Origin of the sequence: Spongiactinospora sp. 9N601 (genome assembly GCF_044326295.1) — a bacterium.
In the GTDB taxonomy this organism is placed as follows: domain Bacteria; phylum Actinomycetota; class Actinomycetes; order Streptosporangiales; family Streptosporangiaceae; genus Spongiactinospora; species Spongiactinospora gelatinilytica.
Map to the genome: position 1 here is coordinate 56008 of NZ_JBIRBB010000005.1, position 57671 is coordinate 113678.

The 57671-nt window shown below is 71.9% G+C and carries 39 protein-coding genes and 1 pseudogene (2 of these 40 only partly in view); 23 read left to right on the plus strand and 17 right to left on the minus strand.

Going from position 1 to position 57671, the window contains the following annotated elements; genetic code table 11:
* A protein-coding gene (locus ACH34R_RS12655; RefSeq protein WP_397561569.1) for an ABC transporter permease crosses the window boundary here: on the plus strand, positions 1–252 show its end. 513 nt of this gene lie to the left of the window's left edge; only the last 252 of its 765 coding nucleotides appear in the window; its start codon lies off the left edge, out of view; its stop codon occupies positions 250–252.
* A 22-nt stretch (positions 253–274) separates the two neighbouring features.
* On the opposite strand, the gene ACH34R_RS12660 is transcribed toward ACH34R_RS12655, so the two are convergent.
* Positions 275–1210: a nucleoside hydrolase gene (locus ACH34R_RS12660; RefSeq protein WP_397561570.1), complete on the minus strand. Its 936-nt coding sequence runs from the start codon at positions 1208–1210 to the stop codon at positions 275–277.
* A 381-nt stretch (positions 1211–1591) separates the two neighbouring features.
* On the opposite strand from ACH34R_RS12660, the gene ACH34R_RS12665 reads away from it, so the two are divergent.
* Positions 1592–4105, plus strand: coding sequence for a PEP/pyruvate-binding domain-containing protein (locus tag ACH34R_RS12665; protein WP_397561571.1), 2514 nt, complete (start codon positions 1592–1594; stop codon positions 4103–4105).
* 18 nt (positions 4106–4123) lie between these two features.
* Here the strand turns inward: ACH34R_RS12665 and ACH34R_RS12670 are convergent, their stop codons facing one another.
* Both ACH34R_RS12670 and ACH34R_RS12675 read right to left on the minus strand, forming a co-directional pair.
* The gene (locus ACH34R_RS12670; RefSeq protein WP_397561572.1) at positions 4124–5743 is read right to left on the minus strand and encodes a DHA2 family efflux MFS transporter permease subunit; all 1620 of its coding nucleotides are present in this window, start codon (positions 5741–5743) and stop codon (positions 4124–4126) included.
* 276 nt (positions 5744–6019) lie between these two features.
* Positions 6020–6436: a hypothetical protein gene (locus ACH34R_RS12675; RefSeq protein ID WP_397561573.1), complete on the minus strand. Its 417-nt coding sequence runs from the start codon at positions 6434–6436 to the stop codon at positions 6020–6022.
* Positions 6437–6601: 165 nt separating this feature from the next.
* On the opposite strand from ACH34R_RS12675, the gene ACH34R_RS12680 reads away from it, so the two are divergent.
* The 9 genes from ACH34R_RS12680 (at position 6602) to ACH34R_RS12720 (ending at position 28799) form a co-directional block, all read left to right on the plus strand.
* A complete protein-coding gene (locus ACH34R_RS12680; RefSeq protein WP_397561574.1) occupies positions 6602–7777 on the plus strand; it encodes an acyl-CoA dehydrogenase family protein in 1176 nt (391 codons plus the stop codon).
* A 119-nt stretch (positions 7778–7896) separates the two neighbouring features.
* Positions 7897–20772 carry a hemopexin repeat-containing protein gene (locus ACH34R_RS12685; protein ID WP_397561575.1) on the plus strand — a complete coding sequence of 4292 codons (12876 nt, stop codon included), beginning with the start codon at positions 7897–7899 and terminating at the stop codon, positions 20770–20772.
* A complete protein-coding gene (locus ACH34R_RS12690; RefSeq protein ID WP_397561576.1) occupies positions 20772–22847 on the plus strand; it encodes a hypothetical protein in 2076 nt (691 codons plus the stop codon). The genes ACH34R_RS12685 and ACH34R_RS12690 overlap by 1 nt, the downstream gene beginning before the upstream one ends.
* A gap of 93 nt (positions 22848–22940) precedes the next feature.
* A complete protein-coding gene (locus tag ACH34R_RS12695) occupies positions 22941–23711 on the plus strand; it encodes a hypothetical protein (RefSeq protein ID WP_397561577.1) in 771 nt (256 codons plus the stop codon).
* A 102-nt stretch (positions 23712–23813) separates the two neighbouring features.
* Positions 23814–24473 (plus strand): hypothetical protein, encoded by a 660-nt coding sequence (locus ACH34R_RS12700; protein ID WP_397561578.1) that lies wholly within the window; start codon positions 23814–23816, stop codon positions 24471–24473.
* A gap of 85 nt (positions 24474–24558) precedes the next feature.
* A complete protein-coding gene (locus ACH34R_RS12705) occupies positions 24559–25944 on the plus strand; it encodes a DUF4331 domain-containing protein (protein WP_397561579.1) in 1386 nt (461 codons plus the stop codon).
* 34 nt (positions 25945–25978) lie between these two features.
* Positions 25979–27280 (plus strand): tetratricopeptide repeat protein, encoded by a 1302-nt coding sequence (locus ACH34R_RS12710; RefSeq protein WP_397561580.1) that lies wholly within the window; start codon positions 25979–25981, stop codon positions 27278–27280.
* On the plus strand, positions 27277–27438 hold the full coding sequence (locus tag ACH34R_RS12715; protein ID WP_397561581.1) for a hypothetical protein: 162 nt from the start codon (positions 27277–27279) through the stop codon (positions 27436–27438). Before ACH34R_RS12710 ends, ACH34R_RS12715 begins: the two co-directional genes overlap by 4 nt.
* Positions 27435–28799, plus strand: coding sequence for a High-affinity nickel-transporter (locus ACH34R_RS12720; RefSeq protein WP_397561582.1), 1365 nt, complete (start codon positions 27435–27437; stop codon positions 28797–28799). The genes ACH34R_RS12715 and ACH34R_RS12720 overlap by 4 nt, the downstream gene beginning before the upstream one ends.
* Here ACH34R_RS12720 and ACH34R_RS12725 read toward each other — a convergent pair.
* The 5 genes from ACH34R_RS12725 to ACH34R_RS12745 form a co-directional block, all read right to left on the minus strand.
* Positions 28796–31375, minus strand: a complete 2580-nt coding sequence (locus ACH34R_RS12725) for a LuxR C-terminal-related transcriptional regulator (protein WP_397561583.1) — start codon at positions 31373–31375, stop codon at positions 28796–28798. The genes ACH34R_RS12720 and ACH34R_RS12725 overlap by 4 nt on opposite strands.
* Before the next feature lie 91 nt (positions 31376–31466).
* Positions 31467–32069, minus strand: a complete 603-nt coding sequence (locus ACH34R_RS12730) for a GAF domain-containing protein (protein WP_397561584.1) — start codon at positions 32067–32069, stop codon at positions 31467–31469.
* A complete protein-coding gene (locus ACH34R_RS12735) occupies positions 32059–32943 on the minus strand; it encodes a S8 family serine peptidase (RefSeq protein WP_397561983.1) in 885 nt (294 codons plus the stop codon). The genes ACH34R_RS12730 and ACH34R_RS12735 overlap by 11 nt, the downstream gene beginning before the upstream one ends.
* A gap of 13 nt (positions 32944–32956) precedes the next feature.
* Positions 32957–35908 carry an AAA family ATPase gene (locus ACH34R_RS12740; RefSeq protein WP_397561585.1) on the minus strand — a complete coding sequence of 984 codons (2952 nt, stop codon included), beginning with the start codon at positions 35906–35908 and terminating at the stop codon, positions 32957–32959.
* Positions 35905–36105: an aroma-sacti cluster domain-containing protein gene (locus ACH34R_RS12745; RefSeq protein ID WP_111167557.1), complete on the minus strand. Its 201-nt coding sequence runs from the start codon at positions 36103–36105 to the stop codon at positions 35905–35907. The genes ACH34R_RS12740 and ACH34R_RS12745 overlap by 4 nt, the downstream gene beginning before the upstream one ends.
* Before the next feature lie 178 nt (positions 36106–36283).
* Here ACH34R_RS12745 and ACH34R_RS12750 point away from each other — a divergent pair, with 178 nt between their 5' ends.
* The 4 genes from ACH34R_RS12750 (at position 36284) to ACH34R_RS12765 (ending at position 39679) form a co-directional block, all read left to right on the plus strand.
* On the plus strand, positions 36284–36544 hold the full coding sequence (locus ACH34R_RS12750) for a StsA-related sactipeptide RiPP (RefSeq protein ID WP_111167558.1): 261 nt from the start codon (positions 36284–36286) through the stop codon (positions 36542–36544).
* Between the two features lie 73 nt (positions 36545–36617).
* The gene (gene stsB, locus ACH34R_RS12755; RefSeq protein WP_397561586.1) at positions 36618–38072 is read left to right on the plus strand and encodes a StsB family radical SAM/SPASM domain sactipeptide maturase; all 1455 of its coding nucleotides are present in this window, start codon (positions 36618–36620) and stop codon (positions 38070–38072) included.
* 15 nt (positions 38073–38087) lie between these two features.
* On the plus strand, positions 38088–38357 hold the full coding sequence (locus tag ACH34R_RS12760) for a PqqD family protein (RefSeq protein WP_397561587.1): 270 nt from the start codon (positions 38088–38090) through the stop codon (positions 38355–38357).
* Positions 38354–39679, plus strand: a complete 1326-nt coding sequence (locus tag ACH34R_RS12765; RefSeq protein WP_397561588.1) for an NAD(P)/FAD-dependent oxidoreductase — start codon at positions 38354–38356, stop codon at positions 39677–39679. Before ACH34R_RS12760 ends, ACH34R_RS12765 begins: the two co-directional genes overlap by 4 nt.
* Here the strand turns inward: ACH34R_RS12765 and ACH34R_RS12770 are convergent.
* The 6 genes from ACH34R_RS12770 to ACH34R_RS12795 form a co-directional block, all read right to left on the minus strand.
* A complete protein-coding gene (locus tag ACH34R_RS12770; protein ID WP_397561589.1) occupies positions 39651–40358 on the minus strand; it encodes a DNA-binding response regulator in 708 nt (235 codons plus the stop codon). The two genes, ACH34R_RS12765 and ACH34R_RS12770, sit on opposite strands and share 29 nt — an antisense overlap.
* A 78-nt stretch (positions 40359–40436) precedes the next feature.
* Positions 40437–41648 carry a cytochrome P450 gene (locus ACH34R_RS12775; protein WP_397561590.1) on the minus strand — a complete coding sequence of 404 codons (1212 nt, stop codon included), beginning with the start codon at positions 41646–41648 and terminating at the stop codon, positions 40437–40439.
* Positions 41645–42907 carry a TfuA-like protein gene (locus tag ACH34R_RS12780; RefSeq protein WP_397561591.1) on the minus strand — a complete coding sequence of 421 codons (1263 nt, stop codon included), beginning with the start codon at positions 42905–42907 and terminating at the stop codon, positions 41645–41647. Before ACH34R_RS12780 ends, ACH34R_RS12775 begins: the two co-directional genes overlap by 4 nt.
* Positions 42907–44055: a YcaO-like family protein gene (locus ACH34R_RS12785; RefSeq protein WP_397561592.1), complete on the minus strand. Its 1149-nt coding sequence runs from the start codon at positions 44053–44055 to the stop codon at positions 42907–42909. Before ACH34R_RS12785 ends, ACH34R_RS12780 begins: the two co-directional genes overlap by 1 nt.
* An 8-nt stretch (positions 44056–44063) precedes the next feature.
* Positions 44064–44876, minus strand: a complete 813-nt coding sequence (locus ACH34R_RS12790) for an ABC transporter permease (protein ID WP_397561593.1) — start codon at positions 44874–44876, stop codon at positions 44064–44066.
* 1 nt (position 44877) lies between these two features.
* Complete coding sequence (locus ACH34R_RS12795) at positions 44878–45768, minus strand: ABC transporter ATP-binding protein (RefSeq protein ID WP_397561594.1); 891 nt, start codon at positions 45766–45768, stop codon at positions 44878–44880.
* A 269-nt stretch (positions 45769–46037) separates the two neighbouring features.
* On the opposite strand from ACH34R_RS12795, the gene ACH34R_RS12800 reads away from it, so the two are divergent.
* Both ACH34R_RS12800 and ACH34R_RS12805 read left to right on the plus strand, forming a co-directional pair.
* Positions 46038–47942: a BTAD domain-containing putative transcriptional regulator gene (locus ACH34R_RS12800; protein ID WP_397561595.1), complete on the plus strand. Its 1905-nt coding sequence runs from the start codon at positions 46038–46040 to the stop codon at positions 47940–47942.
* Between the two features lie 65 nt (positions 47943–48007).
* Positions 48008–48259: a response regulator transcription factor gene (locus ACH34R_RS12805; RefSeq protein WP_113985593.1), complete on the plus strand. Its 252-nt coding sequence runs from the start codon at positions 48008–48010 to the stop codon at positions 48257–48259.
* Here the strand turns inward: ACH34R_RS12805 and ACH34R_RS12810 are convergent.
* Positions 48254–49012 (minus strand): RICIN domain-containing protein, encoded by a 759-nt coding sequence (locus ACH34R_RS12810; RefSeq protein WP_397561596.1) that lies wholly within the window; start codon positions 49010–49012, stop codon positions 48254–48256. The genes ACH34R_RS12805 and ACH34R_RS12810 overlap by 6 nt on opposite strands.
* A 313-nt stretch (positions 49013–49325) precedes the next feature.
* Between ACH34R_RS12810 and ACH34R_RS12815 the strand changes: the two genes are divergently transcribed.
* The 6 genes from ACH34R_RS12815 to ACH34R_RS12840 all read left to right on the plus strand — a co-directional run bounded on the left by ACH34R_RS12815 (position 49326) and on the right by ACH34R_RS12840 (position 55536).
* On the plus strand, positions 49326–49811 hold the full coding sequence (locus ACH34R_RS12815; protein WP_397561597.1) for a MarR family winged helix-turn-helix transcriptional regulator: 486 nt from the start codon (positions 49326–49328) through the stop codon (positions 49809–49811).
* 146 nt (positions 49812–49957) lie between these two features.
* Complete coding sequence (locus tag ACH34R_RS12820; protein ID WP_397561598.1) at positions 49958–51586, plus strand: AMP-binding protein; 1629 nt, start codon at positions 49958–49960, stop codon at positions 51584–51586.
* Positions 51583–52536 (plus strand): NAD(P)H-dependent flavin oxidoreductase, encoded by a 954-nt coding sequence (locus ACH34R_RS12825; RefSeq protein ID WP_397561599.1) that lies wholly within the window; start codon positions 51583–51585, stop codon positions 52534–52536. Before ACH34R_RS12820 ends, ACH34R_RS12825 begins: the two co-directional genes overlap by 4 nt.
* 475 nt (positions 52537–53011) lie before the next feature.
* Positions 53012–53833 (plus strand): MoaF C-terminal domain-containing protein, encoded by an 822-nt coding sequence (locus ACH34R_RS12830; protein WP_397561600.1) that lies wholly within the window; start codon positions 53012–53014, stop codon positions 53831–53833.
* A 170-nt stretch (positions 53834–54003) separates the two neighbouring features.
* Positions 54004–55041: an alpha/beta hydrolase gene (locus ACH34R_RS12835; RefSeq protein WP_397561601.1), complete on the plus strand. Its 1038-nt coding sequence runs from the start codon at positions 54004–54006 to the stop codon at positions 55039–55041.
* Between the two features lie 129 nt (positions 55042–55170).
* A complete protein-coding gene (locus ACH34R_RS12840; RefSeq protein WP_397561602.1) occupies positions 55171–55536 on the plus strand; it encodes a cupin domain-containing protein in 366 nt (121 codons plus the stop codon).
* Between the two features lie 141 nt (positions 55537–55677).
* On the opposite strand, the pseudogene ACH34R_RS12845 reads toward ACH34R_RS12840, so the two are convergent.
* Positions 55678–56523: pseudogene (locus ACH34R_RS12845) on the minus strand (ABC transporter ATP-binding protein); the annotation flags it as partial.
* A gap of 211 nt (positions 56524–56734) precedes the next feature.
* A protein-coding gene (locus ACH34R_RS12850) for an ABC transporter ATP-binding protein (protein ID WP_397561603.1) crosses the window boundary here: on the minus strand, positions 56735–57671 show its 3' portion. 122 nt of this gene lie beyond the right edge of the window; only the last 937 of its 1059 coding nucleotides appear in the window; the start codon falls outside the window, past its right edge — the gene reads right to left on this strand; the stop codon is at positions 56735–56737.

Here is a 57671-nt window from a genome sequence, read left to right on the forward strand (position 1 = left end):
CCGAACTCCGCGGTCGCCATCGGGCTGATCCTGTTCTTCGCGGTGGGCGCGCTCGGCGGCATGTTCGGCGACCGCGGCAGCCTGCCGGACGCGCTGGCGGCGATCGGCGACCGGCTGCCGTTCGGCGCCGCCGTACAGGCCCTGTCGGCCGTCTGGAGCGGCGGCGCCGTCGAACCCGCCCAACTGCTCCCCCTGTTGGTGAGCGTGGTGTGCGGCGTCGTCATCGCGTCGATCTTCTTCCGCTGGGAGTAGCGGCTCGCCCTGAGCGCCCGGGTCAGCCGGTCAGCACGGCCAGGCAGTGCTTGTAGAAGTGGTCCGGGTCCACCGTGCGGGCGCACTTGACGGGGCGGCCGGTGTCGTCCCTGACCGTACGGCCCTGACCGTGGCCGGTGGTGATCACCCGGCACCGCACGGTCTCGAACTCGAACATGCCGGGAGCGGCCAGGTAGGAGGTGGTGAGGGTGTCCCAGCCGCAGTACGGCATGCCGGTGGTCTCCAGGGTGCCGAAGGTCATCGCGAGCAGTGTCCCGGCGAGGTCGCTGACCGGGTCGCCGTAGTGCCCGCCGAACGCGCGGGCGAACTCGCCGGTGATCGGCACCAGATCGGTGACGTCCAGGGGGAACATGGTGACGGGCACGCCGCTGTCGAAGACGCGCTGTGCGGCGTCGGGGTCCCAGTAGATGTTCCACTCGGCCGAACCGTCGTGTCCCGGCTGATCGACATTGCCCGGTACGTCGAGGGCGCCGCCCATGAACACGACCTCGGCGATCTTGGACTCGACCTCTGGACACCGATCCAGACACCAGGCCAGATTGGTCATGGGCCCGGTCGCCAGCACCGTGACCGGCGCCTCCGCCGCCAGCAGCCAGGCGGCGAGCTGCCGGTGCGCGGGCAGTCCGGCCGGCTCGCCGGCAAGCGGCCCCGGCCGGTTGAGCACCGGCAGCGCGTCCATCCGAAGGGCGTCGATCCGCCACTCCAGCGGGAAGGGGTTACGGCCCGGAAGCTCCCCTGTCGCCACGGGCACCCCGGTCAACCCGGTCATCCCGAGCACCTTGCGGGTGACCGACACGGCGGGGACGGGCAGGCAGTCGGCGGGCGTGACGGCCACGCCGCGCAACGCGACGTTGTCGTACCGGGTGAGCAGCAGCAGGGCCAGAATGTCATCCAGCCCGCCATCATGGTCGTGAATCACCGCCCGGACGCCGCTCACAACTGCCCGCCTTCACGGGTCCGCTGTCGGGCGATTCTGCTGAATACCAATAAATGCACCATTAACGAAACATGCACCGGGCGATATCGATCGTCAACGGCCCCACCCGAACAACGGCCCCCAAGGATGGGCGTCAGACGGGGGTCCGGGCGGTGGCGGTGAGGGTCGGCGGCGGCAGGAGATCGCCGAGACGCGCGGCACGATCGAACCGGTCATGTCGCGCATGGCCATCGAGCGCGGCGACCTCGGCCGGGAGGCCCGGGTGCGCGCCGCCCACCACCGCCGCCGGCCCGACGACCTCGTGAACCGGCGACTTGCGCTCAACCCGGGTTGAGGATGCACCGTGTCACCACCAGCGCCTAGCGAAGGAGTAATGATCAGGTGGGTGCCACGGAACTCCGCGATCTGGTGACGCTCGGGGAGCTGACCGGCGCGGACGTCGGCCGGGCCGGAAGCAAGGCGGTGAACCTGGCCGCCATGCTCGGCAAGGGCTTCAGCGTCCCGGACGGGTTCGTCATCACCACGGCCGCCTACGACCGCGTCCGCCCTCAGACGGGGAAGGCGGCCCGGTCCATGCGCGAGGCGATCCTCGCCACGGACCTGCCCGAGGACCTGGTCCGGGCCGTCGCGGACGCCTATGGCGCGCTGGCGGAAGGCGGGGACGCCGTGGTCGCGGTGCGCTCGTCGTCGCCGAGCGAGGACCTGGCCGACGCGAGCTTCGCCGGGCAGTACGACACGTCGCTGAACGTCAGCGGCCTCCAAGCCGTCCTGGCCGCGGTCCGGGGCTGCTGGGCCTCGCTCTGGTCGGACCGCGCGGACCGGTACCGGATCGCCCACGGCGTGGACGGGCGGGAGGCCACCATCGCGGTCATCGTCCAGCGCATGGTGGACGCCAGGGCGGCCGGTGTCCTGCACACCTTGAATCCGGTGACGGGCCGCAGGTCCGAGATGGTCGTCGAGGCGGTGAAGGGCGTCGGCGAGGCGGTGGTCTCCGGCACGGTCGTACCCGACCAGTACGTACTCGGCGAGACCGGTCCGGAACCGACCGGCTCCGGCTGCCTGGAACCGGCCGACCTGCGGCGGCTGCGCGAGGTCGGGTCGGCGTTGCAGCAGGCGTTCGGCGGCCCGCAGGACGTCGAGTGGGCGATCGACGCCGCCGACCGGCTGTGGCTGACCCAGACCAGGCCCATCACCACCGCCTTCCCGGTGCCGGAGCCGGCGGACGGGCGGCTGCGGGCGTACTGGTCGGTCAACGTCTACCAGGGGCTGGCGCAGCCGCTCACCCCGATGGGCTCGCTGATGATCAGGCAGCGGCAGCGCGGCATGAGCGCGTACCTGACCGGGATCGGCTTCTCACCGGAGATCATCGACGTCTCCGGCTGGCTGTACTGGGACATCACCGAAGGCGTGATCGACGACGCCAAGCGGCCGTCCATGGTGTCGTTCGCCGATGATCTCGCCGCGCCGTCCGGCCAGATCATCGCCGCGCTGGCCGCGGACCCCCGGTTCGCTCCCGAACGGCCGGCGGGCCGCCGTTCCGGCCCGCCCGCGCCCGCCAGGCGCCGGGGGCGGATCGCCGCCGCCTGGCTGTTCCCCCGGACGGCGCGGGAGCGGGTACGCCGGCGCGCGGAACAGCACGTCCGCGCCCTGACCGGCCCGGCGCACGCCACCGCCGCCGAACGGCTGCGCTGGGTCGAGGCGCACCACCGCACGATCTGCCGCATCGAGGCCGATCTCCCCCGCGCGGCCAACACGGCGGGCGGGCTGGCCCAGCGGCTCGCCGCCAGGCTGCTCGACGGGATCGCGAGCGCCGAGGAGATCAACGCCTGCTTCCGCGGCGTGCCCGCCAACCCGACGACGGAGATGGACCTGCGGCTGTGGCGGCTGGCGATGTCGGCCAAGGCCGATCCCCGGTCGCTGGCCGCCCTGTCCGAGCAAGAGCCGTGGCACCTCGCGCAGTCGTACCGGCGCGGCGAGTTGCCGGACGTGCTGTCGGACGGCGTGCGCGGCTTCCTGGCCCGCTACGGCTGCCGGGTCGCGGCGGAGATGGACCTGGGGCTGCCCCGCTGGGCCGACGACCCGGCGCCCGTCTTCCGGACGCTGATCAGCTACGTCCACGCGGCGGACACCGGCTTCGACGCGGCGGCCGAGTTCGCCGCCGCCCGGCGCGAGGCGCGCGCCAAGGTCGCCGAGCTGGTGCGCCGGGTGCCGGTACGGCGGGCCGGCGTCCGCCTGGCCGCGGGCTTCCTGCTCCGGGCCGCCCGGGAGCTGCGTGGCCTGCGCGAACTGCCCAAGTACTACCTGATGCGCGGATACCAGGAGCTGCGCCGCCAGCTCCTGCCGGCCGGGGACGATCTCGTCCGGGACGGCGTCCTGGACCGGGCGGACGACGTGATGTTCCTGGACCTGGACGAGATCCGCGCGGCGCTGCGGGGTGGCGACGGCTTCCGTGCCACGGTCGCCGAGCGCCGCGCGATCTACGAGCGGGAGCTGAAGCGACGCCAGGTGCCCGCCGTCGTCCTGTCCGACGGCACCGCCCCCGAGTACCGGCCGGTCGAGACCGGCGACGACGCCCTCCTGCGCGGCCTCGCCGGGGCGTCCGGGCTCGCGTCCGGGCCGGCCAGGGTGGTCTTCGATCCGGACACGGCCCGGATCGCGCCGGGCGAGGTGCTGGTGTGCCCTTCGACGGACCCGGGCTGGACCCCGCTGTTCCTGAACGCCGCCGCCATCGTCACCGAGACGGGCGGGATGATCTCCCACGGTACGACGGTCGCCCGTGAGTACGGCATCCCGGCCGTCGTGGGGGCGGCGGGTGCCACCACGCGCATCCAGGACGGCCAGGTCATCACGGTCGACGGCTCGCGCGGCACGGTCACGCTCGGCGAGCGCGGCTGATGGAACGCAAGGGCCCGGTCAGTCCCGCGGCCTGCCGGGCGGGCCGAACATGAGGCAGAACAGCGCGGCGATCACCAGGGCCACGGCGCACGCCACGAACGCGGTCTGCATCGCGGTGACGAAACCGGTGGCGAACGTGTCGGCGGTGACGCGTCCGTACAGGCCGGCCGTGGCGGCGTCCAGGCCGCCCGGGGGTGTGGGCGGGCGGTAGTGCCGCGCGGCGGCGGCGCTGTCGTCGACGAACCGCGCGCGCAGGTGCGCGGGCAGCGCCCCGGCGCGCTTCTCGGCCTCCTCGCGCAGGGCCGAGGCGAGCCGGGCCGCCAGCAGCGCGCCCAGTACGGCGGTGCCGAGGACGCCTCCGACCTGCCGGATCGTACTGGAGACCCCGGACGCCGCCCCGGCCAGCCGGGGATCGAGGCCGTCCATGGTGGCCTGCTGGAGCGGCGCGAACGTCGCGCCGCTGGCGACCCCGATGATCAGCAGGCCGGGCAGCAGGCTCCACGCGTCGGTGTCCGGCCCGGCCATGACGGCCAGCACCAGCAGGCCGGTGGCCAGCAGCGCGAGGCCGGTCATCAGGATGTACTTGCCGCCGAACCGGTCGGAAAGCCGCCCGGCGTACGCCGAGCCGACCGCGGTGAGCACGGCGTTCGGCAGCACCACCAGGCCGGTTTCCAGGGCCGAGTACCCGCGCGCCATCTGCAGGTACAGCACCAGCACGAACATGATGCCGATCATGCCGAGCTGGAAGACGAACCCGACCCAGTTGCCGACCGCGAAGTTGCGCACGCCGAACAGGGCGAGCGGCATCAGCGGCTCGTCCCGCCGGCGGCGCTGCGACAGGACGAACACCACCAGCAGCGCCACGCCCGCGGCGATGACCGAGGGGATGCCGATCGGCCCGGCGATGGTGCCCCAGCCGTAGCGTTCCCCCTCGATCAGGCCGAACACGATGCCGCCCACCCCGGCGGTGGCCAGCGCGACGCCGGGCAGGTCGAGCCGGTGGGCGCGGCCGGAGCGCATCGGCGGCGCGAAGGTCAGCGCCAGCACGACGGTGATGATCCCGATCGGGACGTTGATGAAGAAGATCCAGCGCCAGCTCAGGTGGGCGAGCAGGAAGCCGCCGAGGACCGGGCCGAGGATCGGGGCGAAGCCGACGATCGCCCCGAACACCCCGAACGCCCGGCCCCGCTGGCGCGCCGGGAAGATAGTCAGGATGGACGAGATGACCTGCGGGAACAGCAGCGCGCCGCCCAGTCCCTGGAGCAGCCTGGCGGCCAGGAGCCAGGACGGCGACCCGGCCAGCCCGCACAGCGCCGAGGCGGCGGTGAAGGTGATGATGCCGATCACGTAGAGGCGGCGGTATCCGAAGATGTCCCCCAGCCGCCCGGTGGTGATCAGCGGCACCGAGAAGACGAGCAGGTAGCCGTCGATGATCCAGAGCACCTGGTCGTAGGAGGCGTCGATGCCGTGGATCAGTGTGGGGACGGCGACGTTGACGATGGATCCGTCGAGCAGGGCCATGAAGAAGCCGATGCACATGATCGCGAGGACCGGCCACGGACGCCGCGTGACCGGTGGCTCGGCGGATTCGAGTTCCGCGTGGTTTTCAGGGTGGTTTTCTGGCTTGATTTCCGGCACTCTGGAGACCTCCCCGCGGGAAACGCCTGCCGGGTGGTGTCGCGGAACAGAGCCGCGGAGGGTCGGAAAAGAAGGGCCGACACACGTCGCCACCAGCACAGGACAGTCGTTTCCCAAATGTGGTGAGCGACTTCCACCCTCCCCGTGTCATCGGGACGCGGGGGAAGCCGGTCGGCGAGGCGGTGAGCCCAACGGTGAGAAGCCGGTGGCAGCCTAACACAGCGGGCCGCCATGATCACCCGGTATCGGCCCCGGCGCGTACGCCGGGGCGATGGTTCAGCAGGTGATCGTGGCGGTGGTGTCCACAGTGATGTGATCGACGCCCTTGTCGCCGTACAGGGAGGCGAAGACCGAGCCCTGGTACTTCCCGCTGACGCACGGCACGGTGCTGCCGGCGGTGTGGGTCTTGGCCGCGCCCCGCTTCTCGCCGACCCACTCCTTGTACGGCGCGTCATGGTGCGGCGTCAGCCAGACCATCAGCCAGGTCACGTTGGCCGACGAGGTGGGCGGGCACTTCGCACCGCCGGTGAAGCCGACCTTGCCGTTGATGACACGTGGTGCGTCGAAGAACAGCTCGCACTCCGGATAGGACTCCGACACCGGGGCGGCATTCGCCACTCCGCCCGGCAATATGGTCAGCAGGCCGGCGGCGATCGACGCGGCAAGCATGGTGGATTTACGGATGCTTCGCATGGGCTCTCCAATCCGGGCCGGATGCCCGTACGCACGACGGTCTTGTTGTCGAAAGAAAAAGTCAACCTTTCAATCATTTTGTCCATGATCTCGGTCGCGTAAAACGGGGTATGCCTTCCAGCGAATCCACCTCACAGCGGTGTTCACGAACAGGAGCATCCGGACATGAGCGAACCCCCGCGACTTCACACCGCCGGCACCGCCGCGCTGGACCGGGCGCGCGAGCTGCGCCCGCTGATCGAGAGCGAGGCGGCGGCGGGCGAGATGATGGGCAGGCTCACCACCCCGGTCGTGGAGGCACTGCTAGACACCGGACTTTTCGGCATATGGGTGCCCGTACCGCTCGGCGGTGCCGAGTTGTCCCCCCGTGAGCTGATCGCCGTCTTCGAGGAGCTCTCCTACGCCGACCCCTCGACCGGCTGGGTGGTCATGGCCTCCGCGCTGGAGAGCGGCACGGCCGGCGCCTACCTCGGCGACGAGGCCGTAGAGCGGATGTTCAAGGGCCCACGGACGCCGATCTTCGCAGGCCAGGGCACCCGGCCGGGCACCGCCGTACGCGAGGACGGCGGGTTCCGGCTCAGCGGCCGGTGGAGCTTCGCCTCGGGCATGCCGCACGCCCAGTACGTCCACAGCCTCGGCGCCATCGAGGGCGCCGGCGAGACCCGCATCTTCATCACCCCGATCGACGACGTCACGATGCTCGGCAACTGGGACGCCCTCGGCCTGCGCGCGACCGGCAGCATCGACTACGCCATCGACGGCGCTTTCGTACCGGAGTCCCAGACGCACGTCTTCGACCGGAACGAGCCGCTGCGCGGCGGCGCGATCTACCGGCTGGGCATCCTCGACCTGGCGCTGATCGGCCACTCCGCCTGGGCGCTCGGCATCGGCCGCCGGCTGCTCGACGAGCTGATCCGGCACGCCGGGGCACGGGCCGGACGGCCCGGCCAGATCGCCGGCAGCGACGCCTTCCACGCCGACTTCGCCCGCGCCGAGGCGGCCTACCGCGCCGCGCGCGCCCTGATCCACGAGACCTGGGACGACACCGAACGCACCCTGGACTCGGGCCGCAGGCTCGACGTCCGCCAGGAGACGATGGTCCGGCTCGCCCTCAACCACGCCACCTCGACCGTCGCCCAGGTCGCCCGGTTCGTCTACACCTCCGGCGGCACCTCCGCCTTACGCGACGGGCTGATCCAGCGCCTGTTCAGGGACGCCCACGCCGGCGCCGCCCACATCACCTCGGGCCCGCGCTTCCTCCAGGAGTGTGGCCGCGAACTCGCCGGCCTGGCCCCGGGCGAATCCTGGCAGGTATTCGAGCTGCAACCATCGGCGACTTAATTGCTTGTTTTGTACCGCAAAAAACCGGGGGGCGAGATCTGTCTTTTCGGTAAGTAGGCGTATTCGTTCATCTTCGGGATCATGAGGCGCCGTTCCGGAGCCGCCTGCGGGAGATGAGCATGGTCAATGAGGGATCGTCGCCGGACTACACGCGTCTTTTCGGAGAACTCCGCTTTCCCGAGCAGGACGACGCGCGGTCGGTCTGGTCGCCCGCCGCGTACTTCGTGGAACTGCTCGGGCTGCTGGAGGGGTCGTTCGACCGGCCGGAGCTGCTGGAACGACGGCCCGATCTGAAGCGCATCGTGCTGGACTCCGACAACACCTTCACCGAGACCCCCTATCTCGACATCGTCAACGAGGTGCTGGAGCGCCTTGTCGGGAACGATCCATACGAGACGCTGCGGCAGACCTCCTATCCCTTCGGGCTGCCCTTCTCGCTGAAATCCGAGCGGCTCCGGGTGTGCCTGGAACAGATGAAGGTGACGCCGGAGGAGTTGTACCGGCTGTTCGCCACGCGCGTCGATCACGATGTGGCGGCGCGGGAATACCTCAAGCTCACCCCCGAGGACGTCGTGGCCGTCACCGAATCGAGCACGGACGCGGCGGTGCTCGGGGAGCGGTACGGGCTCGCGCCCGGCGAGACGCTCGCGGTGCTGCGGGACACGCGCAGGTTCACCGAGACGACCGGGCTGGACCACGCCGGGCTGCGGGAGCTGGCCGGGCTCCCCGGGCAGGGCGGGCTCGTCGTACTCGACGACGAGGAGACCGGGCTCTCCCCCGCGGACGGCGGCGACGGCCTGCCGCCGGTCTGGCTCGACCGGGCGCACCGGCTGATCCGGCTGGCCCGCCGTACCGGAACGTCGCTCACCGATCTCGACCTGATCCTGACCTCCTGCGCCGGGGGCCGGCTGGACCTGGCGGCGCTGCGCGCGGTCGCGGCGGCGGCGCGGCTCGGGCAGGCGCACGGGCTCGGCGCGGAGGAGGTGTGCGGGCTGGTCGCGCCCTGGCGTCCCGGAAAGAACGCGCAGGTCGAGGTGTGCGCGGGCGACATTCTCGCCCCCGCCAACCGCGACTACCGGTTCCGGCTGGCGGAGCTGATCGACGTCGCCGAACCGGACATCGCGCAGATCGTCCGGCGCTACCGGGAGCACTACGCGGCCCGTGAGCCGAGCCCGTTCGACCGGGGGGAGGTCGGGCTCGCGGAGATCTCGCTGCTGCGCCGGGCCGGGCTGCTCGCGACGGCGCTCGGGGTCGGTGTGGACGAGCTGTTCGACGTGCTCGTCGTACTGGAGGGCGATCCCTCGCTCCAGCGCTACACCACGTTCGCCGTCCTCGGCGAGCCGGGGCCGGAGATCCACGACATGCACCGGGTGCTGGAGGGCGGCGTCGCAGAGCCGGCGCTGTGGCTGGCCCAGACGCTGTTCGCGGTCGTGGGCTGGATGGGGACGGCCGGGTTCGACAGCGCGGAGCTGGCCGAGATCCTGGGCGGCCGGCCCGATCCCGGCACATCGGACCTGGCCGCGCTGTTCCACCGGCTGGGCGGCGAACTCGACGGCGTCGCGCTGTCCCCGCGGGCACTGACCTCGGACCGGTTCGGCGAGCGGGCCGCGCAGGTGGTCCACGACGTGCTGGTGGCCTTCGACGAGGGGGTGGTGGCGGCCGTCGGAAGCCGGCTGCTCGAAGTCGACCGGGCCAAGGCCGAGGCCGCCGCGTACCGGGCGGTGACGGACCTCGGCACGATCTTCCCCTCGGACTTCAGGGGGCTCGGCCTGGGCGACCGCCTCCAGGGCAAGATCTTCCGCAACCTGGTGTACCGGGGCGGGCTGCGCGCCGACGGGACACTGGTGGCAGGGACACCCGATGACCTCGCGGGCGACTTCGAGCCCTGCCGCGAGGCCCTGTTCGAGGCCATCGCCGCCACGGTGAACGGCGCGGCGGCGTTCTACCCGTCCGATCTGGAGGGGCTGGAGGGCATCGGAACGTACCAGCGCGCCGAACTGTACGACAACCTCGTGTTCAACGGCCACCTCGACGAGCAGGGCGAACTCCTCGACCCCGACTTCTTCCTCGACCCGGGCAACGCCGCCCGCTTCGCCGTCAACGTGGACCTGACCGAGGCCGCCGGCCCGGTCGCCCGCCTCGTCCAGGAGCGGCTGGACCGGTTTCGCACGGACGCCCTCCCGCTCGACCCGGCGGCCCTGGCCGGACTGCGGCTCACCGATGCCCAGATGACCCGCCTGCTGGCGAGCCTGCGGTTCAACGGGCACCTCGACGCGGACGACCGCTACACCGACCACGTGGCGCTGCTCGACATCGCCCCGGCCGATTTCGGGCTGGCCGCGGAGTTCGCGGTCCTGCGCCCGGCCGTACTCGCCGCGCTGCGCGGCCAGATCGCGGCCCACCGCACCGCTCTGACCACCTTCGCCGCCGAGGACTTCGCCGGCCTCGCCGACGACATCGCCGCCACCAGGGTCTTCGCGGCGCTCGACGGCGTCGTCCTGGCGGGCGGCCGGGTGATCGACCCGCCGGCGTTCGACGACCCCGACGGCACCATCGCGCTCGGCCCGCGGTTCGGCGTCGCCGACCAGCGGCTCGTGTTCGACCGGATCGCCGGGGTGCTGCGGGATGAGGCGCCCTACCGGCTGGACCCGGCGGCGCTCACCCGCCTCGGCCTCACCGACGAGCAGCGCGCCGCGCTGCTCGGCCACCTGGTCCAGCAGGGCCGGATCACCGACCGGTACACCGTGCCGCCCGCCTGGCTGGGCCATTTCGCCAGTGCCGACAACTCGCTCGCGTTCGAGCTGCCCGGCATGGCGGACTACGCCCGCGATGTCTTCTTCCTGCTGCACGACGTGGCGAAGGAGCTGACGGCCGCCGTCGCGGAGATCGCCGACCGGCTCGACGCGCTGGCCGCCCGGCAGGACGCGACGCTGCACGCCTGCCTCGCCGACGTGCTCGGCCTCGACCCGGCCACGGCGCGGGCGCTGTGCGGGGCGGTCGCGGGCGGCGAGCGGGAGGCCCGCCTGCTGTTCGCGGCCCCCGCGCTCGACGCGCCCGAGCCTCCTGACGACCCGCGGCTGCGGGCGGCCCACCGCCGGATCCGCCGTTTCGGGCTGCTCGCCGCCAAGCTCGGCCTCGACGCCACCGAGGTACGCGCGGTCTTCGCCGACCAGGACCTCGCCGGCAAGTTCCCCGAACCGCTGACGCTGCCGCCGGGCGTCAACCGCGTCCAGGCCCTGCTCGACGCGGGCGACGGCACGATCCTGCTGTTCGGCGACGACGGTGGCTACTGGACCTACGACGCCGCCACCAGGGCCCGCACCGCCGAGGCGCGCCGCCCGCTCACCGACCTGTCGCCGCGTCTCGCCGCCCTGGCGACCGTGGACGCCGCGTTCGTCCGGCACGGCGTCGCCTGGCTCCTCGGGCGCGACGCGGCGGGCGCGGCGCTGACGTTCACCCGCGAACCCGGCGGCACCCGGTGGGCCCCGAAGGCCCAGACCTGGGGAAAGGCGGGCGACGCCTTCGCGGGGATCGACGCGGCCTACAGCGACGCCGACGGCCGGATCCACCTGTTCTCCGGGGGCCGGTACGTGCGCTACTCCACCGGCGACTACTCGGCCGTCGATGACGGCTACCCGCGCGACATCGCCGAGTGGCGCTCCCGCGAGGGGCTACCAGGTGCGAACGAGAGGATCGACGCCTGCTTCCAGGACGCCGACGGCGTCGTGCACGTCTTCAGCGGCGACCGCTGGATCACCGCGGCGGGAGAGCGGCCCATCGCCGAGTTCTGGGGCCGGGACGCCCCGGCCACGGACCCCGGCCGCATCGACGCGGCCTACACCACCGATTCCGCCGTCCACCTCATCGCGGGCGGTCAGGTGCTGCGCTACTCCGACAGCCTCGAAAACCCCGGTGTCCGCGCCGACGAGGGCGCGCCGCGCCGCCTCCAGGGCGTCCCGCCGCAGTTCGAGAACGGGGTGGAGGCCGCGTTCACCGACCCCTCAGGGGTGCTGCACCTGTTCAAGGACGGCCGGACGGCCGCCCTCGACGGCACCGGCGCGACCGTCGAGGCGACCGCGGAACGCTGGGGCGTGCTCGGCGGCCCGGCGCCGGGCGGCCGGATCGACGCGGCGTTCACCGGGCTCGACGGCCGCACGTACCTGTTCACCGGCGACACCTACGTGCGTTACTCCACCGCCGACTACTCGGCCGTCGACTCCGGGTTCCCGCGCGCGATCGAGGGCGACTGGGGCGGGCTGACCCGGGTGGAGGTGTCGTTCGTGATGGACGGCCGCACCTACCTGTTCGGCACCGGGGGCGTGCTGCTGGAGTTACCGGACTCCCACCAGGCCGACCTGGACGCCGGACGGCTCACCCCCGCGCTACGCCTGCTCTTCCAGGAACACGGCCTCACCCTCACCGGGATCGCGGGCGGCGCGGCGCGCTGGGAGCTGGCCACCGCCGAGGGCGTCACGGTCGCGGTCGCGCGGGAGGGGCGCAGGCTGAAGGCGCGTTCCGCCGACGGCTCCCGCTGCTACGTGCGCTACTCCACCCGCGACTACCGCACCCCCGACCCCGGCTTCCCCAAGCCGCTGTCGGACAACTGGTGGAACATGCCCGACAGCATGCTGTCCCAGCCGGTGGACGCGGTGTTCACCGGGCGCGACCAGCGCACGTACCTGTTCGCGGGTGACCGGTTCGTCCGCTTCGACGCGGCGCACCGGTGGTGGTCGGAGCCGATGGCGCTGCACGAGAAGTGGGAGAGCATCCCTTTCGACCGGATCGACGCGGCGTTCGTCGGCCTGGACGGGCGTACCTATCTGTTCTCCGGCGACCACTACGCGCGTTACTCCACCGCCGACTACACCGAGATCGACGACGGCCACCCCGCCGCGATCTCCGGCCTCTGGGCCCGCGTCACCAACAACCTCGCCCGCACCGGGCGGGTGGACGCGGCGTTCGTCCTCGACGTCACCGAGCGGGCCGACGGCGTGGACGTGCCGCGCACCCGCACCTATCTGTTCTCCGGCGACCAGTACGTGCGCTACACGGGGACCGCCCTGACCACGGTGGACCCAGGCTACCCGCGCCACGTGTCCACGCTGTCCGGCGAGCCGGGCCTGGGCGCGCTGCCGGTGCGGCTCGACGGGGTGGACGCGGCCTTCTCCGACCGGCGTACCGTCTACCTGTTCCGTGACGGGGTGTGCCACGCGGTGTCCACGGCGTCCTACCGGCGCTACGACGACCTGCCGGTGGGCGACCTGCGCTGCGCCTACGTCGAGGACGGCTCGATCGTGGCCGAGACCGGGGCGGGCTGGCGGCGGCTGTCGGCGCTGGAGGGCCGCGCCGTCGCGGCGACGCCGTACCGGCCGCGCGCGCTGCGCACGGTGCCGGAGCGGTTCGGCACGGGCCTTTCCGCCGTGCTGAACGGCACGGACGGCACGACGTACCTGTTCAGCGGGCCCACCTGCTTCAACACCGAACTCGGCCGCGACTACCCGATCGCCGAGGAGTGGGGCCGCCCCCGTGACGTACTGCGCGAGACCGGCGCGGTGGACGCCGCGTTCACCGGCCGCGACGGCAGGACCTACCTGTTCAGCGGTGACCAGTTCGTCGTGCAGGCCGCGGGCGCGTCGGTCGCCGACGGCGACCCGCGGCCGATCAGCGAGCACTGGGGCGGCCTGGAGAGCGTCGCGCTGGCCTACGTGCACCGCGACCGGACCCGCCTCTACAGCAGGCCCGACGCCGATGGGCTGGTACGCCATGTCGTCTACTCCGGCGCCTCCTACGCCACGCCGGACGACGGCCACCCCGCCACCGTCCACGCCTCCGCCGTCTTCCCCGGCGCGCCCGGCGGGTTCGCCTTTCCCGACGCCGTGCTGGCCGAGGGGACCGGGCTGGTGCTGCTGGCGGGCCGGAACTGCGTCTCCTACGACGACCGCGCGGGCCACTGGTCGATCGTCCGCCCGATCGAGCGGCTCTATCCCGGCTTCGGCCACGACCCGCACGACTCCGGCGAGCTGCGCTCGGCGCTGCGCGCCGCCGACGGCGCCACCTGGTTCTTCTTCGGCGACACCTGCGCGGCCTTCCGCGACGGCGCGTTCGGCCCGCGCGTGCCGGTCAGGGACCAGTGGGGGCGCTCCCCCGACCCGTTCCCGGCCCCCGGCGGCACGATCGACGCGGCGTTCGTGTGGCGCGGCCGGCACACCTACCTGTTCTCCGGCGACCGGTACGTCCGCTACACCGGCGACGCCTACCGTGACATCGACCCCGGCTACCCCAAGCCCATCGCGGGCGGCCTGCGCACCGAGGAGCCGTTCGCGCGGCTTCCGGAGTCCTTCGAGGACGCCCTCGGCAGGCCGATCGACGCGATCGTCGGCAATGACCGCACCATCCATGTGATCATCGGCGGGGTCTGCCACACCGTGTCGCCCGCCCTGTCCGCCTCCTTCGCGCCGGGCGCCCTCGGCCGGGCCCGTGACAACCTCGCCGAGACCGGCAGGGTGGACGCCACGCTCGTCGCCGACCGGCGGATCTACCTGTTCTCCGGCGACCAGTACGTCCGCTACTCGGGCCCCGGGCACGCCCACATCGACGACGGCTACCCGCGCGCGCTCGGCGACCTGGCCGCCGAGCTGGGCCTGCCGCCGCTGCCGCCCGCCTTCCAGGACGGCCTGGACGCGGCGTTCACCGGCCGCGACGGCGTCGTCCGGCTGTTCCGGGGCGGCCGGTGCCTGTCCGGCGGGACGGTCACGCCGGTGAGCGGGAACTGGGGGGTGGTCCGCGACTCCTTCGGCGCGGGTCCTCCCGACGCGGCGTTCACCGCGCCGTCCGGCGAACTTTACGTCTTCAGGGGCGGCCGGTACGCCCGTTATCCGGCGGACGGCGCCCTCGACCATGTCGAGCCCGGCTACCCCAGGGCCGTCCGCGGCGACTGGGGCGACGCGCCGCCCGACTTCGAGAGCGGCCCCGACGGCGCCTTCGTCCTGGACGGCCGCACCTACCTGCTCAAGGGCGAGCGCTACCTGCGCTACTCCGGCTCCTACCACCTGGTGGACCGCACCTTCCCGCAGAGCTTCCGGCACCGCTGGACGGGGACCGCCGACTATCGGCTGAGCGACGTGCACACGATCGTCCGTTTCGCCGCGCTGTGCCGTACCACGCCCGCCGGGCTCGCCGGGTTCTTCGTGGACGGCGCCGAGGACCCCTACGCCTATCTGGCCGAGACGTTCGCCCGGCCGATCGACGAGGTGCGCTGGGCCCGGCGGAACATGGGCCTGCTGCGGGCCGGCACCAGCGAGGAGAGCCTGTTCGAGATCGAGTTCCTGCTGACCCTGGTGGACCTGTTCGCCGCGGCCGGCAAGGTGGGCACCGGCGTCGCGGAACTGTACGACGTCTGGGCGAAGATCCACGGCTCCGCCCCGGACCTCGACGCGGCGGCGGACGCGCTGCACGGCATGCTCCAGCGGCGGACCGCCGCCCAGGAGTGGCCGAAGGTGTCCGGTCAGACGCGCGACCGGCTGAACGTCCTCAAACGCGACGCGCTGGTCGCCTGGCTGACGCCCCGGCACGGCGACTCGCGCGCGCTGTACGAGCGCTACCTCATCGATGTGGACATGGGACCCGCGGGCACGACCTCGCGGGTCCGCGAGGCCATCGCCGCGACCCAGCTCTACCTCCAGCGATACCTGCTCGGCCTGGAGACCGTCGCGCTGCCCGAGGGGGCCGACCCCGAGGAGGTACGCGACCGGCTGCGGACCTGGTGGACGTGGATGCGCGGCTACCGGACCTGGGAGGCCAACCGGAAGGTCTTCCTGTACCCGGAGAACTACCTGCGCCCCGAACTGCGCGCCCGCAAGACCCCGGCGTTCTCCGCCCTGGAGAGCGACCTGCTCCAGGGCGACATCACCGCCGACGCCGTCCAGGCCGCCTACAAGCGCTACCTGGACGAGTACACCGAGGTCTCCCGGCTGGCCATCGCCGGAGGCTATGTCTACCGGCCCGAGGAGGCCGCGCCCGAGGTGCGCCGCCTGGTGCTGTTCGGCCGCACCCGCACGGACCCGCCCCGCTACTACCACCGCTCCGCCGAGTTCCGCGACGGTGACAAGCTGTCGGCCACCTGGGAGCCCTGGCTGAAGGTGGACGTGCAGATCGCCGCCGAGCGGGTCCACCCGGTACACGCCTTCGGCCGGGTGTTCGTCTTCTGGGCGGTCGTGGAGCCCACCCCCGCGGGCGATCCGTCGGCGGCCACCGTGGTCGTCACCGCGGGGTCGGACGGGCGGCAGCAGGTCGACGCCCCGCCGCCGCGGTACCAGGTGAAGATCTACTACTCGTTCCGCAACCTGAGCGGCGAGTGGCTGCCCGCGCAGGTGCTCGCGGTGGACGCCGAACGCGAGGGCCTGATCGGCGACGTCGGGCTCTACGTGCAGGCGTCGCGGAAGGTGCCCGGCGTCAGCGGCCACGACGCGATCGTCGTCCGGTGCGCCTACACCTACGGCGGAAGCGCGGTGGAGTCGGCGTTCACCCTCACCCCGGAGCTGTACGGGCTGCCCGCCCTGGGCACCGTCGCCCCGCCCCGGCCCGCCGACCTGGACCGGCTGTTCGACGAGCCCGCCGTCACGGCGATCACCGAGGACGACGTCGTCCGGTTCAACGCGCCCGCCGACAGCCAGGACGGCCGCTGGTTCAGCGTGGACCACAAGGGCGGCAGCTTCCTGTGCCGTCCCGTCGCCGCGCCCGGCCGCCCGGAACCGCTCCAGGCGTTCAAGGCCAACACCGACCGGCTGCCCACCACCTGGGACCGGGTGGACGCCGCGTTCCGCCTCACCGACGGCACCCTGTACTTCTTCGACGCCGCCGGCGGGGTGTTCATCGCCGTGCCGCCCGGCAAGGTGACCTCGCAGCAGACCCGCAAGCGGGTCGCCGAGCGGTTCGGCGTCGCGGGCACCGCTCTGCTGCGCGACGGCCGGGTGGACGCCGGTGTCGTCCGCGACGGCGTGGTGTTCCTGTTCGCGGGCGAGGAGTACTACCGCTACTCGGCGACGCCCTTCGGCACGCTCGACCCCGGCTACCCGAAAAGGCTCGCGGACGGCGGCGGCGACCGCCTGCCGGTCGCCTGGACGAAGATCGACGTGGCTTTCACCATGCCGGACGGCACCGAGGTGCTCTACTCCCGGGACCGCGACCAGTTCACCGCGGCGGGCGGAGCCCCGCGGTCGGCCTCCGCCGCGTGGGGGGTGACCGGCCTGGACCGGGTCCACCAGAACGACGACGCGACCTTCCTGGTCCACGGCGACCGGTACGTGCGGCTGAACGCCGACCTCACGGTGGAGTCCACCTCGCACGAACTGGCGGGCAACACCGACCAGGTGCCGCTCCAGGCCGGGCCGGGGCCCGTGGTGCGCGGCGGCTCGATCGAGATCGTCTTCGACGACGACCGCGGCACCTACACGGGAAGCGGGGACGGGACCACGCGCGACCTGGGCCGGGTCGCGACCAGGTTCTCCGAGAGCGGCGCGGTCACCGCCGCCTACCTCGCCGACGGCAGGCTGTTCCTGGTCGGCCCGGACGAGTACGTCCGGTACACCCTCGCCGACGGCGGGACCACCATCCCCGACCACATCGACGCGGGCTACCCGCGCAAGACGGCCCAGCCGATCAGGGGCGTGCTGACCCGCGGCGAGCGGCGGTACGCGTTCGGCCCCACCGGCTACGCCCCGCTGCCCCCCGGCTGGGAGCCCGGCACGCCGCTGACGTTCCTGCCGTACGAGGGCAACTGGCGCGCGCTGCCCGCCGGGTTCCCCGGCGACTTCACCGGCCTGCTGGAGGGCGACACCGCCGTGTACCTGTTCCTCGGGCAGAACTACGCGGCCTACCCGGCCGGCGACGCCGTGCCGCGCCCCTACGAGATCGCCGCGCTGCCGACCGAGCTGATCCGGCTGACCTCCAGCACCGCCGCCGAGCTGAACCGGCGGCTGCTCGCCGGTGGCGTGGACGCGCTGCTCGACCCCACCACGCAGGAGCTCGCGGAGCTGCCCGCCTTCAGCGCCACCGTCTCCGACGCCAAAACCGTGCGGGTCAAGCCGGAGCCGGCGGCCAACGTCCCGGTCAGCTCCTACCTGGACTTCGACAGCGCCAACGGCCTGTACTACTGGGAGATCTTCTTCCACGCGCCGCTGCTGATCGCCCAGGCGCTGAACGGCGCGCAACGCTTCGAGGAGGCCGGGCGCTGGTACGAGTACGTCTTCGACCCGACCACACCGGCCCGCTACTGGAGGTTCCTGCCGTTCCTCGCCGCCGACGTGTACGCGCTGGTCGCCGAGTGCCGCCAGGATCTCGCCGAGCTGGGGTCCGGCGCGCTCGAATCCCTGCTGTCGCCGATCCTCACCGAGCTGACGGCTCTCGCGCCCGCCTTCCGCCGAGCCCGCGACCTCACCACCGACGAGCTGGACTATCTCACCCACCTCGCCGGCACCGGCCTGGACGAGGTCAGGGCGGCGCTGGCGGCCGAGCCTCGCGGGGCCGCGCTCGCCGAACGCGTCGCGATCATCGGCGGGCTGCGCCGGCAGTACAACTCGATGGGCGACCGGCAGTCGCTCATCCGCGCGTACCTGAACGACCCGTACGACCCGCACGCCATCGCCGAGCTGCGGCCCGACGCCTACCGGCGGGCCGTCGTCATGGCCTACATCGACAACCTGCTCGACTGGGGCGACATGCTGTTCGGGCAGTACACCGCCGAGACCATCGACGAGGCGCGGATGCTCTACATCTACGCCTACGACCTGCTCGGCCCGCGGCCTGTCACCCTCGGCCCGGCGGCGCTGCCGCCCGCCGGACCGTACTCCCCCGAGCTGGGCGACGGGCCGGTCGAGACCGGGCACCTCACCGCCGAGGGCGCGCTGCTCAAGGACGCCGGCGCGGTACACGCGGGCGTCGCCCACCCCTACTTCTACGTGCCCGGTAACGAGCGGTTCATGGAGTACTGGACGCGCGTGGAGGACCGGCTCACCAAGATCCGGGCGTCGCTCGACATCATGGGCGTCAGCCGGCCGATCCCGCTGTTCGACGCGCCGCTCGACGTCATGGCGCTGGTACGGGGCGCGGCGGGCGGCGGCGCGGCCGACGTGGCCGCCGCGGCGGCGGCCGGGCCGGTGCCCGCCCACCGGTTCGAGGTCGTGTACCAGCGGGCCCGCGACCTGGCCGACCGGCTCCGGCAGCTCGGCGCCGACCTGCTCGACGTCATCGACCGCCGCGACAACGAGGAGCTGAGCCGCCTACAGAGCCGTCAGGACGGCGAGATCCTGGCGCTGACCACGCAGATCAAGGAGACCGAGGTCAAGATGGCCGAGGAGGGGCTGGCCGAGGCCCGCGACGCCAAGATCGCCGCCGAGAACCGGGTCGCCTACTACAAGAAGCTCGTGGACGAGGGGATCTCGCCGCTCCAGGAGGCACAGCTCGCGATGCTGGTGGCGGGCGCGGCGGCGCAGTTCGTCTCCAGCGGGCTGAAGATCGGCGCGGCCGTCGCCTCGGGTGTGCCGCAGGCCCTCGTCGGGCCGTTCATCATGGGCACCTCGGTCGGCGGGGACCAGGTCGGCAAGGCCCTGGACGTCGGCGCGGACGTCGCCGCCGGGCTCGGCCAGGGCTTCGGCATGGTGGGCGAGCTGCTCGGCGTACGGGCCGATCAGGAACGCACCGAGCAGGACTGGCGGTTCCAGCTCGACACCTGCCGCTCCGATGTCGTGCAGCTCGGCCACCAGGTCACCAGTGCCGAACTCCAGCTCGCCCTCGCCCGGCGCGACCTGGAGATCCACAAACGGCAGATCACGCACCTCGCCGCCGTCACCGACTTCCTGACCGCGAAGTTCACCGGGCCCGAGCTGTACGGCTGGATGGTCGGGCAGGTGTCCGGGATCTACTTCCAGACCTACCGGATGGCCCTCGACACGGCCCGCGCCGCCGAACGCGCCTACGAGGCCGAACGCGGCACGGCTCCGGGGATCGTCAGCGCGACGTACTGGGACTCCCGGCGCAAGGGCCTGCTCGCCGGGGACCGGCTCGCGTTCGACCTCGACCGGCTCGGCCAGGCGTACTTCGACTCCGGCGAACGCGGCCTGGAGATCACCAAGCGGGTGTCGCTGCTCCGGCTCGACGCCGCCGCGCTGCTGGCGCTGACGAACGAGCGGCGCTGCGAGTTCGCGCTCACCGAGACCCTGTTCGACCGGGACTTCCCCGGCCACTACCGGCGGCGGATCAAAACGGTGAGCGTCGCGTTCGTCACCGCCGACGGCCCCGTCGCCGCCAACGCGACCCTCACCCAGATCGACAACAAGACCGTGCTCTCCCCCGACCCCAAGGCGGTGCGCTTCCTGCTCGACCCCAAGGGGTCGCCGCCCGCGAGCCTGCGCGGCGACTGGCGTCCCGGCCAGCGGATCGCGCTGTCGGAGGTCGAGGACGGGCGCGAGGACGGCGGCCTGTTCGACCTGCGGTACGACGACGACCGCTACCTGCCGTTCGAGGGGACCGGCGCGGTGTCGCGCTGGCGGTTGGAGACCCGTACGCCCCCGGCCGGGCTGCTCGACGTGGTGATCACCGTGCGGTACACCGCCGAGGACGGCGGCGACACCTTCGCCACCGCGGTGCGGGGCATGCTCAAGCCCTACCCTTCCGCGCTGTTCCTGGACGTCGCGGCGCGGTTCCCCGAGGCGTGGGAGGAGTTCACCACGGGCGCCGAGCTCAACCTGCCGATCACCCCCGACCTGTTCCCGGGGATGTCGGGACGACAGGTCACCGGGGTCATCGCGCAGTACGGGCGCGCTGACGGCGAGGCGCGTTTCCTGCTGCACGGCGACCCGCGGCTCGCGCTGAACGCGGGCAGGCTCGTCCAGACCCCCGGCCTCACCGCGGGGGGCCGGCCGTGGCGGCTCACCGCCACCGGCGACCCCGAGGCCCTGGCCGGTTTCGCCCTGATCCTGCTCTACCGAGCGATCCCGTGATGAAGCGCAAGCGACCGATCAGCGACCGCACCAGGGCGGTACACCATCCCCCGGCCGCAGGCCATCCCGGCTCACCGGTCCGGCTCGGCGCGAGCAAGCGCAGCCGGCCCGCCGCCCCGAAGGTGGAGCTCGTGCCGCACGTCGTGGTCAGGGACGGCACGATCACGCACATGGAGTTCGGCCACGCCCGCACGCCCTCGCCGTTCGGCGGCCCGATGGGCGACCACACCAGCGCGTGGGCGAGCGTCGTCGATTCCCTGCACGCCTCCCTGCACGGCAGACCGGTCGCGGAATCGGTACGGACGCTGCGCGAGAGGCAGCGCGACGCCGAGGCGTGGCGGCCCGGCGACGACTCGACCGGCGGGAAACTGTGGCGGACCCTGGACCCCTCCGAGCAGGAGAGGCGCGAAGGCCCGCTGGAACACTACTCAGGTCAGGTACACGACCTGCTCGACCAGGCCGAGCGCGCACTGAGCGGCCCGGACACCGCCGATCAGGCACCCGGGCTGCTGGCCCGGGCGATCGGCCACCACCTCGCCTACGGCAACCTGCTGCCCTACACCACCGTGCCCGCCCAAGGCCAGACCGGCTCGAAGGGGTCGGGCGAGGGGGCGGCGCGCACCGCCGTACTGAAGGTCGAGCGGCACCCGGACGCGCCTTTCTCGGCCGCCGGGACACGCGAGAACCTGTGGAAACTGTTCTCAATGGAGGCGGCGGTCCGCGAAGCCGACGTCGAACGCGTCGTCGCGCCGGAGCGGACGAAGGGCGTCGTGGACGACATCAAGAAGGCCAAGGAACTGTCGGACCGCGTGTCCGGTCTCATCCAGGCCGGCGATCGGCTGAAGTTCGCCGGCCAGGCGGACTCGATCATCACGGCCGCCAGGAATCTCGCCGCCCATGACACGGGGTACCGGGACCTGCACGACATGACGGCGCAGGTCATCCAGACCGTCCGGGCGGTGCAGGACCTGGCGGTTGACACGAGACCCATGAATCCCAGACTGCTCAAGGAGTACCAAGAGGCGCTGGACAGAAGAAGCGGCGCGCTGGACTCTCTGAAGGAGTCGCTGGACGTCACCGCGGACCAGGCGCTCGAAAAGAGCGCTCTGATCCTCGCCCACCTGCTGTACAAGCACCAGACGACCGTGGCCACGGCCTACCCCAACGCCGTGGGGAGGTCGGACTTCCTGACGGCCGACGCGGCCGAGGCCGCCGCGCGACGGCTACGCGACCACTTGGCGGCCGATCCGGGCAACGACCCGGCCGCGATCACGCGGCTGACCAAGCGGGCCGAGGAACTGCACGCCGCCCTCGAACCCCGGCCGCAGGTGGCCGCCGACAGCGGGTGGGCGGCCGATTCGGCCACCGGCGACCTGGTCGTCGCCTTCAGCGGCAAGGAGCTGGTCGTCCAGGGCAGGGCCGCCGCGCCACGGGGGGTGGGCGGTCACGGTTCGCACACGACGGCCTGGATGTGCGAGGTGGACGCGGTGCGGAGGATGCTGACCGTGTCCGGCAAGGAGCGGATCGCGGCCAGGCTCGGCACCGAGACGACCAAGGCCCTCGACGGTGACCTGATGAAGAAGCTCGCGGCCCTGCTGCCCGCCGAGCAACTGGAGGGCGGGCAGCTTCCGGCCGTCTTCGACGCGGCGGCGAGCGTCCTGGCGGCCGGGTCCCCCGAGGAGTCGATCAAGGCGTACCTGGGTTTCAGGAACCTGCTGCCCTACGCCACCGTCGACGCGGGAAGCCGCGATGGGCACGGCGAGCGCCGCGGCGCGAAGGCCAAGGCCCTGTTCGACGAGGAATCCCTCCAAGCCGCCATCGACCAGAAGAGGCTGGAGTTCGAGGACTCGCGCCGCGGCGCGACGATCGCCGCGATGCGGGAGGCCGCCCACGCGCTCACCACCCTGCTCCCGCGATGGACCGGCCCCGTCCGGCGAGCGGCCACGACCACCGCCGCCGCCCTGACCGAACCCATCGACACCGCCGCCCTCGCCGACACGATCATGTCCGTCCGCCGCGCGGAGCATCGGCGGATATACAACCTCGCCGAAGTGGGCCCACCCTCTACCAAGTGACTGTAAGTAGTGATACAACTACAGATCACGATCGGGCGCCGGTCCCCCGGCGCCTCCCCCCACTCTCCGAGAAGAAGATTCATCATGCGTTCAATGCGCGCGACGCTCGTCGCCGGTGGCGCCGCTCTCGCCACCCTGCTGCTGACCACGCAGGCCGCCGCCCAGGCCGCTCCCCCGGGCCCCCCCGGGGGCGGCTGCCTGGCCGAGGGCCAGATCGGCAGTTACCTCTCCAAGGAAGGAAGCGCCAAGGCCACGTTCTCCGGCGCCTTCCTCAGCGAACTCCAGCGGGCCGGCATCAGGTTCGAGGCGCTCGACCCGATCGAACTCGTCGACGGCGGTACGGCGGTGTGGATGCCGATCGGCGAGCGCTACGACAACATCGAGACGCCCTCCGGCCGAGTCTGCTACCCGGGCGGGTTCCGCTTCACCAACGACGCGACCGGCGTGACCTACGAGATCGACACGTTCTGGGTGCTGTTCGCGGCCGTGGGCGACAGCGAGTTCCTCGCCACGCCGACCGTCAACGGGCGGCCTCGCCCGCAGGGCGAGCTGGCCATGGTCGACTTCAGCGTCCCGCAGGCCCTCACGCCCGGCAACTTCGTCCCGCACAACGGCGGCATCGGCCCGAAGAAGGTCGTCCTGTCGATCAACGGCGACTGGGCGCGCGACCTCAACACCGCGCTCGGCACCCGTTTCTACGGCGGCATGCACTGGGCCGACCTGGACATCGCCTGGCAGGGGGCGCCGAGCCGGCCCGTTTCGTCCGGCACGTCCCTCGGCATGCTGGGGGTGCGGCTCGTGAGCGACGCGATCCAGGGCCGCGGGTCCGGCCTCCCCCTGCCCGGTTCGGGCGGTCTGTTGTAGCCGCTCTCGTTGCGGCGCGCCTTCACCCGAGTGGGAGCGCGCCCTGCCGGAGCGCGTTGAACTTCCGAAAACGACCTCTCATCGATGAAAGGTGTAAAACGCATGCGCGTCCTTGCCCGGATCACTGGAACGCTCCTGGCCGGTGCCACGGTCCTCACCGCGGCGCTGTCCACGCCGGCCCATGCGGCCCCGTTCCCGCCGCTTCCCGGCACCAGCACCGTCCAGCCGCCGACCGCCTCGTGCTTCAAGCTCCCCTACTTCGGCCCGAAGGGACACGCGAACTTCGACTTCGGCCGTGACATCGTGCGCCTGCTCAACGAGCGCGGGGTGCAGGTGGAGGGGCTCGCCCCGATCGAGGCCAAGCCCGAGAACACGGGCATCTACATGCCGATCGGCTGGCAGCAGGACCACATCGACCCGTGCCGGGGCGTCTACTACCCCGGCGGCTTCGTCCTCAACGACGTCCAGAGCGGGCACACCGTCGCCATCCATGACATCTACCTGCGCCCCGACGGCGCGCACGCCCAGGTGGAGATCGACGGCAAGCCGCAGGGCGAGCGGCAGGTGGCCACCTACAAGCTGGCGGAGTTCGCGCCCGGCGTGCCCACCCCGCGTCCCCTCGAAGGCGGCATCGGGCCCAAGCACTGGCCGTTCTACGTCAGCGCCTACCTCGGTGAGACCGTCAGGAACCTCACCGGCATCCCGCTGAACGAGGGCGACTACCTCGCCAACCTCGACGCGGTCGTGCAGTACACCCCCTGACCCGCCCCCGAACCGATCGATCCACCGGCCGTGCCCGTCACCCGCGGTGGCGGGCACGGCCCGGCAGTTGCGAGGCGAAAGACACATGCGAAAGACCGACCCCCCGAGCCGGCGGACCTGGACCGCCGCCGGCGCATCCGTGGCCATGCTGGCGACGGCCGTGCTGCTCGGCCCGTCGATGGGGCCGAGCACGGCCACCAGCCACTGGGACGCCCCGGCCACCACCCTCGACAAGCAGATCGACGCCACCGACCTGTACGCCTTCACCAGCCCGGAACGCCAGGACACCGTCACGATCGTGGCGAACTACATCCCCTTCCAGGTCCCGCACAAGCCGTACCAGTTCGACACGAACGCCCGCTACGAGGTCCACGTCGACAACACCGGCACCGGAAAGGCGGCCATCACCTACCGGTGGACGTTCGCCAACAAGGGCCTGCCGGTGCCGTCCTTCCTGCGCGGCGGTCAGCGCGCCGCCGCGGCCGGCCCGGCCGACGCGCTCGTCGAGCAGTCCTACACCCTCACCAAGATCAGCAACGGCAGGACCGAGACGCTGGTGCGGGACGGCTACGTCGCCCCGACCGACATGGGCGCGCTGGCCACGCCCGGCTATCCCAAGCTGCGCGAGAAGGCCGTCCGCGACCTGCCCGGCGGCGGCAGGGTGTTCACCGGCACGGCCGCCGACCCGTTCTACTCCGACAACCACGCGGTCAGCCTGCTGCGGTTCGGGCTGCCGTTCTTCCCCGTCAAGACGGGTGTGCCGATGAACGTCAGCGCGCTTGCCCTGCAGATCCCCAAGTCGGAGCTGGCGCTCGGCGGCGACGCGGCGGCCAATCCGGTCATCGGCGTCTGGACGACGGCCTCGCGAAAGTCCAGCGCCCTGCTGGGCACCGGCTCGGCCGACCACAAGCAGGTGTCCCGGCTGGGCAACCCCAACTTCAACGAAGTGATCATCCCGCTCAAGGAGCGCGACCGGTTCAACGGGCTGCGGCCGGACGGCGACGAGAGCGGTGGCCTCGTCGTACCGTCCACCCTCGACCCGCAGCAGGCCAAGGTGGTCGCCGGCCAGGCCGGGGTGACCGCGCCGCCCGCGCCGCGCAAGGACCTGGAGCAGATCTTCCTGACCGGGCTGACCGCCCGTGGCGATGGCCCCATCCGGCAGGACCTCAACTCCCACCTGCTCAACCGGGACGCCTCCGGCGTGGTCAGGGCCGAGGAACTGCGGCTCAACATGAGCACGCCGGTGACCACGCCGCAGGACAAGTACGGCATCCTCAAGGGCGACCCGCAGGGCTATCCGAACGGCCGCCGGCTGATCGACGACGTGGTGACCGTCAATCTGCGGATGCTGCTCGGCGAGCCCGCCGGGCGGGGCGCGCCCGGCCTGATCGCCGAGGACAACCCGGCCTTCCTGACCAAGCCCATCTCCGGCGGTTTCCCCTACCTGGCGCTGCCCGTCACCGCCGCCTGACCCGCTCCGAGCATCGACGAGGACACCCGAGCAGATGATTCACCTGCGGAGATCGCTGCCCCTGCTGACATGCGCGCTGCTGGGTTGCGCGCTGCTGGTCCTGTTCGCACCCGGGGGCGTACTGCGCCGGGGCGAGCCGCCGGCCGGGCAGGCGGGGCGGTCGCCGTACGATCTGACCGGTTCGATCGAGGCCGCCCAGGAGTACCTGCGCCGCCGTCCCGGCGACGCGGCGGCCTGGGCGTCCCTCGGCCGGTTCTGCCTGGAGCAGGCCCGCCGTACGTCCGACATCGCCTACTACGGCAAGGCGGAGGGCGCCTTCCGGCGTTCCCTGGGGCTGCCCACGGGCGACGGGCTGCCGCACATCGACGCGATGATCGGGATGGGCGCGCTGGCCAACGCCCGGCACGACTTCGCCGGCGCGGTGAGCTGGGGCGAGCGGGCCCGCCGGGCGGCGCCGTACCGCTGGGCGGCGTACGGCGTGCTCACCGACGCCTACCTCGAACTCGGCGACTACGACCGGGCCGAGCAGGCCCTGCGGCACATGCTGCGGGGCCATCCCGACCTGGACTCCTTCACCAGGGCGGCCCGGCTGGAAGCACTGCGCGGCCGGACCGGCGCGGCCCGGCGGCTGCTGGACCGCGCCCGTGCCATCGCCGGGGAGCCCGCCGAGTACGCCTTCTGCCTGTGGCAGCTCGGCGAGCTGGCCTGGAGTGACGGCGACCCGGAGGGCGCGCTCGCCGCCTACGCGGAGGCGCTGGCCGCCGAGCCGGGGCACGCGCCCTCGCTGGCGGGCAAGGCCCGGGCCGAGGCCGCGCTCGGCCGTACCGGCGAGGCGCTGCGCGGCTACGCCGCCGCCGTCGCCCGCGCGCCGTCCTATGTCGTGGAGTACGCCGAACTGCTCGAACATCTCGGCCGCAAGGCCGAGGCGCGGCGGCAGTACGCCGTCTTCGCCGCGCAGCACCGGTTGCTCGCGGCGGAGGGGGCCGCCGACGACCTCGCGCTCGGCCGGTTCCACGCCGACCACGGCAACGCGGAAGCCGCGGTCCGGCACCTGCGCGCGGAATGGAAACGCCGCGCGAGCGTGGAGGTCGCCGACGCCCTGGCCTGGGCCCTGCACCGTACCGGGCGCGAGGCCGAGGCCGCCGGCTACGCCGCCCACGCCGCCCGCCTCGGCGGGCACAACGCGACGTTCTCCTACCACCGGGGCGCGATCGAACACGCCCTCGGCCACACCACCGCCGCACGGGACCACCTGAGCCGGGCATTGTCCCGCAATCCGTACTTCTCACCGGCCGGGGCCGAACGCGCCCGGGCGCTACTGGAGGCGGGAGCATGATCGCCGTGGTGATGGCCGCCCTGCCGGCCGCGCACCCGCTGGGCGACCCGTACATCCGCGGCATCGGCGCGCGGATCACCGCCGTGCCGCTGCACCACCGGGTCCGCCACGCCCACCACCAACACGACGCCCCGGCGCTACTGGAGGCGGGAGCATGATCGCCGTGGTGATGGCCGCCGTGCTGGCCGCGCACCCGCTGGGCGACTTCAGCGTCAACCACTTCGACGGGCTGACGGTGCGGCCCGACCGGATCGAGGACGTCGCCATCGTGGACAGCGCCGAGATCCCGACCCTGCAACGGTCCGTGCCCGGCGATCACGGCCGGTACGCCCGGGGGGCCTGCGCCCGGCTGCGCGACGACATCCGGGCCGAGGTGGACGGGCGCGCCCTCGCCTGGCAGGTCGCCGGCGCGTCGTTCGCCTACCAGCCGGGCGCGGCCGGGCTGCGTACCAGCAGGCTGACCTGCCGCCTCACCGCTCCGCTGCGGATCGACCGGCGTCGCACGCTGACCTTCGCCAACGTCCACGAGACCGGGGCCCCGGGGTGGCGGGAGATCACCGCAGGCGGTCACGGCGTACGCATCAGCGCCTCCAGCGTGCCGTCCGCCAGCCGGTCGGGCCGGTTGCGCACCTATCCCGCCGACCTGCTCAACTCACCGCTCGACGTCCGGCGGGCCGAGGTCACCGTCGAGCCGGGCGGCGGCGAGACCGGCGCGGCGGTGAGCGTCCCCGGCGCGGACGTCATCACCCGCGCCACCGGGGCGCTGGCCGAGCGGCTCAACGCGCTGGTCGGCGCGAACCGGCTGACGGTACCGGTCGGGCTGCTGGCCCTGCTGCTGTCGCTGCTGCTCGGCGCCGCGCACGCCGCGCTGCCCGGGCACGGCAAGACCGTGATGGCCGCCTACCTGGCCGGACGGCGCAGCCGGCTGCGTGACGCGGCCACCGTCGCGATGACGGTCACCGCCACGCACACCGCCGGAGTACTGATCCTCGGGACGCTCGTCACGGTCACCACCTCGCTGGCGGGGGAAGTGGTGCTGGGCTGGCTGGGCACGGCCGGCGGCCTCATCATGGCCCTGATCGGCGCGAACCTCCTCCGCGCCGCCCTACGCGACCATGGCCACGGCCACGGCCACGGCCACGGGCACGGGCACGGGCACGGGCACGGGCATGGCCACGGGCACGGGCACGGGCACGGGCACGGGCATGAGCGGCGGTCCGGTGGGGTGGTGGCCTTGGCGGTGGCCGGTGGGCTGGTGCCCAGCCCTTCCGCCCTCGTGGTGCTGCTGGGCGCGATGGCGCTCGGACGTACCTGGTTCGGTGTGGTGACCGTCGTCTGCTACGGGGCCGGCATGGCCGCCACCCTGCTCACCGCCGCGCTCGCCCTGCGCCGCCTGGGCCACCTCACGGTCACCACACGCCTGCACCGGCTGCGCCCCTACAGCGCCGTGATGACCGCCGCCCTGATCCTGCTCGTCGGCATCGGCGTCACCCTGCGCGCCCTCGCCGAACTGACCTAGTCACCGCCGAACACCCGTTCAAGAGCGTTCCGGCCGGAGACTCCGAGCTTGGCGTACACCCGGCCCAGGTGGTTGTTGACCGTGCGTAAGGACAGGCCCAGCCGGGCCGCCACGGCGCGGCCGGACAGGCCCGCCGCGATCAGTTTGGCGACCTGTAATTCGCGCGGGGTCAGCGTGGCCTGGCTTCCGGTCAGGTCGGTCAGCGGGGTGCGGGCGCCGCCGCACTCGTCCTGTAACTCGCGGGCCAGTACCAGGGCGCGTTTGGCCGCCGTGCGTTGACCGGCGGCGGCGTGCAGGCGGTGGGCGGTGGCCGCGGCCTCCGCCGCGAGCAGGAGATGGCCGAGCGCGCGTAGCGTCTGCGCCGCTTCGGCCAGGGCGGGGGCGTCGTCGTCGGCCAGCGCGGCGCAGACGGCGGCGAAGGCGGCGGCCGTCTGTCCGCCGGTCTCTTCCGCCAACTGCCGCAGCCGGTCGCGTACCTGTTTCGCCGCCCCGAACCTGGCCATGTCGCACAAAGCCTGCGCCTCGATCAGCGGCGCGCCCGCTGCGCGCGCGGCCTGGGCGGCCTTGCCCGCGACGGCGACGGCGCCGGGCAGGTCGAGCGCGGCGGCCAGGGCCCAGGCCCGGTTCCGTTCGATCCAGCAGGCGAGCAGCGCGCCGGGCGGCTCGGGCGCGCCGGCCATCCGGCCGAGCCACTGGTCCGCCTTCCCGGTCTCGCCCGCCATGGCGTGCGCTCCGGCGAGTTCGGCAAGGTGGACGCGGCGTAATCGGAGTGGATCATACTCGTCGAGCAGTACCACCGCCTCCCGCAGGTCCTCCTGCGCGGGCCGTACCCGGCCCTGGGCCTTGGCCACGACGCCGCGCACCGCCGCCCACAGCCCGACGACGGGAGCCGGCCGGGCCGCCGCCGCCTCGCGGTACCCGTCCTCCGCCACCTCGGCCGCCTCCGTGAGCGCGCCGCCCAGCAGCAACGCCAAGCACCTGGCCGCGTCCACCTGCGCCTGCCCCCACGGCAGCTCCCGCCGATGCGCCATGGCGGTCTCCCGCCCGGCCCGGCTCGCCCGCTCCACCAGCTCGGCATCGCCACGCATCCCGGCGGCAAAGGTCACCGCGGAAGCCGCCCAGACCGTCGTCCCCGCAGGCAGCGCCGCCCCCGGCCGGTCCAACAGCGCGGCCCCGATGTCCAGCGCCCGCCTGACCTGCCCGTCCAGTACCATCCCCCACACTCGCGCCCCCTCCACGGGCCGCTCTTCCGCCAAGGAGAGGGGGTGGTGCCAGTAGGAGATGCGTTCGCGCAGGGTCGCCTGGCGGCCGGCGTGGGTGGGGGTGACGCAGGTTTCGGGGGCGGGGAGGGTGGTGGCGGCGGCGGTGTAGCGGCCCTGGGCCACCAGGGCCTCGGTCAGGGTCAGGTCCGCGTCGACGCCGCCGCCCGCCGTGCGGGCGGCGGTGGCGAAGTGCTCGGCGTCCTGGAGCTCCATCCGTTCCGCGGCGCGGCGGGCGGCGGCCAGGAGTTCTTGCGCCGTGCTGCCCAGCCCGGCCTGCCGCCGCCATCTGGCCAGGTCAAGCGGGTCGTCGGCGCGTCGGCGCGGTGTGGCGGCCAGGTGTTCGGCGAGCCGGGCCCAGATCGCCCTGGCCCTGGCCCGTGGCATGCGCGCGCGTACCACCTCGCCGTACGCCGGGATGGCCGGCCTGATCAGGTGCCGCGCGCCCGACGACTCGACCACCACCAGGCCCTGCCGTTCCGCGCGCACCACCGCGGCGGGGCCGGTGAGCCGTTCGAGCGCGGGCTGGACGAGCCGTCCCGCGCAGGCGAGCACTTCCAGTACCTCCAGTACGCCCGGATCGTCCACCTGCATCTGTGCCTCGACCAGATCGGCGAGCCTGGCGGTGATCCGCACCCGGCCGTGCAGGTGCCATGGCCCGTCGCCGCGGCGCAGCCCGCCGCCGTCCAGCCCGGCCTGGACGAGTTCGCGCAGCACCAGCGGATTGCCCGCGGCCAGGCCGCGCAGCGTACGCCGGGTGACGACGTCGGCGGGACCGCCCAGGCCGCCTTCCAGCAGCAGGTCCATCTCGCCGTCGTCGAGCGGGCGCAGGTCCAGCCGCAGCGCCAGGCCCTCCTTCCACAGCGCGGTGACCACGTCGGGCGGGTGCGGGCCCCGCCGTACCGTGATGATCACGAAGGTCTTGGTGTGCACGGCGAGGTGGTGGACGAGGGCGGCGGAGGCGCTGTCGAGCAGGTGGGTGTCATCGACCGCCAGCACCGGGCGTCCGCCCCCGGGCATGCCGAACCGTTCGACGAGCCGGGCGAAGACCCGCCCGGCCGCGGCCTCGCCCGGCGGGACGAGCGGGAGCAGCGCGCCCAGCGGGATCACCCCCGCCGACCGGCTGCCCGTCGCCCAGGAGGTGGGGTGGCCCAGCGCGGCCAGCCGGGCGAGCGCCTCCCTGGCCAGCCGGGTCCTGCCCAAACCCGCCGCGCCCACCACTACCGCGCCGCCGAGGCCGGGCCGCGCCACCGCGTCGGTGAGCGCGCGCAGCTCCGCCGAGCGTCCGACGAGCGGCCAGACACCCTTGTCTCCCATGTCGCCCCTTCAAGCCGTCCGCTCGCTCGCCACGCCATCGCCATTGTGCTCCGCGATACCGTTTCGAGCGAAGTGCCCCGGGACGAGAAGATCAGTGGTCCAGCAGGTCGCTGGCGATGGCGAGCAGCCGTACCACCGCGGCGTCCCGCCGCCCGGCCCGGCCCGGCAGCCGTTCGCCGATCCGGCGCAGCAGCTCGCGCGGATCGGGGTGCTCGGCCTGCTGGCGGTTGCGGCGCACGCGCAGCAGCAGTTCGAGGCCGCAGGCCGCCTGGGTGGCGAACAGGCCGAGCATCTCCATGTCGTCGAGTTCGCTGCGCGAGGCGGTGCGGTCGAGCACTTCGAGCACCCCGACGCACTCCTCGAACCTGATCAACGGCGCGGCCATGATGGTGCGCGGCACGTACCCGGTGGACTCCGCCGCGTCCTGGGCGAACTGGCTCACCGTGGAGACGTCGTCGGCCACCATCGGCTGGCCGCTGACCGCCACCCAGCCGGCGATCCCGGTGCCCATCGGGAAGCGGCTGCCGACGAGCTGCTTCTCGCCCTCGCCCGAGACGGCCTCGAAGACCAGGTCGCCGGTGTCCGGATCGACCAGGAAGATCGAGGAGGCCGCGGCGCCGAACATGTGCCGGGCCACCTCGACGATGGACTGGAGCAGCCGGCGTTCCGTTCCGTCGATGTCGTCAGCGGACATGTGTCTCTCCGTGGGGTCTCGTGGTGTTGTCGGCTGCCAGGTAGAGGACCGTCTTGAGCTGGAAGGGCGTCAGGAAGGGGTGCTTGCTCAGGATGAGCGCGCAGATGCCCGCGATGTGGGGTGCGGCGAAGCTGTTGCCCGTACTTCGGATCTCGCGCCCGCCGGGCCAGGCGACCGGCACCTTGACCCCGCGCGCGTGGAACTCGGCGGGTGGAGCCGGGTTGTAGTAGTAGGTCATCGAATCGGCCTCGTCATGGCTGGCGACCGAGACGACGGAGGAGAACATCCACGGGAAACTGAGCACGGGCATGTTGTGCGCGGCGGCGATCAGCAGGCAGCGGCGGAAGTACGCGCGGTCGGTCAGTTCGTGCAGCGCCTCGCGAAAGCCCGACCTGGTGGTGGACAGGCTCAGGTTGACCAGGTCGTAGCCCTCGTCGATGGCCCAGGCCAGCCCGGCGAGGAGCGCGTCGCCGGTGCCCGCCTTGCCGTCGGTCAGGACGCGGACCGAGGTGATCGAGACGCCGGGGGCGACCGACCTGATCACGCTGGCGCACGCGGTGCCGTGCCCGGTCGGATCGACCGGTTCGCAGTCGGCCATGACGAGCCCGCCGTCCTGCTCGCGGACGACCTCGACCGCCCGTTCCAGGCCGCCGATCCGGGGGTGGGAGCCTTCCACTCCGGTGTCCACCACGCACACGCGCACGCCCGAGCCGTCCGAGCCGCCCCAGGCCCATTCCCTGGTCACCTCGGCGAGCGGGCTGACGTCGAAGCTCTCCGGAGCCTCCCGGGTGGTGGCCAGGCCCCACGCGGGCACTCCGGGAAAGTGTGCGCGCGCCTCCCTGCGCCAGGGCGGCGGCGTGCTCGTCGGTGTCATGGACACGGTTCCGTTACTCCATTCGCGGGCATCCGGCCTCGGACGCCCACTCTCGGACTCTGCGCACCAGCAGGCCGGCGCCTTTGCTCAGGTAGGCGTCGAGGGCACGGCCGGCCGCGGCGGCCGGGTCGCGGCCCGCCGCGCGGTGGATCTGGGCGATCTCGAAGAGGGTGTCGCCGTGCAGGCAGGGGTCGTCGGTGGCGGCGAGCAGGCCGTCCAGATGGGCCGCCGCCGCAAGGGCCGGCCCGTGGTCGCCGTCGAGTGAGGCGATCCTGGCCCGTACGGCCTGCGCCGTCAGCTCGCCGCGCAACTGGCTCTGCCCCGCCGCCCCCGCGCCCAGTTCGGCCTCGGCCCGCCGTACCTCGCCCAGCCGGAGGCTTTCCCGTGCGGCGTACACCGCGAGGGTGGCGGCGGGAGGCCCGTGCCCGGCGGCCCGCAGCGCCGCCCCGGCGCGGACGAACAGCTCGCGGGCCCGCTCGTGCCCGCCGCTCAGGGACTCCACCAGGCCGCGGACCTGCGTGATCGCGATTGCCGACAGGCGGAGGTGGAGTTCGTCCGCGTACCGTCCGGCGGTGTCGAGGGCCCGATGGGCGGGTTCGAGGTCGCCGGAGAGGGCGAGCAGCCTGGCCCTGGCGAGCAGGACGGGGACCAGCAGGGTGCGGTCGCCGGCGAAGCGGGCCAGCAGGTCGGAGCACAGCGCGAGACCTTCGTCCACCGGTGTGGGCGACCACTGGACAAGTTCGCACAGCCCGCCGAGCAGCCGGTCCTCCTCGTAGCGGTCGCCCATCGCCCTGGCCAGGGCGAGCCCGTCGCGCAGCGCCTGCTCCGCGGTGCCGAACCGGCCGTTCTCGGTGTGTACCAGCGCCTCCAGCAGGCGGAAGCGGCACCAACTGAGCGTGTCGGCACCGGCCCCGGCCAGCCGGGCGCGCAGCGGCTCCAGCAGCGGCGCCCGCCCGGCCGCGCGCAGCGCGAGGATCTCCCGCTGGATCGCGCAGGTCAGCTCGTTGCGCGGGTCGCCGGGCAGCAGTTCCGCCGCGCGGTCCAGAGCGGCGGCGGCCTGGGCGTTCGCGCCCCTGGCGAGGTGGGCGTCGCTGATCCGTACGGCCAGCGAGCGGTGTTCGTCCCGGCCCGGGGGAAGCATCTCCCTGCCGCGTTCCAGCAGCGCGATGGCGGCGGGCAGGTCCTTGCGGTGCAGGGCCTTGCCGCCGTCGGCGATGAGCGAGGCGGCGGCCCGGTCGGTGAGTTCGGGCAGCAGCGGGTCGCCGGGCCGTACCTCCCTGGTGAAGCGGCAGGCGGTCAGCAGGTGGTGGCTGACATCGCCGGGAAAGGGGCTCTCCCTGAGCAGGTCGGCCAGCCGCCGATGCCAGCCGGCCCGCAGGTCCTTGCTGGTCAGCGCGTAGACGGTCTCCCTGGTGAGGGTCTGGGTGAACTCGTAGCAGCCGGTGAGCGGGCCGCGTCTGATCAGCCGTTCGCGCTGGAGCCTGCGCAGCGGCCCGGCGGTGGCCGGGAGCCCGGCTTCGAGCAGCGCGCCCACCTGGTCGGCGGTGAAGGACTGCCCCACGGTCGCCGCCCGTTCCAGCACCTCGCGTTCCGGCCGGTCCAGCCGGTCGAGCCGGGCGCCGAGCAGCGCCTGGATGGTCGGCGGCAGGGCGGCGTCGCCTTCGGCGGCGGTCTCCAGCATCAGTTCGGCGAAGAGCGGGTTGCCGTCGCAGCCCGCGGTCACCCGCCGGTGTACGTCGTCCTCGTCGTGGGCCAGTACGTCGGCGCGGGCCGCGCACAGTTCGGCGACGAGCCGGGCGGTGTCCGGCGGGCCGAGCGGCCCGACCTCCAGGGAGATGGCGCGGGGCGTGCTGCCGCCCCAGGCGGGACGGCTTTCGTACAGTTCGGGCCTGGTGCCGCAGATGAGCAGCACGGGAACGTCGCGCAGCCAGGCCGCGCAGTCCTCGATCAGGTCGAGCAGGGTGGGCTCGGCCCACTGGAGGTCGTCCAGCACCACGATCAGCGGCCGGTGCTCGGCGAGCACCTCGAACAGGGTGCGGACGGCCTGCGCGATCTCGGCGATCCCGGTGGTCAGCCCGCGCAGGGTGCCCGCGCAGTCGGGCCCGACCACCTCGTCGAGGTCGAGCGGTTCCAGCATCTCGGCGATGGGCCGGTAGGTCGCGCCGACGCCGTAGGCGGGGCAGCGCCCGGTGAGCACCCGCGCCTCGCCGGGCAGGTTGTGCAAGAACTCCCTGACCAGCCGGGACTTGCCGATGCCCGGTACGCCCAGCAGGGTGGCCATGCCGCACCGCCGTTCCGCGACGACCTGTTGGTGCAGCTCGGTGAGCCGGCGCAGTTCGGCCGCCCTGCCGATCAGCGGGATCGTGTCCGCCTCGGGCTCGCCGCGCTCGGGGTCCACGCTGACCAGCCGCCAGGCCCGTACCGGCTCCCGCTTGCCCTTGAGGCTGAGGGGCGGGATCTCGTCCAGTACCGCGTGCCGGCGTACCAGCCTGGCCACGTCGTCGCCCAGCAGGATCTCGCCGTCACCCGCCGCCGACTGGAGCCGGGCCGCGGTGTTGACCGTGTCGCCGATCACCCGTACGTCGGCCCCCGGGCTCTCCACCACCATGACCTGGCCGAAGGCGACCCCGCAGTGGGCGTCCAGGCTGACCTCGTGGGTGGGGGCCAGTTCCGCGCTCAGCCGGTGCACCGCCGCCATGGCCCGATCCGCGGCCAGCACCGCGCGGAGCGCGTCGTCCTCAAGGCTGACCGGGACGCCGAAGACGGCCATGATGGCGTCGCCGATGTACTTCTCCACCACGCCGCCGCGCTGGAAGATCTCAGTCCGGCAGGCGTCGTAGTAGCGCTCCAGGATCTGCAGGAGCAGTTCGGGGTCCAGCCGCTCGGCCAGTTCGGTCGACCCGACGATGTCGATGAAGAGGACCGCGACGTTCCTCCTGGTGGGGCGCCGGTCCCCCGCCTTCATATGAGCTTGAGCTCCTGCCCTTCGACCTCACCCGCGACCTCGTCGAGCCGCTGCTTGATCGAGTTGAGCAGGTCCACCTCGGCCTCGTTGAGCTGGGCGAAGACCCGCTGCTGCCGCTCGTCCAGCAGATCGACGGGATGCCCGGACGCACGCAGCCTGTCCAGCGCGTCGAATGCACCTGATCCGGTTCCGGTCATCAGCCTGTCCCATCGCGAAGATCCGACGTCGTTTCTGCGACCAGCCTGAGGCGGCGAACACGCGTCGGCAAGCCCACATTCGTGCCCCTTTAGCCCACGTTTGTGGGGTTGTGTGGCCCTCGCGTGGCCAGCCCATACTCGACCAGCAACGCATCTCATCCAGCAGAGAGGTGGAGACATGGCCTTCAATCCGCAGGAAGCCCTGCGTCAAGCCGGAATCATCAGCGGCCCGCTCGCCAAGGAGGCCGAGCAGGCCTTCGCCACCATGACCCAGGAAGAAGTCAACCTGCTCATCGGCCTGAAGGAGCGTTTCCCCGCCCAGGCGCTGTCGGCCGCCGGCTGGTCCCGGCCCGAGGTCGAGGTGCACGGCCTCGACGTCGCGCAGGCCTGCGGGTGTGGAATCTGGTCCGGTTCCGGCAGCGGCAAGGACCCGGTGTAGTCCGAACGGCTCGCGGACGCGGCGCCGGCGACGTTCGGCGCCGCGTTCGCACCCACGAACCGAAGGGGTAGGCATGCCTGGCAAGCTGGCCGCAAACCGCGCGTTATTCGATGTGCCGGAAGACCTCACCTACTTCTCGCACGAGGGAACCTATCTGGTCATCAACCCGCAGATCGGCGGCCGATGCGTGCTCAATCCGCAGGAGTTCGCCGTACTGCGCACGCTGACCAGGGTGAACGAGCCGCTTCCCGAGACGGCCGAGACGGAACGGGCGCTGGCCAAGCTCATACTCAACTGGATCGTCTACTACGACAGGCCACGGCCGCGGATCCAGCCAGAGGAAGCCCCGCTCGTGCAGGTCTACTACGCGATCACCGACGGCTGTAACCTCAGGTGCCCGTACTGCTACGCCTCCTCGGAGAAGTGCCTGCCCGGGGAGCTGAGCACCCAGGAGTCACTGGACCTGGTGACGCAGGCGGCGGAACTCGGCGCCGAGTACATGATCTTCACCGGCGGCGAGCCGATGATCAGGAAGGACCTGTTCCAGGTCGTCGAGCACGCCAACCGCAGCGGCATGAAGTCGAACATCGTCACCAACGCCACGATGATCAGAAAGCCGGAGCAGGCCAAGCGGTTCGCCGAGCTGTTCAACCAGGTCACCATCAGCGTCGACGGCGGCACCGCGGAGACCCACGACCGCACCCGGGGCAAGGGCGCGTTCGACCGGACCCACCGGGCGCTGAAGCTGCTCAACGCCGAAGGCGTGGTGCCGGTGATCAACCACATCGTCACCTCGGAGAACGTGGACGAGCTGGAAGGCTTCGCGGCCTTCATGGACGGCGTCGAGGTGGCCGACATCCGGCTGATGTACCACAACAACCTGGGCCGCGGGGTCGACGACGAGTACGACTTCGGCTTCGCCGACCACATGCGCATCCAGAAGCTGGTGTGGACCTCGCCGGCCCTGGGCAAGCTGCGGCCCGACGGGCCACGGCCGACGCCCTCGTGCACGGTCCGCGCCAACTGCGGGATGGGCGGCAACGAGATCTACGTCAACTCGCTCGGCGACGTCTACCCGTGCAAGCTCATCACCGGCAAGGAGCACTTCGCGGGCAACCTCCGCCGCCGGTCGCTGCGCGAGATCTTCGAGGGGGAGTTCCTCTCCGAGATGCGGGGCAGCACCGTCTTCGGCGGCGGCGGCTACCACGCCGACTGCGCCAAGTGCTACGTCAAGCCGTTCTGCGGCGGCGGCTGCCGGGCCACCCACATGTCCGAAAGCCTGGACCTGCGGCGCAACAGCAGGCCCAACTGCCGGATCCTGCGCCACGGGGTCACCACCCACCTGTGGCTGGGGACCGGGATCGGCTCCGCCGCGCTGGCCTCGAACAACGACGAGATGACCAGGCCGCGGCTGGTCTCCGACGACTCCACGCATCCGGTCTATGAGGACTGGAAGACCTACACCCGTCCCACGGCCGAGCCCGTCAAGGTCAGGGTCGGCGAGCTGCTGCCCATCACCCCCGTCTAGAAGGAGAGGTGGAGTGTGTCACTCCGGATCAGCGACAGCATCATCTGGCAGGAGACCGGCGACGGCATCTCGCTGTACCACACGGAAACCGGCGACTTCCACAGCCTGAACGAGTCGGGTTCCAAGATCTGGGAGCTGATCGCGAGCGAGGGCGAGCGCGAGAAGATCATCACCCGGCTGGCCGAGGAGTTCGCCGGGGACAACGCCCTGGTCACCGTGCGGATCATGCGGGACGTCGATGAGTTTCTGGCGGGCATGGTCCAGCAGGGTCTGCTGGAAGAGTGAACAGGGCGGTCGTGCTGGGTGGCGGCCTCGCCGGCGTACTGGCGGCCACCGTGCTCGCCAGGCACGTTGACGAGGTCGTCGTGGTCGAGCGGGACCACTTCCCCGCAGCGCCGGGCCCCCGGCGGGGACTTCCCCAGTCCCACCACAGCCACGTCCTGGTCACCGGGGGCGCCGAGGCCCTGGAGACGCTGCTGCCGGGCACGCTCCAGGAGCTGTACGCCCACGGCGCGCACCGCCGCGGCCTGCCCGGGGACTCACTGATCCTGTCCGGCGACGGCTGGTTCCACCGCTTCGACTGCGCGGCGTACTTCATCTCCTGCACCCGCGGGCTCCTCGACCACGTCGTACGGCGGCGCGCGGGTGTGCGGGTTCGCCAGGGCGTCCAGGTGCTGGGGCTGACCGGCGACGCCAGGCGGGTGACGGGGGTCAGGGTGGCGGGCGCGGAGACGATCGAGGCCGGCCTCGTCGTCGACGCGACCGGCCGCAGGTCACAGGCGCCCCGGTGGCTGGCCGAGATCGGCGGTCCGCCGATCGAGGAGACCACCGTGAGCACCGGCCTGGCCTACGCCACCAGGATCTGCCAGGCCCCGCCCGGCCTCGACGACCTGCCCGCCGTCATGCTGCACCCCACGCCGGGCCTGCCCCGGGGCGCGACCCTGCTGCCGCTGGAGGGCGGGCGGTGGGTGGCCACCCTGACCGGCACCCAGGGCTCGGCGCCCCCGCTGGACGAGGCGGGTTTCCTGGCGTTCGCCCGCTCGCTGCGCGATCCGATCGTGGCGGAACTGCTGGCCATGACGACCGCGGAAGGCCCGATCCGTCCCTTCCGCGACACCGCCAACCGCAGACGCCACTACGAACGGGCCGCGCTGCCCGCCGGCTTCGCGGCCATCGGGGACGCGGTGGTCGCGGTCAACCCGCTCTACTCGCACGGCATGTCGGTCGCCGCGCTCGGCGCGCTGCGGCTGGACAGGGAGCTGCGGTGCGCGGGGGCGGGACCGGGGTTGCAGGCCGCCCTGGCGGCCGAGGCCGCGCCGTCCTGGCGGATGGCGGTCGCCCGCGATCGGCACGTCAACGGGACGGAGCCGGAGCCGGAGGTGAGCGCGCACGCGCGCAAGGTCAGGGCCAGGCTGGCCAGGGCCAGGCTGGGCAGCGCGGAACTCGCCGCCGAACTCTTCCACGCCCAGGCGCTGATCCCCGCCCCGCCACTCGACGGCGCGGCCAGGTTCCACGCGCTCGCCCGGGAACCCGCTCCCCCGCTCACCGCGGACCAGGCCCGCCGGCAGTACCCGGCGCTCACCTTCGGTGCGACGACCCCACGGTGAGCAGGCCCGACTCGTAGGCGATGCCGACCGCGTGCGCCCGGTTCCGCGCCGACAGCTTGGCCAGGATCCGGGCCAGATGGGATCGGACCGTTCCAGCGCCGATACCCAGCTTGTCGGCGATCTGGAGGTTGGAAAGGCCGGCCGCGACCAGCGCGAGCACCTCGGCCTCGCGCCTGGTGAGCGGGGTGAGCCGATGGCCGACCCTGTTGATCACCGCGGGGAACCGGTCGCGCAGCCGGGTGATCATCGTGCTGGAGATGAACGTCAGCCCCGCCGCGACCTGCCTGATCGCCGGGACGATCTCCCGCAGCAGCGCCTCACGGTGGACGAAGCCACCCGTACCGCTCTGTAACGCCCGGCCCAGCAGATCCTCGTCCAGCGTCTCGGAGACCAGGACGACGCGGGTCCTTCCCAGGGTCCGCGCCGCGAGCTCCAGCGCGAACTCCACGTCGTCCGCCTGCCTGAGCGCCGCGTTGACCACCGCCACCATCGGCCGGTGCCGCACGATCAGCTCGTCCAGCCGGGGCACGGCCGTGGCCTCGCCCAGCACGAAGATGCCGTTGCCCATGTGGAGCACGCTCCTGAGCCTGGCGCGCGTCTCTCGGTCCTGTTCCCCCACGACCACCCGCAGGGCGGCCGGTGGCGCACTCGTGGGGCTCGATTCGTCCAGTAGTGCCACTCTGATCCGTCCGGGGTGAGCGAGACTGCGCGTCCCGCACGCTACGCGCGGCCGTTCCCGGCCACCAGAGCAGGCAGGCTACTCAGCCCCGGCCCCCGCCCCAGGCATACTCAGAGCCCCACGCGTACTCAGCCGCAACGGCAGGCCACGCAGGCCCCGGACCAGCAGCCCCGGCGCCCACTCCACCGCCTCCGGCGCGACCGCCAGGGTGATCCGGTCGAATCGGGCGAGCAGCGCGCCCAACGCGGCCCTGGCCTGCATCCGGGCCAGCGCCGCGCCGAGGCAGAAGTGCGCGCCGTGGCCCAGGCCGAGATGCCGGTTAGGGCTGCGGCCGATGTCGAAGACGTCGGGATCGGGAAATGCCCCGGGATCGCGGCCGGCCGCCAGCAGCAACGGCACCACCACATCGCCGCGGGGGATCACCTTGTCGCCGAAACGGATGTCGGACAGCGCGTACAGCGGCCTGGCGTGCCCCACCGGGCCGTTGAACCGCAGTACCTCCTCGATGGCGGAGTCGAGCAGGCCGGGATCCGCCCGCAGCCGGGCGAGCTGGACGGGGTGGCGCAGCAGTTCCAGCATGGCGATGCCGATCAGGCCGACCGTCGTCTCGTCCCCGGCGAACAGCATCTGGAACACGCTGGAGACCAGCTCCGCCCGGCTCAGCTCGGTGCTCCCCGTCAGTTGCGAGAGCAGGTCGTCACCCGGGTCGGCGCGCCGATCCTCGATCCTGCGGTTGACGTGGCCCAGGAACTCCATCCCGGCCCGGCGCGCGGCCGGCACGTCCTCGCTCAGCATGGCGTCGCTCCAGGCGCGGAGCCTGCCGCGGTCCTCGGCGGGGAAGCCGATCAGCTCCGCCATGATCAGGATGGGCAGCGGCAGCGCCAGCGCCTTGATCAGGTCGCATTCGCCGGTCATGGCGGTGACCAGTTCATCGACGCACTCATCGACGCGCCTGGACAGCGCCGCCATGCTGCGCGCGCTGAACGCGGGCGCCAGCAGCCGCCGCAGCCTGGTGTGGTCGGGCGGGTCCAGGTTGAAGACGTTGCGCCGGAACATCGGCAGCGTGTCGTGTTCCCAGCGCCGGTGCGCCTCGGCCAGTTCCGCGGGCAGCCGGTCGAGCTGGCGGCCCAGTTCGGGGGCCTGTAGCGCCCGTCGTACGTCGGCGTACCTGGTCAGGTACCAAAACGCCCGGCCGGAGGCGTCCACCCGCCGGTCCACCGGCTCCCGCTCGCGCATCCGGTGGAAGTAGGCGTGCGGGTCGGCGCTGTCGAGTTCGGTGGTGAAGGTCATCGCCGCCGTACGTCCAGCGCGAAGTACTTCCTGACCGTCTGCCCGAGATCGGCGAGGCCGGTGAAGCCGCGCCTGGCCATCTCCACCGGGCCGCCGCCCCAGTGCCGCAGGAACAGCCTCCCGCAGTACGCCGGCGGCGGCACCACCACGCGGCCGATGGCCTGCTCCGCCGCCTCGTCCGCCTGCGCGACCAGGTCCGACCACTCCTCCCAGCGGCCGGACTCGCGCAGCGCGGCCAGCGCGGCGGGCCGCCAGTCGAAGGACTTCCACAGCGGCCAGACCCGCAGCATCACCAGCTTGAACTGCTCCGCCACCGGGAGTTCGGACTGTTCGGCCGCGGTCAGCCGGCCGGCCAGCGCGGGCGGCACCGCCTCCTCGACGCCGAGCCTGGCTTCCAGGTAGGCGGCGAGCCCGCGTTCCCCGGCGAACTCCGCGAGCAGCCCGGTCAGCACCCGCTCGTGCAGCTTGGGATAGCCGTCCCAGAACAGCCGGGCGGCGTCGAGCACGTCGAGGTCGGACATCCACCGGCCGGGGGCGTACTCCCGCCGGCTCCGCCACCGCAGCACCTCGGCGGGGCCGGTCCCCATCGAGCGGAAGCCGCCCGCGGGCGTCCCCGGCCACGGCTCGCCCACGGCGCGCAGGGCCGCCAGCGCGTCCAGCCGTTTGCGGTCCCACTCGCCGGAGGCGATCATCCGCTCCAGCGTGCGCAGGGCGGGAAGCGCGTCGGCGCCGAGCGCCTGGGCCAGGTCCGGCCAGGTCCGGTGGGAGAAGGGCCGCTCCTTGGCGGTCCGCACGATCCGCATCCCGAGTTCGGCGGGTATCCGGCCGCTCCTGGCCCCTTCCCGGCAGCCGTGGCGGATGTTGACCATGGCCACGGTGCTCGCCGGGTAGCCCACCTCGGCGGGGCCGTGCACGATGGCGACCTCGTCGTCACCGTCGATCTCGCCCGAGACGTAGGAGTCGAAGACGCCGCCGACGCCGCGCATGCCGTACGGGCTCAGCTCGGCCGCCCGCAGCGCGCCCATGCTCGCCGCGCCGATGACGGTGACCCCCTCGCCGAGCAGCCAGAGCAGTTCCTTGTGGCCGACCGAGAGCCGTTCGCGGTAGTAGCCGTCGATGATCACCGCGGTGTCGCCGGGGCTCCAGCGTTCGCCCAGCAGGTCGCCGCGGGCCACCGGCGGGCGTACGGCCGCGCCGGGCAGTGCCTCGGTGACCTGGGCGGGGGCGAGCGTGGGACCGGTGTAGACGACCGTCCGCATCAGAACTCCTCGGGGGCGAGGCGGCATCCAGGCGCCACCACCCTGGCCACGGGCACGCCGAGATCGTCCCTGGTCAGGTCGGTGAACAGGGGCGCGTGGCCGAAGGCGGCCGTGGCGCGCCCGACCACGTCGCGCAGGTCGTCGAGCAGGCCGGCGTTCGCCGTGACGCGGGCGATGGGCTCGGCCGGTTCCGGGGACACGGGCCTTTTGCGGCGTTCGCCCATCGAGGCGTAGGCGTCGGCGTGCAGGTCGTCCCGCGCGCCGGAGATGTAGGCCAGCCGGGCCTGGGCGGCCTCGGTGACGGCCCGGGTGAGCGCGATCTCCGAACTCAGGTGGCAGCCGAAGCCGCGGAAGTTCATCGGGTACTCGTCGCAGGTGATCTCGGCCAGGAAGCAGGGCAGTTCGGTGGCCGACGGCATCTGCCTGACCTCCAGGCGGACCCCGGCCTTCGCCAGCAGCTCGCACAGCCGGTCCACGACGGGCGAGCCGAGCGAGGCCGGATCGGCGTTGACGCCTTTGCCACGGCCGCGCAGCGCGAGGCTCACCGCGTCCCGCTCGATCACCTCGTACAGCGCGTGCAGCACCGCTTCCACCAGGGTGTTGCCGCTGGCCAGGCCGTTGGAGGAGACCGCGAAGACGGGCGGGTGCCAGCCGGGGCCGCGGTCCATGGTGACGGTCACCAGTTCCTTGGGCAGCAGGGTGGGTTCGCCGTCCGCCAGCGAGGTGGCCGCGACCCATTCCATCGGCAGGCCCTCGTGCAGCAGGCTGGGGTCGGCCTGCGGCAGCTCGCCCAGGTCGTAGCTCAGCTCACCGGCGACCTCGCGCGGCGGGGCGGTCAGCGCGGGCGGGCGGGGCTGTTCCGCGTGCCACAGCTCGATCGCCTCCATCATCGCCGACAGCTTGGCCAGTTCCGCGGTGATCCCCTTGCCCTGGGAGACGGCGAGCGTCCGGGCCGTCGGCCTGATCGCCTGATAGGTCGGTATGCCGATGGTGTCCAGCCAGGTCAGGTCGGCGACCCGGGTGATCCCCACCCGGCCCGCCGCGCCCTGGGCCATCGCCAGCGTCCGCGCCGGCGCCTTGGCCCGGTCGGTACCGGGCAGCCGTACCTTGACGTCGTCGGCCTGCGTGGGAAGCCACGCGATGTCCATCCGGCGCATCAGAGGTTGCGCGCCCGGTTGAGCAGGGCGCGCCCGCCGATGGTGTAGCCGATGACCGCCATCGCGGCCATCACCAGCATGGGCTGCCAGGTCGCGCCCAGCCCGAAGAGCGAGGCGTCGCGCATGCCGTTGATCGCGTACGTCAGCGGGTTCACCACCGCGATCCACTGGATCACGGTCGGCATGCTCTCCATCGTGTAGAGCGAGGGGGCGGCGAAGACGAGTACCGGGATCGAGACGTTGGAGAGCACCATGAAGACCTGATGGTCGGTGATGGTGATCGCGGCGGCCAGGTAGAGCCCGTTGAAGGCGAGCGAGGCGAAGATCAGCATCACCAGCAGGCCGATCCAGCCGCTCACGGTGAACGGGAAGTCGAACAGCAGCGCCGCCACGCCCAGGCCGAGCAGGGTCTGCGCCATCACCAGCGAGACCCCGGCGATCAGCTTGCCGAGCAGGAAGCGGGACCTGCGCAGCGGGTAGGACCACAGTTGGGTGGCGACGCCGCTGGCCTCCTCCTGGAAGACCGCCATGCCCGCCGTACCGGCCGCGCTGACCACCGACATGGCCAGCGTCATCGGGAGCAGGAAGATGGTGAAGGACACATTGGCGCCGCGATAGTTGACGTGCTGCACCAGATTGCTCAGCGAGGTGTTGACCAGCAGTAAGTAGATGAGCATCGGGGTCAGGCCGACGATGAGGTAGACCCGGTTGCGGGCCAGCAGCGCGTACTCGCGGTAGACCACCGCGAACAGGTCGGACACCCGGCCCTGAGGCGCCGGGGGCTTGTTGGTGAAGCTCAGGGCGGCGGCCACGTCACTCCTTGTTCTCGGTCATCCGGAGGAAGACCTCCTCAAGCGAATCGGTCGCGGTGGAGACCCCCGAGATCGCCACGCCGTGCTCCTGGCAGTGGCCGGACAGGCCGGGCAGGACGTCCTGCACCTGCGCGCCCTCGATCCGTACCTCGGCCTCCTCGGCCTTGACCACCAGCCCGGCCGCCTCCGCCCACGCGACCACGATCCCGCTGGTCGCCGGGTCCTCCACGGTCACCACCATGTGCCTGGTGCCGAACTCCTCGACCAGCTCGCGCGGCTTGGCGAACCGCATCACCCGGCCCTGGTCGATCACCATCACCCGCTGGCAGTTGCGTTCCAGCTCGTCGATGTGGTGGCTGGTCCACAGCACGGTCACCCCGTGCTCGTCGCGCAGCCAGGTCACGAACCGCTCGACGTGCCTGCGCCCGCCGACGTCGAGACCGGCGGACGGCTCGTCGAGCACCAGCAGCCGGGGGATGGTGAGCAGCGCGCGTACGAGCTGGAAGCGCTGCCGCTGGCCGCCGGAGAGCTGGAAGCAGAGGCGGGACAGGGCCGGGGTGATGCCCAGGTGCTCGACCAGTTCGAGGGCCCAGGGCCGGACCTCGCGCCAGCGCAGGCCGCGGAAACGTGCCGCGATCTTGAGATTGTCCAGCGCGGAGAGCATCAGGTCGAACGGGCCGACCTGGTGCATCGCCCCGATCGAGGTCTTGGCGGCGACCGGCTGCCGGACGGGGTCCACACCGAAGAGTTCGAGCCGGCCAGAGGTCGGCGCGGTGACTCCGCAGATCATCTTGATCAGGGTGGTCTTGCCCGCGCCGTTGGGTCCGAGCAGCCCGATGGTCTCGCCCTGTGAGATCTCGAAGGAGATGCCGTCCACAGCCCGGCGTTCCATGCGCCGGTACTGTTTGACCAGATCCGTGGCTGTCACAACGTCGTCCGACAACAACCCCACCTCTCCCGCCTCGGGCAGCAGTGCTGGTTGAGTATGACTCGCAGGCATATAGGGGCCACAACCCCACGAATGTGGGCGTTAGTGAAAATCCATATGTCAAACGACAGAGGACCGATTGCGTACCCACGCCGACCCAATGATCATCGGCACATGGACGAGTGCGACCGGTCGGCCCGCATCCCCGGCACGCATGAGGTGGTGGACCGCGAGTGAGCTTAGAGATCCCATCGGGAAACTTAGAGATCACGCCAGAACCCGATCCCTACACTCTCACCCTGCCGCCGGGCGGTCCGGGCCTGACCTGGCAGTTGCCCGAGGAGAGCGACCCCGCGACCGCGCTCCCCTGCGTGGTCCTCGCCGACCGGGCCGGGCTCACCGAGTTCGCCGCCCTCCAGCGCGGGCTGCGCACCCTGGGTGTGCCCAGCCTGCGCATCGACGCGGAGGCCATCGACGACCTGCGCATCGCCGCGGACATCGCCGACCGCTCGCTCACGGTCAACGGACGCCGGATCACCCCGACCGTCACCTGGGTACGGCACTTCTCACCCAGGGCCATCCCGAATTCGGCGAGTTCGCCGTTCCGCGCCGACTCCTGGTGCGCCCTGGTCGCCCAGATGTCCCGCCTGGCCGCCCACCACCTGCCCGGCGGCCCCGACATCGGGCGGCTGATCCAGTTGGACGACGCGGCGCGGGCCGGAATCCGCACCCCCCGGACCATCGTGACCACCGACCCCGCCGCGGCCAGCGACTCGCTGCCCGGCGACCGGGTCATCGTCAAGGCGCTGGACGGGCACTTCGTCGAGACCGAACCCGGCACGCTGGCCGGGGTCTTCCCGGAGATCATGGACACGGCGGCGGCCCGCGGGCTCTCCGTCAGGGACGCGCCGATGATCGTGCAGGAGTACGTCGACCACGGGGTGGAGCTGCGCGTCTACTTTCTTGGCGGCGAGATTAGAACGTTCCGGGTGAGCAAGCCCTCACCCGAGGCGCTGTGGTGCGACGCCGACTCGGTCTCGGTCTGCCGGGTCACCACTCCCGAGTCCGTGGCCGGCGCGGTCCGGCGGCTCACCGATCTCTGGGGCCTGCGCTACGGCGCCTTCGACTTCCTGATGACCCGGCATGGACCGGTCTTCCTTGAGGTCAACTCCGACGGCGACTGGCGCTGGTTCGAGAGCAAGGCGGGCGTGGACGACGTCTCCATGGCCGTGCTCGCCATGGTCAGGACCCTCCACTCGCAGGCGGCGCCCAAGCCCGCCGCGCCCATCGACCTGACCGGGTTCCTCGCCCTGGGCACCGGCAGGTGCGCCCCGGCCGAGCAGGTCAGGCCCGCCATGGACGCGAGCGTGCTTGGAACGTTCGAAATCAGGATGGACGGCTCCCCGGTCAGGATCAGCGCCCGCAAGACCCGGCTGCTGGCCGCGATCCTGCTGCTCAGCCCCAACCAGGTGGTCGCGACCGACCAGCTCATCGACTCCCTGTGGGGCGAGACCCCGCCGCCCACCGCACGCAAGAACCTCCAGGTCCACGTCTCCGAACTGCGCAGGAAAACGGGCGACCGGATCGCCTACGAGGGCTGGGGCTACCGCCTGGACGCCACCCCGGACGAACTCGACCTGCTCCGCTTCCGCCACCTGGCCGGAGCCGGGCGCGACCTGCGGCGCAGGGGCGACGGCGAGGCGGCGCTGACGCTGCTCGACGACGCCGCCCGCCTGTGGCGCGGCCGGCCGCTCGCGGAGTTCGCCGGTGTCCCGCTGGTGGACGAGGCGGTGGGCCGCTTCACCGACCTGTACCTGACCATCAGCGAGGACTGGGCCGAGCTGGAGATCGAACGCGGCCGGCACGTCGAAGTGCTCGCCCGCCTCGACGACCTGGTTTCACACTTTCCCACCAGGGAAAGACTGGTAGCCGCCAGGATGACCGCGCTGGTCGGCTGCGGGCGCGCCCCCGAGGCGCTGTCGCAGTTCGAGAGCCTGCGCCGGCACCTGGCCGCCGAGCTCGGCATCGACCCCAGCCCGGCACTGCGGAGGATCTACGAGGCGATCCTCCTGTCAGGAACCGGACACATAACCGGGAGCATGGTCCCGCCATACCGCTGGTTAAGCGAATCCTCCTAGCGTTACAGCGAAGTCATTCCAGTCGGGGACCTCTGGTCCAACGCGATCTGACCTGGGGCGTTCACATGGATCTTGGTTCCGTTGGCCTGCTGAACGATCGTGACCGCGAGCTGATCGTGATGCTGGCCAAGGGGTACACGACGACGAGAATCGCCCGCGAGCTGCACCTCAGCCGCTACACGGTGGCCGAATGGATCAGCAAGCTGCTCGACCGGTTCTCGTGCAGCAACCGCAGCCAACTGGTGGCCTACTCCTACGCCCATCGGCTGCTGCACGTCGGTATCTGGCCGCCCAGCGCCTCCAGCGCCATCTCATGAACGGCCGGGATCCGGCTCGAAGGTGAAGACCAGTTCCGCGGCCCCGGGAGTACAGGGGCGCAGCCACAGCGGGGCCATGTCGTGCGGCGGGACCGAGTGCGCCAGGCACTGGTCGCTGCCGGCGACCTTGATCTGCCGGTCGGCCGCCCCGGTGCCCGCGGGCTCCAGCAGGAACCGGTCGGCCTCGTTGCCGCCTTTCGAGCCACAGTAATCGTCGTGGACCTCCCCGACGCGCACGCCCATGCACCCCGGTCCCAGCTTCGGATGCTGAGTGAGGATCTTGTACGTGCCGTCGCCCTGCGGCTGCACGAGCCGCTTGGGGAAGGCGTCGGCGCAGGGAAGCTGCCGAATCCTGCCGTCCTCGCCCTTGGACGCCGACAGACAGCGGTCGCTGCCGGGCAACCGCATGCGGTAGTAGCCCGCCGCGATCGGCGTCGCGGGCCCGACCCGCTCCGCCGACGGGCGCGGCGTCTGCGTCAGGGCCCGCTGGGCCGACCCGGCGGTGGGTAACAGCAGCAGTATGGCCGTGACGGCGATCATCGAAAGCCAGAACGTCCACTTCCTGGCGGGCACGTACGTGGTGTCCGCGCTCGTGATGGTCACGAGCTCGGCGCCCGGCCGTTGCGGCGACTCGCCCATGGCCAGCCGGGTACGCGCGCCGCGCCACGCCTCGGCCTCCTCCTCGGTACACCCGCAGGCGAGCACGAACGCCACGAGGAGTTCGTCCCGCGGCAGGGTACTGCGGTGGAGCACGCCCACGAGCGTGCTGTGCGGCAACGACCGGCCCGCCGCGGCGGCCCGTGCTTCGAGGTTCCGGAACGTGAGCCCTGACCAAGCCCTGAGCCGCCGCATCTGCGCGACGAACTCCGCAGGCGTCCGCGCATCACGCGGATCAGGACGATCTGAAAAATCGGGGTGCATGGCCCCTAATCTTTGTCAAACCTCCCGCCCGTCGGCCAGGCCCACCAGGCGGGCCGCCAGCACACACCCGCGTCCGCGGCGAACGTCATGGACCCACTAGTTGTTGATGATGCAACACAGCCCACCCGCCCACTACCATCTCCCCATGCCCGAGCGCGCGAACGTCAGGGATCTCGTCCCCATCTCCGAGTTGCTGTCCTATCGCCTGTCACGCACATCGGCCGCCCTGTCCCGCAGCGCGGCCCTGCGCTACCGCCGCGAGTTCGATGTCACCCTCGGCGAGTGGCGGGCGATCGCCCTGATCGCGTCCGATCCGACGCTCACCCTGAACCGGCTGGCCCGGCGCGCGGGCCTCGACAAAGCGCAGATGAGCCGCGTAGTGACCAAGCTGACCGAGCGGGGCTTGGTCAACCGGACCGCGGGGTCCGGACGGACGTCCCAGCTTGCCCTCACCGAGGCCGGCGTACGGGTCTACCGCGGCCTCATACGCGCGGCGAACGAGCGCGATGCGACGTTCCTCGCCGTCCTGTCCCCGGAGGAGCGAAATGTGCTGGCGCGCGCACTCGACAAGCTCGCCGATCTCGCACTGGACATGGAGCACCGGGAACGCGACCGCACAAACGGTCCCTAAGGTGTTGACAACATCAACAGATTTGTCGTACTCCTAGAGCCAGCACGAGGAGGTGGCTCGATGACCGACGCGATCACGACCCGCGCGTATGTCGCCCCGGGCGGACGACAGGTCCGGCGCATCGGATCCGGGACGGAGGAAGCTTGATGGATCTCAGAACGGCGTGTCCTGTCACCGCGCACGAGGCACTGGACCGCGCCGCGCTGCTCGCTCCCGACGTCGAGGCGATAGTCACCACCGATGAGCGCATCACCTACGCCGAGCTGGCCCAGGAGGTGGCCCGCATCCGCGCGGCCCTCACCGCCGCCGGCATCGGGCACGGTGACCGGGTCGGCGTCTGCCTCGGCAACGGGCCTCGCTGGGTGGCCCTGTTCATCGCCCTCGGCAGCGTCGGAGCCGCCACCGTCCCGGTGAACACCCGGTTCACCGCCAGCGAGGTGGAGTACACGCTGCACCACGCCCGCATCTCCACCCTGTTCGTGGCGGACCGGGTCCTGCGTGTGGATTTCATCGCAATGCTGCACGAACTGGGCATCGGTCACGCCGGGACCCCGGCCAGCCCGGCCCTGCCCGAGCTGACCTCGGTCGTCGTACTCGGTGACAACGTCCCCGGCTGGGCGACCGCGTGGCCGGACTTCATCGACGCCGGGAGCGACGTGGACGCCGTGCCGCCCGCCGCCGATCCGGACGACATCCTGCTCGTCCAGTACACGTCCGGCACCACCTCACGACCGAAGGGGGTGCTGCTCACCCATCGCAGCATGTGCGCCGACGCCTTCTTCGCCGGGGTACGGCTCGGCCTGCGTCCGGGCGATCGTTACCACAGTGCGCGGCCGTTCTTCCACGTCGCGGGGAGCACGCTCTCGGTGCTCGCCTCGATCCAGCACGCCACCACACTGGTGACCATGCCCCGCTTCGAGCCCGCCGAGGCGCTGCGCCTGTTCGAGGCGGAAAAGTGCACGCACTTCTCCGGCAACGACACCATCGCGCTGATGCTGCTCAACCACCCCGACCGCGCCCGGCGGACGCTGTACCTGCGGGGCGCCTGGGTCGCGGCGACCCCCACCGTGATCCGACGCGTGATCGACGAACTCGGCGCCACCGAGTGCGTCGCCGCCTACGGCCTGTCCGAGGCGTCCCCCAACGTCGCGTTGTCCGCCTGGTGGGAGGAGGAGGCCGTACGCGCCTCCGGTGCGATGCGCATCCAACCGGGTGTCGAGGTCCGGATCCGCGCCCTCGACGACAGCCGTGACTGCGCCCCCGGCGAAGCGGGCTCGATCCTCGTACGCGGCTGGAACGTCATGCGGGGCTACCTCGACGACGCCGAGCAGACCGCGGCCACCATCAACGCGGACGGATGGCTGTTCACCGGCGACATCGGCATTCTCGACGCGGCCGGGCGCCTGCACTTCGTCGGACGCACCAAGGACATCATCAGAGTCGGTGGCGAGAACGTCGCACCCGCCGACATCGAGGATGCCCTGCACCGCCATCCCCACGTCCGTCAGGCCGCCGTGGTCGGGGTCCCCGACGAGCGGTTGATCGAGGTTCCGTTCGCGTTCGTCGTACTCACCGAGCCCGGTGGTGCCACCGAGGAGGAATTGCTCGACTGGTCCCGCACGCACCTTGCCGGGTTCAAGGTCCCCCGCCACCTCCGCATCGTGGACGGGTTCGAGGACATCGGGATGACCGCCAGCTCGAAGGTACAGAAGAACCAGCTCGCGGCCCACGCACGCGGGCTGCTCGAACAGGAGCGCAGCGAGGTGGGAGCGTGATCCCCACCTCGGTCACCCGCCTGCTCGGGATCGACCTGCCGATCATTCAGGGTGGCATGTCCTGGGCCTCCTCCAGCTCCGCCCTGCCGCTCGCGGTGAGCCGCGCCGGTGGACTCGGCGTGGTCGCCGCGGGCCCGATGCGGATCCCCGACCTCACGCGCACCCTCGACGAGATGGCCGCCGGGACCGACCGGCCGTGGGCCGTCAACCTTCCCCTCTACCGGCGGGGCGCCGACGAGGCGATCGACGTCCTCCTCCGGCACCGACCGCCGATCCTGATCGCGTCCCAGGGCGGGACGCAGCGCTATCTGGAACGCTTCCGCGACGTCGGCACCATGTGCCTGCACGTCGTCGCCGGCACCGAGCACGCCCACAAGGCCGCGGCGGCGGGCGTCGACGGGCTCGTCGTCGTCGGCGCCGAAGCGGGCGGCCACCCGCCACCCGCCATGGTCACCACGCAGGTCCTCGTGCGCGCCGTCGTCACCGCGGTCCCCGACATCCCCGTCATCGCCTCCGGCGGCGTCGCCGACGGCGCCGGCCTCGCCGCGATGCTCGCCCTCGGGGCGGGCGCCGCGCAGTTCGGCACCCGGTTCCTCGCCAGCCACGAGGCGACCGTCCACCCCGACTACAAGGCCGCCGTCCTCGCGGCGACCGTCGACGGCACCCGCGCCGTCGGACGCGGGCTCGGCGTCACCCGCGCGCTGGCGAACGAGTTCACCGCCCGCATGACCGAACTCGAAGAGTCCAACGCGGACCTCGAGGTGCGCCGCAAGGCGTTCCAGGCCGCGACGCTGCGGGACGCCGCCCTGCACGGCGACGTCACCTGGGGCAAGGCCGAAGCGGGCCAGTCCGCCGGACTCATTCACTCGGTGCTGCCCGCGGCCGAGATCGTTGAGCGGATCGTCGAGGAGTACATCGGTGCCCGTGCGCGGCTGCCCCCGGCTCGCTAGCGGTCGCCCGGCGCGCTTCGGAGCCTATCGTCGATCACCGGACCTGCGGCGATCGCCCGATCCGGTGCCGACTTGGCGGGAGCCACAGGTGCTGCCTCGTCCGCATCTGTGGCCTCCTCTCTTACCCTCGCCTCGTCTTCCGGAGAACATTGACCTCCTCCCCCTCATGAACGAGAGGGATTCCAACCCTCGCGAGCTGGACCTTCCTGCTTCACCGGCGACAGCCCCCACCCACTGATCCCGAAGGGAACAGCGGTGACCGGTCTTACACGGCCTCCACAGGCATCACATCCCGCCGGCCCGGCGGTAGACCCACCAGACTCGGCTATCACCCAGCGGATGTCACCGACTGTTGCAGGGACACCACGCCTTGCGCAGGCGATCGCCAAAACGGCGATCGGCCGAGTCCTGCCCTGCTCCGCAGGAGATCTGATTCCTCCCTCGCTGAAGTCGAGGGTTTCCTCGGAGGTATCCGATGATTAGCGATCTTTCCGAAGCCTCGATCCGACCCATCCACGGACTTCTCACGGCCGCGGACATCGGCCTCACCAGAACCGATCCGCCGTCCGCCCTCGTCGGTCGCGTGGTCGTGCTCTACGACGACCACGGCACCCGCATCACGCATCGTTTCGGCGCGGACGCGGTCACGTGGACGCGCAGCCCGGGGCGCGAGGACGACGTCTCGGCCTCCGGAGAGGGCCACTATGAGGCGTTCCGGATCGCGGACGATCTCCTCTACGTGCAGTTCCACCACATGCAGCCGCCGGCGGAGCCGGTAAGCCTCGTGCTCGACTTCACGAGCGGGCACGCGCTGTCGGTGATCACCCAGATCAGCGACCCCTCACCGGGCCGGCCTCGGGTCCGGCAGCGCTTCGCGACGGCACGGATCGAGGGCATCGAGTCGACCATGCTGCCACCCGCGCTGTCCACCGCGCTCACCGGCCGCCGGGTGCTGTGGGAGTACGGCCACGACCGCGTGTACGAGCACATCTACCTCGGGCCGCGGCAGTACGCCTGGCAGTGCCTGGCCGGTACGGAGGAAGGGCTCGCGGACACCGACGAGTGCACCGCCTTTGAACTGCGCCCGGGTATCTTCCTGTTCGCCTGGCGGGAGAAGGCGCTCCCCTGCGCGGCGGTGACGGTCGCCGATCACCGCGACATATGCAGCATCCGTTCGCGGGGCGTGCTGTTCGGGCTCGATGAGTCCCGGCAGGTTCTCGCCCATTTCACGCTCGACGGGTTCGGCAGGCTGATCGGCACGACGGTCTATCCGGCCGAGTTCGACCCGGCGCGTTAGACCCGGTGCGTCAGAGCCGCTTTCCCCGGGCCGGACGGCACACGCCGTCCGGCCCGGGGCGCCCGCACCGCACGACCGGCGGATTGGTACATCACGCCTGGTATCCACGGCACACCACTGCGCGGATGCGGCCGTTCCCCCTGCCCGAGATCTGAAGGAGCAGCCACCCGATGACCGTGACACCCGTCCCGTTCGACCCCGATCTCCTGCCCGCCTACCAGGCGCTCGACCCAGGAGGGAGCACGCCGCTCGGTCCGGAGATCGTACGTCAGCGGCGCGATGGCGGCGGCTTGATGACCAAGCCCATCGAGGAGATCCTCGGCGGCCGGCCGGTGGAGTTCGAGGACCGGGTGATCCCGGGCCCGGCCGGAGCCCCCGACCTCACCATCTCCATCCTGCGCCCGAAGGGCGGGGTCAGGACTCCGGCCGCGCTCTACAACATCCACGGCGGCGGGATGTGCATGGGCAACCGGTTCTGGTCCATGGAGAGCTTCGTGGAGCTGGTCGACATCTACGGGCTCGTCGCGGTCTCGGTCGAGTACCGGCTCGCACCCGAGCACCCGCATCCCGCGCCGGTCGAGGACTGCTACGCGGGCCTCGTCTGGGTCTCCGAGCACGCCGGCGAGCTGGGCTTCGACCCGGGACGGATCGTCGTGATGGGGCGCAGCGCGGGCGGCGGCCTCACCGCGGGCGTGTCGCTGCTGGCGCGCGACCGGGGTGGGCCCGCCATCGCCGGGCAGGGGCTGTACTGCCCGATGATCGACGACCGGAACAGCACGGTGTCGAGTCACCAGTACGACGGGATCGGCTGGTGGGACCGTAACAGCAACCTGTGGGGCTGGCGTTTCCTGCTGGGTGACGACGCGGGCGGCCCGGAGGTGTCCCCGTACGCCGCGCCGTCGCGGGCGACCGACCTGTCCGGTCTGCCGCCCATGTACATCGACGCGGGCGCCTGCGAGGTGTTCCGTGACGAGGCCGTCGACTACGCGACACGCGTCTGGGCGGTCGGCGGCCAGGCCGAGCTGCACATCTGGGCGGGGGCGTTCCACGGCTTCACGGAGCAGGCTCCCGACACCACGGTCAGCCGGGCGTCGAAGGCCGCCCGCAACTCCTGGCTCGAACGTGTCCTCGCGCTCCCCCGCCCGACCGCCCGGGAGGCCGGGAGCGGCCGGCCGGTCAGCACGCCGACCGGCGGGGCACACGGATAAGCACGGCCATCGTCTCTAATGTGCACCAGATTTGACATGTAATATATCAAGGGTAGAATTCAAATAAAGACTTCACACAGCGCCGTCACCATCGGCCCCGGCGATTCAGACGAGAGTAAGGAGCGATCCATGACGATGAACTTTCGCCCCGCAGAGCTTGATTTGAGCGATGCCAAGCAGCGGCCACTCGTGCCGCCGAGCGCCACGCCCATCGAGCCGGCCGAGATTCTCACCCGCAACCGCGTCCTGCACATGAGCGAGGACAAGAAATTCATCATCGGCCACTGGGAGTGCGCGCCGGGGTCGTCCCGTTGGGAGTACGACAACCGGGAGGAGTCCGTCTTCGTGCTGTCCGGCAGCATGACCGTGCAGGAGGACGGCGGCGAGCCCGTCAAGCTCACGCCCGGGTCGAGCGCGGTCTTCCCCATCGGCTGGCGGGGCACCTGGACCGTCCACGAGACCTTCCAGAAGGTGTACCACATCTACCGCCACTAGGTTCTGGCGCGTAGAAAGGCCCGGAAGCCGTACGGCTTCCGGGCCTTCGGCATGTACGCCCAGCAGGTCCGGTGGTGTAAAAGCGAGTAGGAGGGTGCGGCGACCGCACCCTCCTACTCGCCCGGGGTTGGAAGTCCTTTTCTAGTCGCCGACGGGAAAGTGGCAGGCGTTGAGCACGCCGAGCCCGGTGCGGTCGAGCAGCACGGGTTCCTCCTCCGCGCACCTGTCGACGGCCTTCCAGCACCGGGTGCGGAACCGGCAGCCGCTCGGCGGATCGGTCGGGCTGGGCACGTCGCCCTCAAGGATGATCTCTTTCCTGGTGTCGCGGGAGCTGACGTCAGCCGAGGGGATGGCGCTCAGCAGCGCCTGCGTGTACGGGTGGCCGGGCTCGGTCAGCACCTCCGGGCCTGCCTCGACGATCCGGCCCAGGTACATCACCAGCACGCGGTGGCTGACGGCGCGCACCACGGCCACGTCGTGCGCGATGAGCAGGTAGGACAGTCCCAGCTCATCCTGTAGGTCCATGAGCAGATTGATGATCTGGGCCTGGATCGACACGTCGAGCGCGGAGATCGGCTCGTCGAGCACCAGCACCTGCGGCTTCAGCGCGAGCGCGCGCGCGATGCCGATGCGCTGCATCTGCCCGCCGGAGAACTCGTGCGGGAACCGGTTCGCGTACACCGGCTGGAGGCCGACCATCTCCAGCAGCTCTTCGGCCACGTGCTTGTCCCGGGCGATCCCCTGCACGCGAAGGGGCTCCTCGATGATGTCCCGCACCCGCATCCGCGGGTTGACCGAGGCGAACGGGTCCTGGAAGACGATCTGCATCTCCCGGCGCAGCATCCGCATCTGGCTCCGGCTCGCGGTCCTCAGATCCATCCCCTTGTACCGGATGGACCCGGCGGTCGGGCGGACCAGCCCGACGAGGGACCGCGCGACGGTCGACTTGCCGCACCCCGACTCCCCGACGAGCGCGACGGTCTCACCCTTGTTCAGCGTGAAGTCCACTCCGTCAACGGCGTACACCGTCTCGGCGTACTGACCGCGTCTGCGCCTGCCGAGCGGAAAGTGGATCTTAAGTCCCTCGATCCGCAGCAGCTCCTCGCCGCCCGGCTCCGCGGGGTCCACCACGTCTGGCTGTGCGCTGTGCAACATGAGCTCCGACTCCTCACCGTCGAGCACGAGCGTAGGGGCACGCTCAGGGAGTGACCTCTTCAAGGAAGTGGCATGCGGACCGATGGTCGTCCGTCGGCGCCGGGCGCAACTCCGGCTGTTCCAGGAGACACCGCTCCCGGTCGCCGCGCAGGCCGCACCTGGGCGCGAAGGAGCATCCGGGGGGCAGGTCCGTCGGGTTGGGCGGAAGCCCGGGGATCGGCGTGAGCCGCCGCCGGACGGAGTCCGACGGCAGCCGGCTCGGCGTGCACTGGAGCAGGCCGACGGTGTAGGGGTGCTTGGGGTTTCCGAGCACCTCCTCGACGGTGCCCATCTCGACCACCCGCCCGGCGTACATGACCATGACGCGGTCGACGTTCTGCGCCACCAGGCCGATGTCGTGAGTGATCAGCACGATCCCGACGTTGGTGCGCTGCTGCACCTCGCGTAGCAGCCGCATGATCTGCGCCTGGATGGTGGCGTCGAGCGCGGTGGTCGGCTCGTCGGCGATGAGCACCTTCGGGTCGCAGCTCATGGCCATGGCGATCATCACGCGCTGCCGCATGCCGCCGGACAGCTCGTGCGGATACTGCCGGGCGCGCCGCTCCGGCGCCGGTACCCCGACGGCCGCGAGCAGTTCGATGGCCCGCCGCCGGGCCGCCTCCTTGTCGGCCTTCGACGGCCTGCGCCGATGGGTCAAGATCCCCTCGGCGATCTGCGCTCCGATCCGGTGGACGGGGTTGAGCGAGGTCATCGGGTCCTGGAAGATCATCGCCACGTCCGACCCGCTCGCCGCCCGCAGGCTGCGGCGATCGAGCGCCAGCAGGTTCTTCCCGTCCACCCAGATCTCGCCGGACACGACCTTGCCCGGGGGCCGCGGGATCAGCCCGAGGACCGACATCGCGGTCACGCTCTTGCCCGACCCGGACTCGCCGACGATCCCCAGTGTCTCCCCGGCACGCAAATCGAAGCTCACATCGGTC

Excerpts from the sequence above, each read along its gene's own strand:
- ACH34R_RS12725 (WP_397561583.1), bottom strand. The coding sequence starts at position 31,375 with ATGGGAGACAAGGGTGTCTGGCCGCTCGTCGGACGCTCGGCGGAGCTG.
- ACH34R_RS12805 (WP_113985593.1), top strand. The coding sequence starts at position 48,008 with ATGGATCTTGGTTCCGTTGGCCTGCTGAACGATCGTGACCGCGAGCTG.
- ACH34R_RS12680 (WP_397561574.1), top strand. The coding sequence starts at position 6,602 with ATGAGCGAACCCCCGCGACTTCACACCGCCGGCACCGCCGCGCTGGAC.
- ACH34R_RS12795 (WP_397561594.1), bottom strand. The coding sequence starts at position 45,768 with ATGGAACGCCGGGCTGTGGACGGCATCTCCTTCGAGATCTCACAGGGC.
- ACH34R_RS12735 (WP_397561983.1), bottom strand. The coding sequence starts at position 32,943 with ATGACACCGACGAGCACGCCGCCGCCCTGGCGCAGGGAGGCGCGCGCA.
- ACH34R_RS12710 (WP_397561580.1), top strand. The coding sequence starts at position 25,979 with ATGATTCACCTGCGGAGATCGCTGCCCCTGCTGACATGCGCGCTGCTG.
- ACH34R_RS12745 (WP_111167557.1), bottom strand. The coding sequence starts at position 36,105 with ATGACCGGAACCGGATCAGGTGCATTCGACGCGCTGGACAGGCTGCGT.
- ACH34R_RS12840 (WP_397561602.1), top strand. The coding sequence starts at position 55,171 with ATGACGATGAACTTTCGCCCCGCAGAGCTTGATTTGAGCGATGCCAAG.
- ACH34R_RS12740 (WP_397561585.1), bottom strand. The coding sequence starts at position 35,908 with ATGAAGGCGGGGGACCGGCGCCCCACCAGGAGGAACGTCGCGGTCCTC.
- ACH34R_RS12785 (WP_397561592.1), bottom strand. The coding sequence starts at position 44,055 with ATGGACATCGCGTGGCTTCCCACGCAGGCCGACGACGTCAAGGTACGG.
- ACH34R_RS12705 (WP_397561579.1), top strand. The coding sequence starts at position 24,559 with ATGCGAAAGACCGACCCCCCGAGCCGGCGGACCTGGACCGCCGCCGGC.
- ACH34R_RS12715 (WP_397561581.1), top strand. The coding sequence starts at position 27,277 with ATGATCGCCGTGGTGATGGCCGCCCTGCCGGCCGCGCACCCGCTGGGC.
- ACH34R_RS12815 (WP_397561597.1), top strand. The coding sequence starts at position 49,326 with ATGCCCGAGCGCGCGAACGTCAGGGATCTCGTCCCCATCTCCGAGTTG.
- ACH34R_RS12675 (WP_397561573.1), bottom strand. The coding sequence starts at position 6,436 with ATGCGAAGCATCCGTAAATCCACCATGCTTGCCGCGTCGATCGCCGCC.
- ACH34R_RS12750 (WP_111167558.1), top strand. The coding sequence starts at position 36,284 with ATGGCCTTCAATCCGCAGGAAGCCCTGCGTCAAGCCGGAATCATCAGC.
- ACH34R_RS12720 (WP_397561582.1), top strand. The coding sequence starts at position 27,435 with ATGATCGCCGTGGTGATGGCCGCCGTGCTGGCCGCGCACCCGCTGGGC.
- ACH34R_RS12780 (WP_397561591.1), bottom strand. The coding sequence starts at position 42,907 with ATGCGGACGGTCGTCTACACCGGTCCCACGCTCGCCCCCGCCCAGGTC.
- stsB (WP_397561586.1), top strand. The coding sequence starts at position 36,618 with ATGCCTGGCAAGCTGGCCGCAAACCGCGCGTTATTCGATGTGCCGGAA.
- ACH34R_RS12685 (WP_397561575.1), top strand. The coding sequence starts at position 7,897 with ATGGTCAATGAGGGATCGTCGCCGGACTACACGCGTCTTTTCGGAGAA.
- ACH34R_RS12730 (WP_397561584.1), bottom strand. The coding sequence starts at position 32,069 with ATGTCCGCTGACGACATCGACGGAACGGAACGCCGGCTGCTCCAGTCC.
- ACH34R_RS12820 (WP_397561598.1), top strand. The coding sequence starts at position 49,958 with ATGGATCTCAGAACGGCGTGTCCTGTCACCGCGCACGAGGCACTGGAC.
- ACH34R_RS12695 (WP_397561577.1), top strand. The coding sequence starts at position 22,941 with ATGCGCGCGACGCTCGTCGCCGGTGGCGCCGCTCTCGCCACCCTGCTG.
- ACH34R_RS12700 (WP_397561578.1), top strand. The coding sequence starts at position 23,814 with ATGCGCGTCCTTGCCCGGATCACTGGAACGCTCCTGGCCGGTGCCACG.
- ACH34R_RS12835 (WP_397561601.1), top strand. The coding sequence starts at position 54,004 with ATGACCGTGACACCCGTCCCGTTCGACCCCGATCTCCTGCCCGCCTAC.
- ACH34R_RS12690 (WP_397561576.1), top strand. The coding sequence starts at position 20,772 with ATGAAGCGCAAGCGACCGATCAGCGACCGCACCAGGGCGGTACACCAT.
- ACH34R_RS12775 (WP_397561590.1), bottom strand. The coding sequence starts at position 41,648 with ATGACCTTCACCACCGAACTCGACAGCGCCGACCCGCACGCCTACTTC.
- ACH34R_RS12830 (WP_397561600.1), top strand. The coding sequence starts at position 53,012 with ATGATTAGCGATCTTTCCGAAGCCTCGATCCGACCCATCCACGGACTT.